Below are 54,541 nucleotides of genomic sequence, written 5' to 3'. Positions count from 1 at the left end.
TCGGAAACATAAGGCCTGAAAAACCGCTTTCCCTCTGCCTGATGCTCATAGGGTCTGAAAAAAGTTTTTCTTTTTTGCGCTAAGGGTATACACCGAGTCTCGATGGCTGACACAAACGAAGATACTTGATTTAACAAACCAAATTTGTTTCACGATCGTTTTAAATCCTGCATTGACAAAGCCAGATTTCATTGTGTCGAAAATGATAAAAATATTAACAATGACAAAATTTGCCATATTTTACGTAAGTAAATGGTTCAAAAAACCGATTTTTTGCCGTTTTTTTATATATGAAATGACGTTCTGAAGCCACATTCATGCTTTTTTTGTATCTTTGAACTAAAATTCATCTCGTCAACAGAGCTTGTTACACGTAAATGCTAGTTAAAACAACGAACTAGATAGTTATAAGATGTGTATCAACGCAAATTGAAAAAATTGATAATTTTGTTTGCCTGCTCCTGAGGAGCAGGCAGCACTGAAGTGCCCTGAGGGGCGTCCTGCCACCGGGTCCGGCGGCAATTTTTGTTCAAGGGGGAAGTCATGAAAGCTCAACTTCAACAATTCTGGAACGACGAAGACGGCGCTACCGCCATCGAGTACGGCTTGATTGCGGGCTTGATTGCCGTGGTGATCATTGCCGTTCTCACCCAGGTGGGAGACGGGCTCAAAGCCATGTTCCAGCAGGTAGTCGACGAACTGCCGGCGGGCGAGGGTGGAGATTAAGAGATTTAGCATCGGCCTGTCTTGACTGGCCATTTTTGCTGGCTTGAATAGGCTGATGCTAATGCTTTCCTTATTACAAGGCGTTTTTATATTTCTTCTGGTTTTTTTCTCGATCCAGATAGTTTATCGCGATTTGAGATTCCGGAAGATTCATAACAACGTTCTTGTTCTTTATTTCCTGTCCATTCTGCTGCACAAACTGGCGGCGAATCAGTGGGTCGGGCTGCCTTCGGGAATCGTGCCGGGCTGGGGCGCATCGCTGATCGGCTTTCTGGGCGCTCTGGCGCTTTTTTTCCGGTCTGGCAATGGCGCCTGATGGGCGCGGCCGATGTGAAGCTGATGGCCGTTCTCGGATTTGCGCTGGGGTGGCGCAGCGGCGGGGAGGTGGTGCTGATCGGGACCGCGCTGGCCGGCATGCATGCGCTGCTGTTGGTGATGGCGCCGTCTCTAGAACAAAAATATGGGTTCTCCCTGCCGGGAACCCGGGTCAAGGCACGCAGCGTCCCGCTGGGGGCGTGGCTGTCTGTCGCAACAGTGGGGTGGATATGGATGCAGAGCTGAAGCAGGCCCGGACGGCCTCGCCCAAGGCAAGGCAGCCCGCCATGGACAGTTGGCGTCAGCGCGGCGCGTACGCGCTCGAATTCGCCTTGGTCTTCCCCTTGCTGTTCATTCTTATTTATGCATTGCTGACTTTCGGTTTGATCATGACCGCTCAGCAATCGCTCAACTATGCGGCCGAATCGGGCGCGCGCGCGGCATTGGTGGCGCCGGGAGCCGATCCCGACCTGGGCGGCCTGACGCCGGCCGAACGCGAACAGGTGCTGCGCAACCGGCTGCTGAGCCGCGTGGAGCAGGCCCGCGCCGAGGCCGATGAGCAGGTCCGCTGGCTGTCGGACTGGGTCGGCGCCCAGTATGTGCGCGTATCGGCAGAGCTGATCAACAATGAAGTGCGCGTAGGCATCATCTATGACTATGGCCGGGCGCCGCTGGTGCCCATGCTTGGCCCCAGCGGCCTGTTCGCTCTGGTGGTGCCGGCCCGGCTGGACGGCCAGGCGCAGGTCAACCTGCAAGTGGCCGGCGAACTGGGAGCCGCCCTATGAGCACGCGTTCCGCCGCTGCAACCGACCTTCGTCCGGCCGCCCGGCAGCGCGGCGTGGCCGCCATTGAGTTCGCCCTGGTGCTCAGCCTGATGCTGGTGATCTTCGGCGCCATCATCAGTTTCAGCGCCTTGTTCCTGGCCCAGCAGAAAATTACCCATCTGGTGGGCGATGCCGCGCGCCAGAGCGTCACCCAGGCGCTGACTCCCGTTCAGACGGCGGCATTCTTTCAGGAATATGTGGACCGCCGCGCCCAGGACGATGTCCTGCTCCACTGGCTGGGCGGGCTGAGCGGCGGTTTTCGCCAGGCAGCCTGCGTGCAGGAGCCGGCGAATCAGTGCGGACGGTTCTCGTTGGAATTGAGTGTGCAGCCTTGGTTGCTGGCCAATCTGCTCGACATCCTGTCGCCTTTGCTGACGGGTGATGAGCAGAGCCATGCGCCAGGCAGTCTGCATGCGACGGCATTCGTTGTCCTAGGGAGAGGAAATCAATGAGCGGCATCATGAAGGGAGCGGCAGTGGTCCTGCTGCTGATCGCAGCAGTTCTGGTCGGCCTGGCCGTGTATCTGGGCATCAAGCCCAAGCCCGCGCCGGTGGCGCCGGCAACGGCGGGGACGGCCGAAAGTCACCGCCAGTCCTTGCAGTCGGTGGTGCTGGTCAAACGTAGCCTGAAAGCGGGCGATACGCTGACGGCCGATGCCCTGGAGCTTGCGCAATGGCCGGCGGCGCCCAGCCAATCCTATCAGGACATGCAGCCCCTGGTGGGCAAGACGCTGCGTTTCGACCTGGAGGCCGGGCAGCCCGTCCTGAGCAGTTTCATCGCCAAGAGTCTGGCCAGCTATCTGGAAGACGGCGAGCGGGCGGTGACGATTCCGGTCGATGCGATTTCCGGCGCCAGCAATCGTGTCGAGCCCGGCGATCTGGTGGATGTGTTCTTCACGTTCAACAGCGGCAACGAAGTCAGCGATACCCAGGCGCGCCTGCTGATGCCGCGGGTGCGCGTGCTGTCTTACGGGAAGTCCTCGCTGGCCGGACCGGAAGCCTCGGAATCCTCTGCTGCGCGCCAGGACGGGCAGGCGCGCAACGCCATGCTGGCCGTGCCCCTGGCCTCGGTCAACGAACTGCTGCTGGCAAGCCGCAGCGGCAGCCTGCAGCTGGTGCTGCGCGCACCGTCGGACGGCAGCCTGCCCGACCCCGGCCTGTTTCCCGAATTCGCTGCTTTGATACCTGCGCGCGCGGGTCTTGCGCCAGAGCAGCGCGAGGCCCTGGCGCTGCCTGACAACCGGGCCATGGCGGGCCTGGGCCTGCGCGAGTTCTCGGCCAGCAATGAAAAGCTGGGCGAGGCCAAGACGCCGGTCGCCGCGCCGCGGACCGACGGCATGGCGCAGCCCCGCCGGGCTGAAGTCATACGCGGCGGGCGGGTCGAGGTGATCCAGTATTGAACGGGGGCGGATGCGTCCGCCCGCGGGATCCGGCCGGCTTTCGCGATGGAGCCGGGGTGATGCGAAGCAAGGCAGCATGGATTAGAGACATGAAACAACAAATCAGAACAGCAGGTCTGGGATTGGTGTGGGCACTGGCGGCGGCAATGAGCGCGCTGCCCGTGACGGCAGTGGAGGCGCAGACGGGCCAGTCGGCCGGCAGCCAGAAGATCGTGAGACTGGTAGCCAATGACCAGGACATTCTGCGCCTGCCGCAGGTGCCGCAGCGTCTGGCCATCAGCGACGAGACGGTCGCGGATGTGCAGATCCTGTCGCCGGCGGCCGGCCAGCGCGGCGAGGTGCTGCTGGTGGGCAAGCGCGCGGGCAAGGCCGACCTGAGGATCTGGATGCCCGGTCGCAGCACGCCCGAGCGCTGGACCATCGAAGTGCAAAGCCAGGTGGAGCGGCAGCTGGAGCAGGCTGGACGATCCTTGTCCGCGGACGTTTCCGCGGCCGGACCGCAAACCCTGGTCACGGGCAGCAGCCCGTCCCTCCTGGAGCATCAGGAAGCCGTGGCCGCCGCGCGCGCTGGGAGCGGCAAGGACGGCGCGGTGCTGGACCTGTCGGAAGTGGACGCCAGCGGCATGGTGCAGGTGGAAGTGAAGGTGGTGGAGGTCTCGCGCGAGGTCATGAAGGATATCGGCCTGAGCGCGGAGGCGATCGGCGGCAAGCCCTGGACAGGCGGCGTCAATCTGCTGCCGCGCGCTCTGAGCGGCGGACTGAACGTGATGTACAGCTCTCGCAATTTCAGCGCCACGCTGAATCTTCTGGAGCAGAACGGACTGGCCCGGGTGCTGGCCGAGCCCACTTTGGTGGCCATGTCGGGCCACAGCGCCAGTTTCCTGTCCGGCGGGGAGATCCCCATTCCTTCCTCGGCCGGCCTGGGCACCACGACGGTGGAGTACAAGCCTTTCGGCATAGGCCTGACCGTGACGCCCACCGTGCTCTCGCGCGAGCGCATCGCCTTGAAGGTGGCTCCCGAGGCCAGCGATCTGGATTACTCCAGGGTCGTGGAGATGCCGGGCGGCGGCCTCATGCCGTCGCTGCGCACGCGCCGGGCCGACACCACCATAGAGCTGGGCGATGGCGAAAGCTACATCATCAGCGGCCTGGTGTCGCGCCAGACCGCCGCGGCCGTCAAGAAGATTCCTTTCCTGGGGGATCTGCCCATATTGGGCAGTTTCTTCCGCAATGTGCAGTACAGCCAGAAAGAACTGGAGCTGGTGATCGTCGTCACGCCGCGATTGATCAAGCCCATCCAGAAAGGAGCCACGATCGCCTTGCCGGGCGGGCGCCAGGAGAAGCTGGACGATGCGCCCAATGCCTGGGGGTACTTCCTGCTCGGCCGTCACGGCTATGAGCAGATGCCGGGGTTTTCGCGCTGAGCGGTTGGAGTCGTCATTGTGCAGAGATACAGGGAGTACCTGCTGTGTACCGAGCGCCCCGAGCTGGCCGAGGCCATCAACGGCGCGGCGGCCGGCCTGCTGAAGGTGCGCGCCATCCTGCCTACGCAGGAGAGCCTGCGGCGCGAGCTGGCGGCTCAGGCCGAGCCCATGGTGTTCTTCGATTTCGCCCATGTGCAGCCCGACGGCAGCCAGGCGGGGATCGCCGCCCTGGTGCGCAGCCTGGCCCGCCTGGACGCCAGCGTGCAACGGGTCGCGGTCGGGCGGGTTTCTTTTCCGCAGGGAGCGGTCGAGGCCTTGCGCGCCGGCGCCAACGAGTTCCTGAATCTGGATGGTGCGGAAAACCTGCGCGAGGAGCTGCAGCGCATCATCGATCAGGCCGGGCAGAGCCAGCAGAGCGTGCTGGTCAAGAAGCCGTTTCGCTGCGTGCTGCTGCTGGGCGCGCGCGCGGGGGTGGGTTGCAGCACGCTGGCCAGCAGCCTGGCCTGGGTGCTGCAGCAGGAGATGAACCGCCTGGGCAAGCAGGCCCGCGGCCTGCCCGTCAACAAGCCCCTGCCCACCGAACTGGTGCCGCTCGGCGAGCGTGTCGGGCTTCTGGACCTGGGCTGGCCGACCGGCGACTGCGCCTTGTACATGGGCGCAGGTTCGGAATTCGATTTCATCCAGGCCGCCTCCCAGCGGCATCGCCTGGACGACACCATGCTGCACTCCGCGCTGGCGCAGCACAGCAGCGGGCTCAATGTCCTGTCCTTGCCCGCCGATGTGAACAGCCTGAACCAGATCGGCCTGGAAGACTCGCTGGGATTGTGCAGCTACTTGCGCGATCGCATGGGCTGCCTGGTGATCGATGGCGGCGGTTTTCCCAACCCGCGTTTCCTGGTGGAGCTGGAGTCGCAAGTGGACGAGGTGCTGCTGGTGACCGACCAGAGCATGGGGGCGCTGGTGTCGCTGGCCGAGACGCTGGCGATCCGCTCGGAGCTGGACGGCCTGGCCACGCTGCGGCTGGTGGTGAACCAGTTCGACGAACGCTACGGGCTGTCGGCTCAGGCCATCGCCGCACGCTTCGGGCTGGAGCTGGCCGCGGTATTGCCGGACCGCCGTCTGGGGCACATGCGCAGCGCCAGCCTGGGCAAGCTGCTGGTGCAGGTGGATGAAAAAGATGCCTATGCGCGCGCCGTGCAGGCGCTGGCGGGCGACATGGTGGAGCGCAAGGAAGTTCCGGCCCAGGCTGACGCGCCGTCGGTCTGGAATCGTTTCAAGTTCAGGTTTGGGGGCTGAGCCGGCCCATGCATGGAAGATTGACGCATGAATAGTATGTCTTTGCTCGGAGGGCGGCCCGACCTGATCCAGGTCAAGGAGCAGGCCCATGAACATCTGCTGGCCCGCATCGAAGAGCTGGGCGCGGAATTCGGCCGCTGGACGCGCCAGGCGATCCAGGATTTCGTCGGCATCGAGGTGGCCAGTTTCGCGCGCCTCAAGCGCATACCCGTCAACGAGGCCGAGATTCGCGAGGTGGTGCAGGCATTGACCAAGGAGCTGGCCGGCCTGGGTCCGCTGGAGGATTTGCTGGAGGATCCGGCGGTCGAGGACATCCTCATCAATGGATTCGACAATGTCTTCGTGTCGCGCGGCGGCGTGCTGAGCCGGGAGAAGGCCAGCTTCACCGACAATCAGCATGTGCTGCGCATCGTGCGCCGCATCCTGGCGCCGCTGGGCCGGCGCCTGGATGAGTCCGTGCCCATGGTCGATGCGCGCCTGCCCGACGGCGGCCGCCTGAACGTGGTCATCCATCCGCTGGCGGTGGACGGTCCCATGGTGTCCATCCGCAAGTTCCGCAAGGATCCGCTCAAGCCTGACGACCTGATGCGCCTGGGAGCCTTCGACGAGTCCATCAACCGCCTGCTGCAGGCGGCGGTGGGCTCGCGCTGCAATATCCTGATCTCGGGCGGCACCAGCTCGGGCAAGACTTCGCTGTTGAACGCGCTGGCCTTCTACATTCCCAAGACCGAACGCGTGGTGACGGTGGAGGATACGGCGGAACTGGCCCTGAACCATCCGCACGTCGTGCGCCTGGAGGCCAGGCAGGCCGGCTACGACGGCAGCGGCGAGATCACGATCCGCGACCTGATCCGCAACAGCCTGCGGATGCGGCCCGACCGCGTGGTGGTGGGGGAAGTGCGGGGCGCCGAGGTCATCGACATGCTGCAGGCCATGAACACCGGCCACGAAGGTTCGATGGCCACCATCCACGCCAACTCGCCGCGCGAGTGCCTGTACCGGATCGAGATGCTGGCCGGTTTCGCCGGCTTCCAGGGCAGCGAGGACAGCCTGCGCCGCCAGATCGCCAGCGCCCTGGACTTCATCATCCAGATCGGACGCCTGCCCAATGGCAAGCGCCGCATCCTGTCCATCACGGAAGTGACCGGCATGGGCGACGGCGTGATCGCCATGCAGGAACTGTATCGGCATGAATCATATGTGGCCGCCGACGATACGGAGCAGGATCGCTGGGTCAGCCTGGGCATACACCCGCATACCCGCAAGCTGAACCAGTACCGCGACCAGCTGACGAGCGAACAGGCGCAGATCAGCGAGCCCGCTCCCAAGGAAGGGGGCGGCTTCTGGGACTGGAGGCGCTAGATGACGGCGTTGCTCATTGCCCTTGCGGCCGTACTGCTGATTCTGGGCGCCATGCTGCTCTGGCGGCAGGCTGGAAGGCGCCAGCAGGCGCAGATTTCCGCCAAGGTGCTGGAGCAGCAGCTGGCCCTGCGCCCTGGCGTACCCCTGGGCACGCGCGAGGAGCGCGTGCAGCAGGATGCCTGGCAAGGCGCGCCCAAGGGGTGGCGCGAATTCATGCTGCGCACAGGCATGCGCCCGTCGCGGCGCTTCTATTTCGCCTTGCTGGCCTGGACGCTGGGCCTGCCTGTGCTGCTGCTGGCGCTGGTCGGCCCGGTGGCGGGGGCGGCCATGCTGGCGGCGGCCATTGCCGGAGCCTATGCCTTCCTGTGGTTCAAGACCGATAGGCGGCATCGCAAGATTGTTGCGCAGATACCGGATTTCCTGGATCTGATGGTGCGCCTGATCACCATTGGCAACAGCATGGGCGCGGCTTTTCTCAACGCCGCCGACAACACGCCGCTGCCGCTGGGCGAAGTCCTCCAGGAGGCCAAGGCCCTGCACCGTTCGGGGCAGGAGCTGGATGCGGCTCTGCGCACCGTTTCCCGCCAGCATGGCCTGCATGAACTGTTCCTGGTGGCGGCGGTGATCGGCGTGGCCATGCGGTTCGGCGGACGCAGCGACCAGACCATGGAGCGCATGGCGGGTTTCATGCGGGACCGGGAAAACGCCCGCAATGAGCTGGTGGCCCTGTCGGTGGAAGTGCGCCTTTCGGCCTGGATACTGGCCTTGCTGCCGGCCGTGATCGCCGCGTACATCCTGATCTTCAACAACAATTTGTTCATGACCATGTGGCAGGACCCGACGGGCTTTCGCATGCTGGTGTTCGCGGTCGTGCTGCAACTGGTCGGTTGCTATTGGCTGTATCGCATGGCGCGCAATGTGTAGGAGCGGGCAATGATGGCAATGGATGCGGGGACTTTACTGATGTGGGGCGCGGCGGCCTGCGCCCTGGCCGGCTGCCTGCTGCTCGGTCTGTGGGCGGGCGCAAGCTGGCGGCAGCGGCAACAGGAGCGGCGCCTGGCGCGCGCCGGTGGCGAGCGCCTGCACGGGGCGCCGCCGGCGGCCGCGTCCGCCGGCCATCCGCGTCAGACCGTCGAGCAGATCAAGAGCCGGGCGGGCAATCTGGGCGCGCGCTGGCTGCAAGGGCGTTTCGGCGGCAGCCTGCTGGGCGAGGATGACCGGCAGCTGATCAACAATGCCGGCTTCGAAGACGTGGAGACGGCGCGCCGCTACTTCGCGGTCGGCCGGGTGGGCTTGAGCGTGGCCTTGATCGCCTTGTTCAGCCTGTTGCCCCTGACCCGGCGCCTGAACGACATGCTGCCCTTCCTGACCGTGTTCCTGGGCTTCGCCCTGGGCTGGATGCTGCCCAAATGGTGGCTCATGCGCCGGGCCGCACAGCGGCGCGTGCAGATGTCGGCCGAGCTGCCCTTGTTCGTGGATCTGCTGCGCCTGCTGCAGGGCGTGGGCCTGTCCATGGACCAGACGCTCTACACCATCGAGCGCGACTTCAAGGACGTGCTGCCCGTCATGGGTTCGGAGCTGACGATCGCGGTGGAGCAGTATGCCCGCGGCCGCACGCGCGAGCAGTCGCTGGAGCGTATCGCCCACCATTTCGGCAACGAGGACCTGTCCGTGATCTGCCGCCTGATCGTGCAGGTGGACCAGCATGGCGGAGCCATGCAGGAGCCCTTGCATCGCTTCGGCGTGCGCCTGCGCGAACAGCGCCGGCTGGAACTGAAGGAAAAGGTGGGCAAGCTGACGGTCAAGATGACGGGGGTGATGGTGCTGACCTTGCTGCCCGCCTTGTTGATCATTACCGCAGGGTCGGGCTTTCTGGCCCTGTTTCGAGGTTTGAGCCGGGTGGCCGGAGGATGAGCATCATGAAATCCCATGCACGCATGCGCAGATTGGCGGCCCTGGCCGTGATGATGGGCGGCAGCTTCTTGCTGGCGGCCTGCTCCAGCACGGATTCCGCGTACGAGCTGATGCGCCAGCAGCAGGAGCAGGAGGCGTTTATGCAAAGCAAGGAAATCGAACACTGGGAAAAGCGCAAGCCCAGCGACCGACAGATGGCGGTGCAGATGCTGCAGGAAACACAGAAGCAGGGGCGGTACTTTGCCTCCCTGGCCTATGCGGACGCCATGCAGAAGGAGTACGGCGCCGATCCCGAGATGATGGCCCTGCGCGCCGAGGCCCTGCGCCAGACCGGCCAGCTGGAGCAGGCCGCCGCCACGCTCAAGTCTTTGCGCGGCACGCCGGTGAGCGCGCGGGCGTACCAAGGCCTGGGCCTGATTGCCGGCTCCCAGCAGAATTTCGAGGCGGCCGCCCATTACCTGGCCAAGGCGGCGGGGCTCGATCCCACCCAGGCGGCGCTGCAAAGCGACCTGGGCTATGCCTACCTGCGGGCCGGCCGGCCCGACCTGGCCCGTCTGGCCCTGGGCAAGGCGGCCGAGCTGGAACCGGACAATCCGAAGATACTGAGCAATATGGCCCTGTACCTGCTGGTCAGCGGCGCGCCGCAGCGCGCCCAGTTCGTCATGCAGCAGGCGGGCATGAACGAGACGACGCAGCAGGCGGTGGCGGAGATGGCCGGACAGATCGGCCGGGAGCTGGAGCAGTTGCATGCGTCCCGCCAGCGCGAGCAGTTGCTGGCGCGGGCTCAGCGCGCCCGGACTGTCGATGCGCAGTTCGCCGGGGAGGCGGCCGCGTCGGACGATCCGCCTGTCGCAAGCCGCCGGGTGGTCGTCAGCCAGGACGGACAGGCGCCCGTTGCCCAGCCGTCGCCGGCTGTTCGTCCGGCCGCCCTGGTATCGGATGCGGGGCTCAACCGGCCTTTGCTGGAAAGCCTGGCTCCAGCCTCGGCTCATTGAAACAAAGCTGCTTATTCAAGGATGTGACATGAACCATCGACAATTTCTGGCCTGCTGCTCGGTTCTCATGGCGAGCGCCTCGATTGCGCAGACTCAGCCGCCCCTGACGGGCGCCATGGCTTCGGAGGCGACCTCGTATCCTGTGGCGCCCAGTCCGGCCGCGGCGCCGGCTCCCGCCGAGCCGGCCCAGCCTGCGGCGGCCGAACGCCAGCCCTATGAAACATATCGCCTGACGCAGGAACAAGTGCACCCCTGGCCCGAAGTCGAAGGCCTGCCGGTCCACGTGCAGAATGAGCTCCGTCACATTCCTCCCGTGCTGCAGGTGGGCGAGGGAACACGCAGCCTGATGAGCATGCAGGCCGATCCGCAGCGCGAGGGCAAGGAGCTTCCGGTGGCGGGCGCGGCGGCGACGCTGGCCTGGGAGCGCTATCTGAACAGTTTCAAGCATCCGATTCCTGAATACATGCAGGAACGGGTGAAAACCAGCGGCAAGAATTGACAGATCGCGCAGTGTAGCGGGAGGAGGCACTATGAACGGGTTTGGCATTCGAGAGCGGGCGCAGCGAGCCGATCGGCAGACGGGTTCCGTGATCGTGCCCGCCGCCGCCGCTCTATTGGTGGGTCTGGTCTTGCTGGGCGCGGCGCAATTGGGCCAGAACTTCTATGCCAAGCGCGATCTGCAGAATGCCGCCGACCTGGCGGCGCTGGCCGGTGCGCAGTCGTGGGGGCGGGCGATGAGCTGGGCTGCCGGGAGGCCCAGCGCATGGCCGGGGTCAGCTTGCGCAGCCAGAGCGGGTCGCCGGCGGCCGGCCTGACAGGCGAGGCGGCGCGGGTAAGTTGCGGCCGTTGGGACGGCAGCGTGGCCGATCCCGCGCAGCGTTTCACCGAGGCCCTGCCGGCGCATTCCGTGCAGGTGCGCCTGAGCTACCAGGCGCCGTCCCTGTTCCCTTTCCTGTCGCCGGCTTCGATCGACGCCGTGGCCACGGCCAATACCAGTGAGCCGACCGCAACCTTTTCGGTGGGAAGCCGCCTGTTGGCCTTGAAGAAAAATGGGCTGGTGTACAGCCTGTTGCGCGGCGTGGGGCTGCGTCCGGACCAACTGACGGTGCTGGATGCGGCCGGGCTGGTCAATGCCAGGATCACGCCCGCCGGCCTGCTCAAGGCCCTGGGGCTGCCGGCCACGGTCATTGCCGGCGTGGGCACGCCCGAGGAATTGACGCGGCTGGAGCAGTTGACGCTGGCCGACCTGCTCAACGCCAGCCTGGAGCTGCTGGACCAGCAAAAGACCCTGGGTCTGGACGTGGGCGCCCTGCAGGAGTTCATACGCCTGCTGCTGGGCGTGGGACCGTTGGACCTGCCCATCAAGCTCCTGGGCGAAGGCGGCATTCTGGCGATGGTCGATGGCGTGGATCCCTTGTCCGCCCTGAATGTGAACCTGGACGTGCTGCAACTGGTCAATACCGGGCTGGTGGTGGCCAACGGCGAGAACCTGATCGACCTGAACCTGACGGGCCTGCCCTCGTCCCTGTTCAACAAGACGCTGGATGTGCGGGCCCGTATCGTGGAGCCGCCCAGCATTGCGATGGGCGGCGTCGGCACGACGGCCAATTCGGCCGGCGTGCGCATCTACCTGAAGCTGGACACGTCCCAGATCCCGGCGGTGGGACCCATCCTGAAGGCGCTGGGCACGGAAGTCAGCCTGCCCCTGATCGTCGAGCTGTCCCAGGCGCGCGGCAAGCTGCTCAATGTGTGCCGTCCGCCCATCGAGCGGGATCAGGCCACGATTGCAGTCAGTTCGTCGCTGGTCAATGTGTGCCTGGGCAATTTCCCGCACAGCGATTTTTTCTCGGCGGCCAACAGTTGCAAGGACACCGAATTCGGCGCCATCCAGCGTCATCGCGTCATCAACGTGCTGGGCATCCTGCCCCTGACCGCCAAGGTGACGCTGCCGCTGATCGATACCAAGGACCCGGTGGAGGTCACGTTGACGGCGCCTCCCGGCGACCCTTCGGAGAAGACGGTCAATGCCACGCAGCTTGATCTTTCGCGCAGCGTGCGCCTGCTGTCCGACGCCGTTCTGTCGGGCATTCTGGGCGATCTGCTCAACACTCCCTGGAGCGGCGCCTCGGGCAAGCGCCAGATGGCTGAAAGCGTGGTGGGCGACGGGGCGGGGCGGGCCATTTCGTCCGTGGTGGCGGAAATGAACTGGTCCAAGGAGCGCATGGACCAGTTGGCGCGCACCATGAGCCAGAACGGGCTGGTCGGCGTGCTCGGAGGTACATTGGGGTTTGTCGACAACTTGTTGACCACGCTGTTGGGCGCGCCGCTGAGCGACCTGGCCTGCGGATTGGCCGGCATAGGCGGCGAGAAGGCCATGCGTGATTGTCGCGTCGGCGCAGTGGAAACGCTGGTGTTCAAGGATTCCAATCTGGTCGGGGCGGTCCTGAGCCTTGTCGTTGCGCTGCTGGATCCCGTGTTGAATTCACTGAGCGCATTGCTCGAAGGCCTGTTGCAATTGCTGGGGCTGAGCCTGGTGGAAGCCGACGTCAAGCTGCACGACGTGCAGTGCGGCACGGCCTACCTGGTGCAGTAGTCGAGGAGGCGGGCAAGGATATGAGTAGTAGTTTCATCGGCAATGAACCTGTTCTGTACGTGTGGGAGGGAAGCTCCGACCTGGCGGCGCGCGCCGAGCGCGCGATGGAAAATTCATCGGTGGCGGTGCTGCGCGTGGATCCGTCCCTGCGGCTCGATGCCGAGACGCATGCCACGCGCCACGCGGTCGCGCTGGTCTCGGTCAGCGTGATGACCGAAGGGCGCTTCGAGCAGCATGAATGGCTGGTCGAGCACGCCGTTCCCGTCATCTGGGTGGCGTCGGAGGAGCGCAGTTACGATCCGCGCTTCTATCCGTCCGCCTATTCCTATACCTTGCCCCTGTCTTTCACCGGCGCCGAACTGCGTACGCTGGTGGCCAAGCTGGCCGGACTGGTGGCCCAGGTCGACCGCCACTCCCAGGGCGGGCCGCGGCCGCTGGTGGCGGTCTCGCCCATCATGCGCGCCTTGCTGGCGGAGGCGGACATGTACGCCGACAGCGGGGCCAGCGTGCTGATCCATGGCGAGACCGGCGTGGGCAAGGAGCGCATCGCCCAGCTTCTGCATGAGCGTTCGTCGCGCGTCCAGGGGCCGTTCGTGCCGGTGAACTGCGGCGCGGTGCCCGAGGGGCTGTTCGAGGCCCATTTCTTCGGCCATGCCAAGGGTGCGTTCACGGGCGCCATCGGCGCCCACAAGGGCTACTTCGAACAGGCCGATCAGGGCACGCTGTTCCTGGATGAGATCGGCGACCTGCCGCTGCACCAGCAGGTCAAGCTGCTGCGCGTGCTGGAGCAACGCACCGTCACGCGCCTGGGCGCCACGCAGGAGATCCCCGTGGACTTTCGCATGGCCGCCGCCACCAACAAGAATCTGCTGGGCTTGGTGCAGCGGGGGCAGTTCCGCGCCGACCTGTACTATCGCCTGGCCGTGGTGGAGCTGGTCATTCCCAACCTGGAGCAGCGCGGCCCGCAGGAGAAGATCGCCATTTTCTGCGCCTTGCTGGAGCAGGAGCTGCAATGCGACGTGGAGGACATTCCGCAGTGGGTGCTCGATGCGGTGGGCAATATGCGCTTCAACGGCAATGTGCGCGAGCTGGCCAATCTGGTCGAGCGGGTGGCGGTCATGAGCAAGCAGTTCGGCGCCTGGGAGTCGGTGCAGCTTCGCCAGGTGCTGGAGCGCTTCAATGCGCCCATCATGCCGCCGGCCCTGCCCTCGGCCAACCCGGCGCTGCTGCGCGAGTACGCCGAGCCGGTCCCGGCCCTGAGCGCGCACGAGCAGGAGGAGCGCGATCGCATCGTGGCGGCGCTGGACTCGCAGGGCTGGCGCCGACAGGATACGGCCGCCGTGCTGGGAATTTCTCGTAAGGTTTTGTGGGAAAAGATGCGGAAATTCAACATAAAGGCACAAGGCGCAACAACGGACGTTTAGAATACGCACTGTTCTCTACGTCAAGCGAATCACAACAAATTGATTTTCAAGGGAAGGGTATGGTGAACCTTAGTCGCAAGACAGGCATGGCTTTGTCGCTGGGTGTGCTGTTCGTGCTGTCGGCGTGCAGCTCGGTGTCTCTGGTGCAGGAGCCGGAGCGGCCCGTGGTGGCGCAGACCCAGGACGAAGCCGTTCAGGATGTGGAGCCTGTCGCGCCTGCGGCCGCGCCTGCTGCGCCGGCCCGTTCCGCCGCCGCGCTGAACACGACCGTGGCCGAACTGCAGCAGCTCATCCAGGCCCGGGGCGTGCAGGAATTGCGCACCGCCTACAACGGACGCTACGGCGCCAGCCTGCTGTTTGCTTCCGAGAGCCTGACGTATTACGTCGCCCTGTTCCAGCAGCGCGAGTTCTGGCGCGTCTTCAAGACCACGGACGCCTCGCTGGCCGAGCGCATGTATACCCAGTACCGTCAGGACACGGTGGACTACGCGGCTTCCGACCTGGAGCGCATCAAGCTGCAGGCCGAAGTCGCCCGCACGGAAAAGGAACTGAACCAGAGCGCGGACCAGCTGACCGTCCTGCAGAACGACCTGGCCATGCAGCGCCAGCAGGAAGCCCTGGCCATTGCGCAGCGCGAAGAGGCGCGCCGCGAGGCGCAAGCCCTGGCCGAGCAGGAGCGCGAAGCGCGCGACCAGTTGCGTGAACTGCAGCGCCAGATCAAGGAGCTGGAACAGCAGCGCGCCGGCATGCTGGAGCGCCAGAAGCGCCGTTGAGCCTTTGACATTGAAAAAACCCGCAGCGCCCGCCGGCGCTGCGGGTTTTTTCATGGGACGGCCGCGGCCAGCGCGACAGATAGCGCATGGCCTCTTCCAGCCCCGCCGTGGTGACCGGGAACATACGGCCGGACATTACGGCCCCGATGATGGCGATGGACTGGCGATACGGCCAGTAGGCGCGGGGTTCGGGGTTGAGCCAGGCGGTGCGCGGCCAATGTTCCCGCAGCCGCTGCAGCCAGGCGGCGCCGGTCTCCTTGTTGTAGTGTTCCACCGAGCCGCCGGGCGCCATGATTTCGTAGGGGCTCATGGTGGCGTCGCCCACGATGATGACGCGCCAGTCGTCGTTGTACTTGCGCAGCAGGTCCCAGGTGTCCAGGCGCTCGTCGTAGCGCCGTGAGTTGTGCCGCCAGACGGTCTCGTATACGCAGTTGTGGAAGTAGTAGGCTTCCAGGTGCTTGAATTCCGATCGGGCTGCCGAGAACAACGCCTCGACCTGGGCGATGTGGTCGTCCATGCTGCCGCCCACGTCCAGCAGCATCAGCACATTGACGCGATTCTGCCGCTCGGCGCGCATCTGCAGATCCAGCATGCCGGCGTTGCGGGCCGTCTCCCGTATGGTGCCGTCCAGGTCCAGCTCGGTGGGCGCGCCTTCCCGGGCAAAGCGCCGCAGCCGACGCAGCGCCATCTTGAAATTGCGCGTGCCCAGTTCCTTCTGGTCGTCGTAATCCTGGAACTCGCGCTTCTCCCAGACCTTGACGGCGGTCCGGTTGCCAGCCGAGGGCCCGCCCAGGCGTATGCCTTCGGGGTGATAGCCGCCATGCCCGAAGGGCGAGGAGCCGCCCGTGCCTATCCACTTGCTGCCCCCGGCGTGGCGTTCCTGCTGTTCCTGCAGGCGCTGCTTGAACAACTCCAGCAGCTTGTCCAGGCCGTGCTTTTCCAGGGCCGCCTTCTCTTCCGGGCTCAGGTGGCGAGTCAGGGTCTGGCGCAGCCAGTCCTCGGGCAGGACCTTGCCCTGTTCGAGCGCGTGCAACTGGGGCTGATAGAACTCGCCGAAGGCCTGGTCGAAGCGGTCATACAGGGTTTCGTCCTTGATCAGGACCAGTCGGGCCAGATTGTAGAAATCGTCCAGGCTGGGCGGCATGATGGCCCGGCTCAGGGCATCGAGCAGGGTCAGGTGCTCCTGGATGGAAACGGGCAGGCCCCGGGAGCGCAGGTGGTAGAAGAAATCAAGCAGCATGGCCGTGCCGCCGCAGGCGGTCCAGCAGGTGGGCGCGGGACTCGGGCCATTCGCCGGCCAGCAGGCTGCACATCATGGTGTCGCGCACCGTGCCGTCGCGCCGCGGCGCATGGTGGCGCAGCCGGCCGTCGAAACGCGCTCCCAGGCGGGTGATGGCCTGCTGGGACGCGAAATTGAAGTTGTCGGTGCGCCAGCCCACGACCGCGGCGCCCAGGGTGTCGAAGGCGTGCCGCAGCAGGAGCAGCTTGCTGGCGGTATTGACGTGGCTGCGCTGGACGCGCCGCGCGTACCAGGTGTAGCCGATCTCCAGGCGCGCCACGGCGGGCAGGATGTCGTGGTAGCGGGTCGTGCCCACCGCCTGGCCGCTGAGCAGGTCGCGCACCAGGAACGGCAGCATGTGGCCCTGCCGCTGGCCCTCAAGGGCGGTCTGTATGTATTGAGCCGCCTGGCCGGGGGCGCGCACGCCGGTGATGCGCAGGTTCCACAGTTCGCCGTCGGCGGCGGCCTCTTCCAGCAGGGGGGCGTGCTCGGCCAGCAGGGGTTCCAGGCGCACGCCCCAGCCTTCCCGGGTCTGCGTGACGATGGGAGCGCGAAAGGCAGTATTGTTCATGTCAGCTCCGCCGCTGGGTTTTCTGGCTCATGGCGGCCAGGCGCTGCATCAGGCTCAGGTCCTGTTCATTCTTGAGCAGGGCGCCCGCCAGCGGCGGCAATCCCTGGTCCAGTTCCTGCAGCGCGTCGGCCGGCACGTCGTTGGCCAGCAGCAGGTGCAGCCAGTCCAGGAATTCGGAGGTGGAAGGTTTCTTCTTCAGGCCCGGAACATCGCGCAAGGCGAAGAAAGTGTCCAGGGCGCTGGCCAGGATGTCGCTGCGCAGGTCCGGGTAATGCACGGCCACGATCTGCTCCATCGTTGCACGGTCGGGGAAGCGGATGTAATGGAAAAAGCAGCGGCGCAGAAAGGCGTCGGGCAGGTCTTTCTCGTTGTTGGACGTGATGATGATCAGGGGCCGGTGGCGCGCCTGCACGGTCTGGCGGGTCTCGTACACATGGAACTCCGTGCGGTCCAGCTCCTGCAGCAGGTCGTTGGGGAATTCGATGTCGGCCTTGTCGATTTCGTCGATCAGCACCACGCTGGGCTGCTTGGACTCGAAAGCCCGCCAGAGCACGCCCTGCACGATGTAGTTACCGATGTCGCGCACTTTCTCCTCGCCCAGCTGGGAGTCGCGCAGGCGCGAGACGGCGTCGTATTCGTACAGGCCCTGGTGCGCCTTGGTGGTGGACTTGATGTGCCACTGCAGCAGCGGGCGATCCAGGGCGCGCGCCACTTCCAGGGCCAGCAGCGTCTTGCCCGTGCCGGGCTCGCCCTTGATCAGCAGGGGGCGCTGCAGGCTGAGCGCGGCATTCACCGCCAGCTTCAGGTCGTCGGTGGCGACATACTGGTCGGTGCCTTCGAAGGTGGCGGGCGTACCGGAACGGGAGGCGGTGGTCATGATGCGGATCCTGTGACTGGCATGAAATGTTGATCTGTCAAGAATGGTTTTTCAGGGATAAACACTAGTATCAATCATCCTTGGCAATTATCATACAATCGACTCAGTACTCGTCGGTCAGCATCACAAAAGGCAGGTGTCGCGTTATCCCACCCCGTGCTGTAATTGACGCGAGAGCCTGACCCGGACCGTTTTCAACTCCACGACAAAGCGAATAGCGATGATGAAGTTGCAAATGAAGCGGTATGTCTCTTCCATTCTTCTGGTCTCGTCCACCTGTCTGGGGCCCCTGGCGCTGGCGCAGGACGCTCCGGCCGCCAAGGCCGACCCTCAGGCGGCCCGCGACAAGGTCTCCATGTGCATAGGCTGTCACGGCCTGCCCGGCTACAAGGCCAGCTTCCCCGAGGTCTATCACGTGCCCATGATCGGCGGGCAGGGGGCGGCCTACATCCAGGCCGCGCTCAAGGAATACGCCAGCGGGGCCCGTACCTTCCCGACCATGCAGGCTATCGCGCAAAGCCTGTCGGAGCAGGACATGGCCGATATCGCGGCGTACTACGCCGGCACCAAACAATAAGAAGGGGTGCAAGCATGAAAAAAGCAGTACTGCTGATGGCGCTGGGGATGGCGACGTCCTGGGCGGGCGGCGCCCTGGCGGCCGACGATCTGAAAGCGGCGGGCGAAGCGGCCTGGAAGAAGTTCAATTGTGCGTCCTGCCATGGGGCCGACGCCAAGACGCCGCTGAATCCGGAATATCCGATACTGGCCGGGCAGCACGCGGACTATCTGCGCCAGTCCCTGATGGCCTACCAGCGCGGCCAGGCCGGCGCGCCGGCTACATCCAACATCCGCAAGAACGCCGTGATGGGCGCCATGGCGTCCACGCTCGCCCAGTCGGACATCGACAGCATCTCGGCCTGGCTGGCCAGCCTGCCGGGGCCCTTGTCCGTGCGGAAATAAAACCTTCAGTTGCGCGTGGCGTGCCGCAGGATCAGCTCGATGTAGCGTTCATTGTTCAGCGGCGCGCCCAGGCGCTGGGCCTCCCAGATCACTTCCCCCAATGCTTCCATGATGACGTGCGCGGCTTCGTGGCGGTCGTGCGTGGCCAGCAGCCTCTGGTAGGCGGCCTTGATGCCTGGCGGCTGATCGATGGACAGCTGTTCGTCTATGGCCAGATGCATGGACAGGTGCAGGAAGGGATTGGTGCGTCCCTGTTCCACAGAATAGTCCTGGGCCACGGCGTCGGGGTTGCGCAGGTCTTCGTGATATTCGGGGTGCTGCTGCATCAGGTCCACGGCCATGGTCTCCAGGGCGGTCAACAGATGGCCGCCCTGGTGCTTCTGCCAGGCTTCGATGAAGAATTGGCGAACCTGCTCGCGGGATGGATTGAACATGGTTTAGTCTTGAAATAAAAAGTCGGCCGGGCCGCAGGGGCGCATTGCGCCCGGGCATTTTACTATCGGGCCGCCATTTGCGCGGGCTGCGCACGTCGGCGCCTGGGGCGTGTAGAATCAATGATCCGCACGGAATGGAGAAATTCTTGGCAAACATCGAGTCTGCAGGCGCATGATTGCGCAGGAATAAGTTAAACTCTTATATAAGACTCCGGAAACGCCGACGCGTTCCGTGTTTAGCCATTTTCTATTATTGGAGCACAACTGGAGCATCCATGTCTTATCAGCACATCAAGATCCCCGCGTCGGGGCAGAAAATCACGGTCAACGCGGACTTTTCCCTGAACGTCCCCGATCAACCCATCATCCCCTACATCGAGGGTGACGGCACGGGTGTGGATATCTCGCCAGTCATGATCAAGGTGGTCGACGCCGCCGTGGCCAAGGCCTACGCCGGCAAGCGCAAGATCCAGTGGATGGAAGTCTACGCCGGCGAAAAATCCACCAAGGTCTACGGTTCGGACGTCTGGCTTCCTGAAGAAACCCTGGATGCCGTCAAGGACTACGTCGTCTCCATCAAGGGTCCCCTGACCACCCCCGTGGGCGGCGGCATCCGTTCCCTGAACGTGGCCCTGCGCCAGCAGCTGGACCTGTACGTCTGCCTGCGCCCCGTGCGTTATTTCAATGGCGTGCCATCGCCCGTGCGTGAACCCGAGAAGACCAATATGGTCATCTTCCGCGAGAACTCCGAGGACATCTACGCCGGCATCGAGTTCGCCGCTGAATCCGAAAACGCCAAGAAACTGATCGATTTCCTGCAGAACACCCTGGGCGTCAACAAGATCCGCTTCCCCGGCACGTCCGGCATCGGCGTCAAGCCCGTGTCGCGCGAAGGCACCGAGCGCCTGGTGCGCAAGGCCATCCAGTACGCCATCGACAACGACCGCTCTTCCGTGACCCTGGTCCACAAGGGCAACATCATGAAGTTCACCGAAGGCGGCTTCCGCGACTGGGGCTATGCCCTGGCCCAGAACGAATTCGGCGCCGAGCTGATCGACGGCGGTCCATGGTGCAAGTTCAAGAATCCCAAGACCGGTCGCGAGATCACCGTCAAGGATTCGATCGCCGACGCCTTCCTGCAGCAGATCCTGCTGCGTCCCGCTGAATACGACGTGATCGCCACGCTGAACCTGAACGGCGGCTTCATCTCCGACGCCCTGGCTGCCCAGGTCGGCGGCATCGGCATCGCTCCCGGCGCCAACCTGTCCGACTCCGTGGCCATGTTCGAAGCCACGCACGGCACGGCGCCCAAGTACGCCGGCAAGGACTACGTGAACCCCGGTTCGCTGATCCTGTCCGCCGAAATGATGCTGCGCCACATGGGTTGGACCGAAGCGGCCGACCTGATCATCTCCAGCATGGAAAAATCCATCACGTCCCGCAAGGTCACCTATGACTTTGCCCGCCTGATGGAAGGCGCCACCCAGGTGTCCTGCTCCGGCTTCGGCGAAGTCATGATCGAAAACATGTAATCGCTGCGGGCCTGCGGGCCCCTTCGATGCAGGCGAAACCGCCGGCCTTCATGGCCGGCGGTTTTTTTGTCCGCGGGGTAGGCGAATGAGTCGTCCACTTTTTTCCTCAATGCGGCATCGGGCCGGGGAAGGCTTTCTGAAGGCCGATTTGATCAGGCGTCACGCGCGAGAATCTGTCTTGGGTCCGGTAGCTGTGCAAGTCGCCGGACCACAGCTTGAATCCGAGGCAGGCCTGCCATTTGTCCAGTTGGTACAGCCAGTGGGTATGGCAGACCGAACAGCGATACAGGCTTTCGGTACCGTTTTCTCCGAAATCCTCCAGCCGGGTCAGGGGCTGCATATTCGCATGCCCCAGCGTGTGAGGTTTTGATAGCGGTAGTGTCTGGCACATGATGCACATGGTGCCGTGGTCAAACTTGGCCATATCTTTTCTCCTGGTAGTGGAGCTACAGTCGAAACGGCAGGGTCAGCCGCAGTTTCAGGCATGGATGCATGAGAGGATTCATGCCGATTCTTGAAACAAAATTCAGTCTATAGAAGTATGTTTGCCATTTATGTGCAAATGTATTTTGTGTAATCGACTGTCGCCTCAGGCTCAGGAAAGGCGAAGTATGAAAAGGCCGCCCACTAGGCGGCCCGGCGGCTGCAGAAGGAGCAGAAATAACAGGACAGGGTTCAGGCCCTGCCGGGTTCGTGCGGTGTGCGATGCGGCTGATTGCCGGGGCGCTGCCCTGGATTGCGGTTGGGGCCCGTGTCCGACGTCTTGTCCCTGTCCTCCTGCACCGGCCGCCTGCTGCCGGGAATGCGTTCAGGATCGGGCTCGGGGTTGGGCGTCTTGCCGGGCGGCGTCGTGTCGGGGGCCTTGGTTGGATCGATGACATATCTCATGGCAGTCTCCTGATGAGTGGATCCGGCGCCCAGCCGTTTTTTGCAGCGCGGACGGCCGCGTGCGCCTTAAGTGCCATCGTCACATGATCATCTTGCAAGGCTGTAAGCATTTTGCTCGTTTTTGCGGCGATTGTTTCCGTTGGCGTTCGACAATGCCAATGCCTCAGCATATCCCTGCAAAAAAAGAGCCGCTCGTAGAGCGGCTTAAACACGAGGGAGATGGGGCCAGGATGCGGGTGTGTTTCAGACGCGTCCGGGATCATTCGGATTTGGACGGGAAGGCTCGCCAGGCTCATGGCCGGGCAGGCGTTCGGGGTCCAGGTCTGGTTGCGGCTCGGGGTCCATATCCGGCAAGGGGTCTTCACCCGACATATTGCCCGGAAGGGGCTCGTGATTGGGAATGCCGTTGGACGGAAGGTCGCCTGGACGGGGGACGGGTTCGGTAAGACGGGTCATGGTGCTGTCTCCTGTGCTGGGGGCGCCGTTACCGTTTCTGCGGTAGGAACGCTGCTTCTTGGCACCTTGCACTTGCATCCTACATTTCCGGGACGGGCGCGATGTAAGCGCTTATGGCTGATCTGGAGCAAGCTTCCATAGGAGAAAACGCGGAACGCACGGATATTCTGTTGCGCTTTTCAGCAAGTAGTCCAATGCCGCATCAATTCAAATCCGGCATTGCATATGCAAACGCCGATTTGCAATCTGCCTGATACCCCTTTATGGCGTCTGCCGTGACGTCTACGGCTTGACTGAAGGCCTGCAGAGCAGGGCCGGACAGGTTTCGGCCGAGCTCCGTTCCTGTTGCCGGCAACCGGACATGGCAGGTGGTCAGGCTGGCGCGTCGGGCTTCATTCTCGAAGGCGCCGCCCTACACGCCCAGATAGGCCTGCTGGATGGCCGGGTCGGCGGCCAGTTCGGCGCTCGGCCCTTCGCGCACGATGCGGCCTTCGCTCAGGACGTAGGCGCGTTGGGAGACCCCCAAGGCCATGCGCGCGTTCTGTTCGGCCAGCAGGATGGCCAGGCCGTCGCGGCTGAGCCGGGCGATGGTGGCGAAGATCTCGGCCACGATCTTGGGCGCCAGCCCTAGCGAGGGTTCGTCCAGCAGCAGACAGCGCGGCCTGCCCATCAGCGCGCGGGCGATGGCCAGCATCTGCTGCTCGCCGCCCGAGAGCGTGCCGGCGGTCTGTTCCAGCCGCTGCTCCAGTTTGGGGAATACGTCCAGCACCCACTCCAGGTCCTGGCGCACGGCTTGCCGGTCGCGGCGGCTGTAGGCGCCCATCTGCAGATTCTCGCGCACGCTCAGCGGCGCAAAGACCTGTCGGCCTTCCGGCGACAGGGACAGGCCTTGCCGGATGCGCCTGTCGGCCGGCAGCGCGTCCAGCGTGCGCCCGTCCAGCGTGATCCGGCCCTCGCGCTGGCGCAGCAGCCCGGCCAGCGTGTTCATCAGCGTGGACTTGCCGGCGCCGTTGGGCCCCAGCAGGCAAACGATCTCCCCGGCCTGCAGGCGCAGGTCCACGCCGTGCAGGATGCGCGCCTGGCCTATCCAGGTCGAGACGGATTCGACTTCAAGCATGGTGGCCTTCTCCCAGATAGGCATCGAGCACGGCCGGGTCTTCGCGCACTTGCGCCGGGGCGCCGTCCGCGATGCGCCGGCCATTGTTCAGGACGGTGATGTGGTCGGACAGGCGCATGACCACGCGCACATTGTGTTCCACCAGCACGGTGGTGACCTTCTGGCTTTGCAGGAAGCGGATGGCCTGTTCAACGTGTTCGATGGCGCCGGCCGGAAGGCCCGCCAGGGGTTCGTCCAGCAGCACTAGGCTGGGCTCGGACGCCATGGCGCGCGCAATCTCCATCAGCTTGCCTTCGCCGTAGCTCAGCGCGCCGGCAGGCTGCCCGGCCTTGGCCTGCAGGCCGAGCTGCTCGAGCAGGTGCATGGCGCGCTCCCGGCCGTGGCGATTCTCCCGGCGCTGCCGGCGGGTGTTCAGCAGGGCGTCCCACAAGGTGCTGCGGGTGCGGGGGTGGCAGCCGACCATCACATTTTCCAGCACCGTCATGTCGGCGAACAACTGCAGGTTCTGGAAGCTGCGGGCCATGCCGGCCTGGATGCGCAGGTACGCGGGCAGGTGCTCGACGGGCCGGCCCTGGAACAGAATGCGGCCGCCCGATACGGGATTGACGCCGGTGATCAGGTTGAACAGGGTGGATTTGCCAGCGCCGTTCGGCCCGATCAGGGCGTGGATGGCGCCCGGCTGCACGGTCAGCGATACCTCGTCCACGGCCTTGAGGCCGCCGAAGTGGCGGCTGACTTTGTCCAGTTGCAGGATGGGCGTGCTCATGAGACTCTCCCGGACTTGCCGCCCAGTCGGCGCAGCAGGCCCGCCAGGCCGGCGGGCATGAAGCCCACGACCACGATCATGGCCGCACCCAGGATCAGCAGCTCCACGTCGTGGAAGCTGCGGATCAGCTCGGGCAGGGCGGTATAGAGCAGCGCGCCCAGGAAAGCGCCCCAATAGCTGCCGAAGCCGCCGATGGCCACCATGACCAGCAACAGGATGGAGGTGGAAAAGGAAAAGGAATCGGGCGACACGAACTGGTTCTGGTGCGCGAACAAGGCGCCGGCCAGACCGGCGATGGCGCTGGCCAGCACGAAGACGCCGATCTTGTAGCGCAGCACGGAAATGCCCATGCAGGCGGCGGCCACATCGCTGCTGCGTATGGCGCGCAAGGCGCGGCCGCTGCGGGATTGTTCCAGGAAGCACAGGCTCAGCATCACGGCGCCGGTCAGCAGCCAGCCCAGCCAGTAGAAGGAGGCGGCGTCGGCCAGCTCCCAGTCGCCCAGGCGGTAGGCGGGGATGCCGATCAGGCCGTTGGGTCCGCCGGTCCAGTCCACCAGCCCCACCAGCAGCACCGACACGATGGCATTGAAGCCCAGCGTGGCCATGGCCAGGTAGTGGCCGCTCAGGCGCAGCGTGGGCCAGCCTACCAGGGCGGCGCACAGCGCGCACAGCAGCATGGCGGCCGCGGTGCCCAGCCAGGGCGACAGACCCGCGTGCACGCCGAGCATGCCGCTGGCATAGGCGCCCAGGCCCCAGAAGGCGGCGTGCGCGAGCGAGGTCAGGCCGGTATAGCCCACCAGCAGGTTCAGGCTGGCGATCAGCAGCAGATGAATGAAGAAGGTCGAGCCCAGGCTCAGCACGTAGTCGTTGGGCGCCAGCCAGGGCCAGGCCAGCAGGAGCAGCCAGAGCGGGACGAGACGGCGCGCCGTGGGGTTCAGGCAGGCGTTCATAGCTTGTTGATCTCCGCCTTGCCCAGCAGGCCCTGCGGACGCAGCAGCAGCACCAGCAGCAGGACCAGGAAGGCGGCCGCGTCCTTGAACTGCGAGGTCACGTAACCGCTGACCAGCGCCTCCAGCAGGCCCAGCAGCAGGCCGCCCAGGGTGGCGCCCGGCAGGCTGCCCAGACCGCCCAGCATGGCGGCGCTGAAACCATTGAAGCCGAGCGTGGCGCCGCTGTCGTAGGACAGCAGGGTGAGCGGGGTGAGGATGGTGCCGGCCAGGCCGCCCACGGCGGCGGCGATGATGAAGGAGCCCAGCACGACGCGGCGGTGGCGTATGCCCACCAGGGCCGCGGCGGCCGGGTTGGCGGCCGCGGCGCGCATGGCGCAGCCCCAGCGCGTATGGGCGAAGAACACATGGGTCAGCGCCATCAGGGCCAGGGTGATGGCCAGGATCCACAGGGTCTGGCTGGCGATGGAAGCCCCGCTCAACTGCACGAACTCCCGGCCGGACAGGCCGGGATAGCCGACGGGGTTCTTGCCCAGGGTCAGCATCACCAGGCTCTTGGACAGCAAGGCGATGCCCACCGTCACCAGGGTCAGGGCGCAAGGCGCCTGGTTGACCAGCGGGCGGATCAGCAGGCGCTCGGTCAGCGCGCCGACCAGGGCCACGGCCAGTCCGGCCAGCAGGCAGGCCTGCCATACCGGCAGGTGCGCGTCATTGAAGCAGAAGGCGGCCAGCATGCCGCCCAGCATCACCCACTCGCCCTGCGCGAAGTTCAGCGCGCCCGTGCTTTTGAAGATGATGTTGAAACCCACGGCGATCAGGGCGTAGATGCTGCCATTGCCCAGTCCCGACAGGATGATCTGGAGAAAAGAGGAACTGTCCAAGGTCGATCTCGAAAGTGGAGCGCGGCGGCCCCGCGGGACCGCTGCGCGTCGGGCGCTACTGGTAGTCGTGCAGGCGGAACGCGCCGTCCTGCCACTTCAGCAGGACGATGTCGCTCTTGGACAGGCCCGAGTGGCGCTGCGCCGAGAAGTTGAAGGTGCCGCCCACGCCGTGGTAGCCCTGTATGGCCTCCAGCGCCGCGCGGGTCTTGTCCTTGTCGCCGCCGCTGCGCTCCAGGGCCTGGCGGGCCAGCTGGATGGCGTCATAGGTCTGGGCGACATACTGGTTGGGCTTGCGGCCGTAGCGGGCCTCGAACTTGCGGGTCAGCTCGGCGATGACTTCTTTCTGGGTGTCGCTGTCGGGCAGGTCGGCGCCCACCGGAAACTTGACGGACACCAGCAGCACGTTGCCGGCGGCATCGCCCGCCAGTTCCATGTACTTCTGCGACACGAAGCCGTAGCTGTGGATCAGCGTGCGGTCGGTCAGCCCCAGCTGGGTGGCCTGCTTGTTGAAGATCACCCCGGCCGGGGTCACGGTCCAGCACAGCACGGCTTGCGCATCGCTGTTCTTGATGCGGGTCAGCTGCGGGGTCAGATCGGTGTCGGTGGGCGCGAAGGCCTCGAAGCGGGCGTCCAGGCCCAGGCCCGGAGCCATCTTCTTCAGTTCCTCCGCGGCGGCCTGTCCGAAGCCGCTGGTGTCGTGCAGCAGCGCCACGCGGGTGATGCCTTGCTTGCGGAAGTAGTCGGCCAGGCGCTCGAAGACCTGGCGGTCGTCCACCGTGCTCTTGAAGGCCCAGGGGCGCTGTTCAGCCGGGTCCACGATGGCCAGCGAACCTTCCGTGGAAATGAAGGGCGTCTTTGCCTGGGCGCTCAGGGGGACCATGGCCAGCGCGATGCCGCTCATGTTGCCGCCGCCCACGATGATGTCCACCTTGTCCTGCGAGAGCAGGCGGCGGGTGGCGGCCAGGGCCTTGGCCGTCTGGCTTTCGGCGTCGTAGAAGACCCATTTGACGGGCTCGCCGGCTATGCCGCCGGCGGCGTTGATTTCCTTGACGGCGATTTCCATGCCGGCTTTCATATCCTCGCCCAGAAAGGCGGCGGGCCCGGTCGTGGACAGGATGGTGCCTATGGTCAGGGCCATGGCTTGCTGGGTGGCCAGGCCCAGGGATGCGGCGGCCAGCAGGCCGGCGGCCCGGTGTTTCAGTTTCATGATGGGTGCGTGCTTTGCAAGAGTTGTTTCAGGGGGTCAGCGGGTGCTGAAGACGCGCACGCTGACCGGGGCGCCCCGGGACAGCGAGCCGTAGATGGGACAGACGGCCTGGAAGCGGGCCACCAGGTCCTGCGCCTGCTCCTGGCTGACGCCCTGGAAGTGATAGTCCAGCGTGATGTAGCGGTAGTGGCCGGGCTGCTCCTCGTCGTTCTCGCAGTCGGCTTCGATGCGCAGGGCGTAGTCGTTCAGCCCCTGCTGGCGTGCTTCGTCGTCGATGACGGCGTGCGAGCAGGTCTGCAGGGCGCCCAGCAGCAGCTCGGCCGCCTGCCAGGCCTGGGCCTGGCCGCCGCGGCCCGCCGATGCGTCCACGACCAGGTGCTGGTCGCGGGCCTGCAGCAGGAATCGTCCTGCCTGGCCGCTCAGGCGGCTGTCCACGTGATTCTTGGCCATGTCGGCTCCTTTCAGATGCGAGCGGGGCGTTCCAGCCCAAGATGCTCGCGCAGGGTGTCGCCGGTGTAGTCGCGACGGAACAATTCGCGGTCCTGCAGGCGGGGCACGACCAGGCGTACGAAGCTTTCCAGTCCGCCGGGCAGGTAGGGCACCTGGATCATGAAGCCATCGCAGGCGCCGGCCTCGAACCAGTGCTGCAGGCTGTCGGCCACTTTGTCGGCCGAGCCCACGAAGTCGCGCAAGGGACCGATGCCGTAGCGGTGGCCCAGCTCGCGCAGGCCGATGCCGCTGCGGCGGGTGAGCTCGGCCACTTCCTTGTAGTGGCCCTGCACGCCGGGCACGTCCAGGTCCGGCAGGACTTCGTCCTGGGGAAACTGGGACAGGTCGATGTCCAGGTGATAGGACAGCGTGGACAGGCCGGACTCCGGATCGGTCAGGTCGCTGAGCAGCTTTTCCTGTTCCAGGGCGATGGCCTCCGTCTCGCCGACGATGGGCACGATGCCCGGCAAGATGCGCAGGCTGTCGGACGAGCGCCCGAAACGGGCGGCGCGCTCTTTCATTTCCGTATAGAAGGCCTGGGCGGATTCCAGCGAGGAATGAGTCACGAAAATGACGTCGGCCCAGCGCGCCGCGAAGTCCTTGCCGCGGCCCGAGGCGCCGGCCTGATGAAGACCGGCCGTCCTTGGGGAGGACGGCTGACGTTCAGCGGACCTTGCACGTTGAACCATTTGCCCTGGTGGTCGATGGCGCGCACGCGGGCCGGGTCGGCGAACTGGGGCGTGGCGGCATCCAGGCGCAGGGCCTCGTCATCCCAGCTATCCCACAATTTGCAGGCCACTTCCACGAACTCCTCGGCGCGGTCGTAGCGCTCGTCGCGGCTCAACTGGTCGGTCAGCCCGAAGTTGGCGGCCTCGGCCTGCTGGAAGGAGGTAACGATGTTCCAGGCGGCGCGCCCGGCGCTCAGGTGATCCAGCGTGGCCAGCGAACGCGCCACGGCGTAGGGGCTGAAGTAGGAGGTGGAGATCGTGCTGGCCAGGCCCAGGTGGCGGGTGGCGCCGGCGATCAGCGACAGTACGATCATGGGGTCCAGGCGCAAGGCGCCCAGCGCGCCCAGTTGCAGTTGGCTGTCCATCCGGCCCTGGTAGCGGCGCGGGATGGCCAGGATGTCGGCCAGGAACAGCATGTCGAAGCGCCCTTGCTCCAGCAATTGGCCCAGGCGGGTGTAATAGGAGGCGGACAGCAGTTGCGTGTCGGCAGCCGGGTGGCGCCAGCCGCCGTGGCAGCCCGATACCGGGCCGGCAACGACGAAGGCGGCCAGATGCATGGCGCGATCACGGGAAGAATGGATAGTCATGAAGCGGCGTTCTTGCTTTTGTTGCGAAGGATTCCTGGGAAGCGGCGGCCGTTGGGACGGCGCTGGAGCGGTTGCCTTCAGGGCGCGAGCGAAGCGCCTGGGACGCGTTCTTCGTCGAAGCGGTCATGAGCCCGTCGTCGCGCAATGCTCGCCCTGAAGCTTCGGGGCATGTTAGCAATTGGGGGCTAATTGTTTGGATATAAAATAGTTATATGCTTAAAACCCGACTTTCAATTTATTGTTTTTCAAGGGTTTTCTGAAATGATGCTGGGCATGTCCACGCGCAGTCCGGCCGCTTGCCATTGCGGAAATCCGCCTTCCAGGCGACAGGCGTCCCAGCCTTCGGCGCACAACAGCTGGACGGCGCGGGCCGACAGGGGAGAGGCCGGCCCGCGACAGTAGACCACCAAGCGGCGGCAACGCGGCAGCTCGGGCAACCGCCGGATCAGCTCATCCTCGGGAATGTTGATGGCGCCGGGCACGTGTCCCAGGGCATACTCGTCTTGCGGGCGGACGTCCAGCAGGAAGGGGCGGTCCCGCTGCGGGGTGCGCAGGAATTCTTCCAGATGCATGCCGGGGCAGGAGGGCGCGCCGGAGGATTGATAGAGGCCGTGCTCCGTCGAGTTCGCATAATGCTGCAGCGCAGCCAGCAAGATCAGGACCGGCCCATCGCCCAGCCGATACACTTTGTGCTTGCCATTGCGGCGCGCCTGCACGAAGCCCATGCGCCGCAGGGCTTGTAGATGCTGGGAGGCGGCCGCGGTGGATTGGCCTGTCAGGGCTGCCAGACGTTCGACATGCCGTTCGCCCTGCGCCAGGTGCTCCAGCAGCGCCAGGCGTAAAGGATGCCCCAGGGTCCGGGCGACTTCGGCCAGACCTGCATGATGTTCTGAGGAAGGTCGAATTGGGGTGTCCATGCTGAAAATTTATCATTTGCCGTTTCAAGCGACAATATACGCATGGACCTTGCGCTTCTTGTAACAATGGACGGGTTTCTTCTACGATGAAAGTTGGCCGTGTGTTCGATGCGCCGGCCTGGGCACGACGATTTTTTTGGAGCGGAACGATGCGCGAAGGACTGGAAAAACTGCTGGCGGCCGGCAAGGACAGCGCCCTGCTCCGGCTGGGGCTGGGCAATGCCTGCCTGGCTGACGGAGATCTGGCGGCGGCCGAGGCGCATCTGCGCTGCGCCGTCCAGATGGATGGACATTACACCGCTGCCTGGAAGCAACTGGGGCGGGTTCTGCTGGACAGCGGTCAGCTGGCGCAGGCCAGGAGCGTACTGGAGCATGGACTGGAGATCGCCCGCCAGCACGGCGACAAGCAGGCCGAAAAGGAAATGCAGGTGTTCCTGAAGCGCGCCCTGAAAGGGCTGCCGCCTGGCGACAACTAATTTAGGCTTAAATAAAGAGGCGGCTCTTGTTTTCAGCTTGAACAGATATCAGTGCATTCCCTAAGTGTGACATTGTCATAATTGGGGCACAATGCGTTTCATGCAGGTGAGGAGACATAGCCCGCAAAGCAGGGCATAAAGACTGACATCGAGCGGTCGACACTATAAAAGCAATATGCAGTACAACATAACAACAACAAGGAAAAGGCCAGCGCAAGCTGGCCTTTTTCACGTCCGGCCTCGGCTGAAGCCCCTTCTTGGCCTGGCGGCTGGAGCATTGTGCGACCAGACGCTTTCCACACCGTATCCGGCCGGTCGCGCTTGAATCCGTCGTCAGCGGCGAGGCCGGCGCGTGGTCAGCGCCGTGGCTCCTGCGCGGGCGACTGCGCCTGCAGCACGAGCTTGACTGCACCGTCGCAGCCCTCGTTGGGCGCGCATTCCACAAAAGCCAGCACGGCGGGCAGTTGGGTCAGCCAGCGGCGCACCGTGTGCTTGAGCACGGGTTCCCCGTTGCGTGAGCCGTAGCCTGCGCCGTGCACGATGCGTACGCAGCGCACATTGTGCTCCAGGCAGGAGCGTAGGAAATTGTCCAGGCGTTCGCGCGCCTGTTCCAGGTCGGAGCCGTGCAGGTCCAGGCTGGATTCGATAGGCCAGCGGTTGCGCTCCAGGTCGCGCAGCACGTCGGTGCCGCAGCCCGGGCGCAGGTGGCGTCGGTCGTTGGTTTCGCCTTTGACGCTGACGTACTGGTCCGAGGCCGCCGGAAGGGCGGGCGGCGCCAAGGGGTCGCCGACCGCATGGCGGCGGCGCTGTTCCAGTTGCTCCCGGGTGGCGACCGGGCGCGCGGTCGGCGCGGACTGGCCGCGTTTCTTGAGCGGCGCCACGTCGCGCAGCGACTGGCGCAGCAGGGCCAGGTCCGCGGGATCCAATCGGGACGACGGTTCGGCGACGGGCTGGAAGACGTTGGGTCGGCGAGCGGGCTTGCTGCCCGGATCGGGCGGGCGAGGGCGCTGCCGGCGCTGGGGGCGAGCGGGTTCGGGCGCGGGCGATTCGGCCTGGCGGACCTGGTTCTGCAGCTTCTTCAGGTCGGCCAGGCTGTTGCCCACGGCCTTGGGCTTACTCGTTTTCATCCAGCCAGCGCTGTGCGTCCAGGGCGGCCATGCAGCCGCTGGCGGCGCTGGTGATAGCCTGGCGATAGATGTTGTCCTGCACGTCGCCGGCGGCGAAGACGCCCGGCACCGAGGTCATGGTGGCCATGCCCTGCAGGCCGCTGCGGGTGGTGATGTAGCCGTCGTGCATGTCCAGCTGGCCCTGGAAGATGCCGGTGTTGGGCTTGTGGCCGATGGCGATGAAGGCGCCGGTCACGTCCAGGTCTTCCGTGGCATTGGTCTGGTTGTTCTTCAGGCGCACGCCGGTCACGCCGGAGGCGTCGCCCAGCACTTCCTGCAGCTCGTAGTGCAGCTTCAGGCGGATGTTGCCGTTCTCGACCTTGTCCATCAGCTTGTCGGTCAGGATGGCTTCCGAGCGGAAGGTGTCGCGGCGGTGCACCAGGGTGACGGTCTTGCAGATGTTGGACAGGTACAGGGCCTCTTCCACGGCCGTATTCCCGCCGCCCACCACGATGACGTCCTGGTTCTTGTAGAAGAAGCCGTCGCAGGTGGCGCAGCCCGATACGCCGCGGCCCATGAATTCCTGCTCCGTGGGCAGGCCCAGGTACTGGGCCGAGGCGCCGGTGGCGATGATCAGGGCGTCGCAGGTATAGACCGTGCCGCTGTCCCCCTTCAGGGTGAAGGGTCGCTTGCCCAGGTCCACGGAAGCGATCATGTCGAAGATTAATTCTGTTTCGAATCGTTCTGCATGCGCCTGGAAACGTGCCATAAGATCAGGCCCCTGGACGCCTTGCGCATCCGCCGGCCAGTTGTCCACGTCGGTGGTGGTCATCAACTGACCGCCTTGTTCCATGCCTGTGACCAGTACCGGCTTGAGGTTGGCGCGGGCGGCATAGACTGCTGCGGTATAACCGGCCGGGCCTGAGCCCAGAATGAGTACTTTCGCGTGTTTTGTAGTCGACATCACAGAAAATCCGAAAAAGACGATCTCCAATTATAATGAGTACATGGCAAGAATACCTGCAACATCCCCTCGTACCTCCCGGTCATCGAAAAACGTGCGCAACGGCCCTTCGGCCCTTCAGCAGCGCCTGACCGGTCTGCTGCGCGAAGCGCGGTGGATCATCTTCGCCGCGCTGGCGGCCTGGCTGGGGCTGGTGCTGGCGACCTGGGACCCGGGCGATCCGGGCTGGTCGCATTCCGTGCACGCCGGGGCCACGCAGAACGGCGGCGGCATCTTCGGCGCCCATATCGCCGATTTCCTGCTTTTCCTGTTCGGCCTGTCGTCCTGGCTGTGGGTCGTGCTGCTGGTGCAGCGCGTCGGCGTGGGCTTCTATCGTCTGACCACGCTGCTGCTGCCCAACAGCAAGGGCGAAGATCCGCTGCCCCGCGTGCGCTGGGAGACCGGCATCGGCTTTACCCTGTTGTTCCTGGGCTGCATGGGTTCGGAAGCCTTGTTCTTCAAGGACCTGGGCGCGCGCCTGGGCCTGCCGGCCGGAGCCGGCGGGCAACTGGGCCAGTTGCTGGGGCAGTTGCTGGCCACCTCCATCGGCGCCGGCGGCGCGACGCTGGTGCTGCTGGCCTTCGTGGCCGTGGGCGCCAGCCTGTTCTTCGGTTTTTCCTGGCTGGTGCTGGCCGAACGGCTTGGCGCCCTGATTGAGAACGGCCTGCGCCGCCTGCTGGCGCTGCGCGCCGCGCGCGAAGACCGCCGCGTGGGCGAGGTCAAGCGCGCCGAACGCACCGAAAGCGTGGTGGCCAAGCAGGAACAACTGGTGCACGAACAGCCCGTGCGCATCGAGCCGGCCTTCGTGGCCGTTCCCAAATCCGAGCGCGTCGAGAAGGAAAAGCAGCAGACGCTTTTCAAGGCCCCGCGTCAGGCCGGCGAAGCCGGCGACCTGCCGCCGCTCTCGCTGCTGGATGCGCCTTCGGACAATGCGGAGACCGTCTCTCCCGAAACCATCGAATTCACTTCCCGCCTGATCGAAAAGAAACTGTCGGATTTCGGCGTGGCGGTCACCGTGGTGGCGGCCCAGGCCGGCCCGGTCATCACGCGCTACGAAATCGAACCGGCCACGGGCGTGAAGGGCAGCCAGATCGTCAACCTGGCCAAGGACCTGGCGCGGGCGCTCAGCCTGGTCAGCATCCGCGTGGTGGAGACCATTCCCGGCAAGAACCTGATGGGCCTGGAGCTGCCCAATCCGCGCCGCCAGATGGTGCGCCTTGAAGAAATCATCGGTTCGCAGACCTATCACGCCAGCGCCTCGCTGCTGACCATGGCGCTGGGCAAGGACATCGCCGGCAAGCCCGTGGTGGCCGACCTGGCCAAGATGCCGCACCTGCTGGTGGCCGGCACCACCGGTTCGGGCAAGTCGGTGGGGATCAATGCAATGATCCTGTCGCTGTTGTACAAGGCCGATCCGGCCGACGTGCGCCTGATCCTGATCGACCCCAAGATGCTGGAAATGAGCGTCTACGAGGGCATCCCGCATCTGCTGGCCCCGGTGGTCACCGACATGCGCCTGGCGTCCAACGCCCTGAACTGGTGCGTGGCCGAAATGGAAAAACGCTACCGGCTCATGAGCAAGCTGGGCGTGCGCAACCTGGCCGGCTTCAACGCCAAGATCCGCGAGGCTCAGAAGCGCGACGAACTCATCCCCAATCCTTTCTCGCTCACGCCCGATGCGCCCGAGCCCTTGTCCGTGCTGCCCATGATCGTGGTCATCATCGACGAGCTGGCGGACCTGATGATGGTGCAGGGCAAGAAGATCGAAGAGCTCATCGCCCGGCTGGCGCAGAAGGCGCGCGCGGCCGGCATACACCTGATCCTGGCCACGCAGCGGCCCAGCGTGGATGTCATCACCGGCCTGATCAAGGCCAACATCCCCACCCGCATCGCCTTCCAGGTCTCGTCCAAGATCGACTCGCGCACCATTCTGGACCAGATGGGCGCCGAGACCCTGCTGGGGCAGGGCGACATGCTCTATCTGCCGCCCGGCACGGGCCTGCCCAATCGCGTCCACGGCGCCTTTGTCAGCGACGACGAGGTCCACCGCGTGGTGGAGTTCCTGAAAGAGCACGGCGAGCCGGACTACGTGGAAGGCCTGCTCGAAGGCGCCCTGGAGGGCGAGACCGGCGAGGGCGTCAATCCCGTCACGGGCATGGCCGACGCGGAGTCCGACCCGCTGTACGACCAGGCGGTGCAAGTCATCATCAAGAATCGGCGCGCGTCCATTTCCTCGGTGCAGCGCCATCTGCGCATCGGCTACAACCGGGCGGCGCGCCTGCTGGAGCAGATGGAGCAGGCCGGCCTGGTGTCGGCCATGCAGCCCAACGGCAACCGGGAAATCCTCGTTCCCGCAGGAGGTGCTAGCGATGAAGATTAAAACCCTGATGGCCTGCCTGGCGCTGGCCGCCACGCCGGTCCTGACCCTGGCGGCCTCGGCCAGCGAGCAGTTGCGCGCCTTCGTGCAGGACGTCAAGACGGCGCAGGGCCAGTTCTCCCAGCGCACGCTGGATGCCCAGGGCCAATCCAAGGGCGCTCCGCAATCGGGCCTGTTCGCCTTCCAGCGTCCTGGCCAGTTCAAGTGGCAGGTGCAGCGTCCCTACGAGCAACTGATTGTGTCCGATGGCGAGCATCGTGATCAATACGATCCGGACCTGGCGCAGGTCACGCAGCGCGGCGTGGACCAGTCCATCGGCACGTCTCCGGCCGCCATCCTGTTCGGTACGGGCGACCTGGAGCAGTCTTTCGAGCTCAAGGACCAGGGTGAACGCGACGGACTGGACTGGCTGCGCGCCACGCCCCGCCAGAGCGATGCGGGCTTCGCCTACGTGGATATCGGCTTCAAGGGGCGCGAGCCCCGGCGGCTGGAGCTGAAGGATTCCTTCGGCCAGACCACGTACATCGACTTCAGCGCCCTGGAGTCCAATCCGCGCTTTGCCGCCGGCGCCTTCGACTTCAAGGCGCCGCCCGGCGTCGATGTCGTCTCTATGCCCTGATGTCGGATCTGTTCAAGGTCGAGCCGGCCGCACCCCTGGCCGAGGCTCTGCGTCCCCAGTCCCTGGACGAAGTCATCGGCCAGTCCCATCTGCTGGGCGAAGGCCGGCCGCTGCGTCTGGCCTTTCAGTCCGGCAAGCCGCATTCCATGATCTTCTGGGGCCCTCCCGGCGTGGGCAAGACCACGCTGGCAAGACTGACGGCCCGGGCCTTCGACTGCGAGTTCATCGCCTTGTCGGCGGTGTTCTCTGGGGTCAAGGACATTCGCGCCGCCATGGAGCAGGCCGAGCAGAACCTGAGCCTGGGCAAGCGCACCATCCTGTTCGTGGATGAGATCCACCGCTTCAACAAGGGCCAGCAGGACGCCCTGCTGCCTTATGCGGAAAGCGGCCTGGTCACCTTCATCGGCGCGACCACGGAAAACCCTTCCTTCGAGGTCAACTCGGCGCTGCTTTCGCGGGCGCAGGTCTATGTGCTCAAGTCCCTGACGGACGAGGAGCTGCGCCAGCTGCTGCAGCGCGCCCAGGAAAAGGCCCTGCCGCAGTTGCAGTTCGACGAGCTGGCTGCCGACACGCTGATCGGTTATGCGGACGGCGACGCGCGCCGTCTCCTGAACCTGCTGGCACAATGCAGCACCGCGGCCGGGGCCGCGGGCGTGACGCACATCGACGCCGCCTTCATCGAAAAAGCCCTGACCCTGAACGCCCGTCGCTTCGACAAGGGCGGCGACAATTTTTACGATCAGATTTCCGCCCTGCACAAATCCGTGCGCGGCTCCAGCCCCGATGCGGCCCTGTACTGGCTGACGCGCATGCTGGACGGCGGCGCCGATCCGCGCTATCTGGCGCGGCGCATCGTGCGCATGGCCTGGGAGGACATCGGCCTGGCCGATCCGCGCGCGCTGCAGATCGCCAATGACGCGGCCAATACCTACGAGCGCATGGGCAGTCCGGAGGGCGAACTGGCCCTGGGGCAGGCGGTCATCTACCTGGCCGTGGCGGCCAAGAGCAACGCGGGCTACATGGCCTACAACCAGGCGCGGGCCTTCGTGAAGCAGGACAAGAGCCGCGAAGTGCCGGGGCACTTGCGCAACGCGCCCACCAAGCTCATGAAAGAACTGGGCTATGGCCACGCCTACCGCTACGCCCACGATGAGCCCAACGCCTATGCGGCGGGCGAGACCTATCTGCCTGACGGCATGCGGGAACCCGGCTGGTACAAGCCGGTGCCGCGCGGGCTGGAAATCAAGATAGGCGAGAAGCTGGCGCGCCTGCGCCAGCTGGACGAAGAGGCGGGCAAGAAGTAGGCGAGCTCAGGCCTGCTGCTTGCGGCGGTGCTTGTCCTCATACATGGCATGGTCGGCCTGGGCCAGGGCCTGGTCGGCCATGATCTGGGCCGGGTTCAGGGTGATGACGCCCATGCTGGCGCCCTTGTAGTCCAGCACCACGCCGTCCAGCTCGTACCGGCCTGTCAGGGCGTGATCCAGACGCCGCCTCAGGGATGCCATGGCCGCGGGGGCCTCGTCTTCCCGGACCAGGGTGGCCAGGACGAATTCGTCGCCGCCCAGGCGGCCCAGGAGATCGTCGGGACGGCATTCGCGCTCCAGGCGCTGCGCCACTGCGCGCAGGAAGTCGTCTCCCGTGTCATGCCCATGCTCGTCGTTGATGCGCTTGAAGTCGTCCAAGTCTATGAAGACCAGCAATAGCTGCTGTTCGTGGCGGCGCGCCTGGTCCAGGCGCTCCTCCAGCCCCCGCACGACGGCGCGTCGGTTGGGCAGGTCGGTAAGCGCGTCCGTGTAGGAATAGCCCAGCAAGGCCTGGTTGGCTTTCTCCAGCTTGTCCAATAGCTGTTCACGCTCGATGTAGTTCGAAATGAGTTCGGCGAACAGCGTCAGTGTCAGCGGGCCGCGCGGCGCCATGGGCTTGTCCTGCGCGCTGGCGGCGCACAAGGTGCCAAACAGCGAGCCGTTGCTCAGCCGTACCGGCGTGCTGGCGTAGGTGCGCAGTCCCAGGGCCCGGGCGGCGTCCGAGTCGCCCCAGCAGTCGGCCACATTGTTGGTGTAGGGGCGGCCTTCATCCAGGGCGCGCTTGCACAGCGTATCGCCCCAGGGCACGGTCAGCCCTTCGGGAATGTTCAAGGTGCGGATGTTGCGGGCGAACAGGACGCGCTGCACATTGGCCTGCAGGTCGATCTCGGTAAGGTAGGTGGACTCCAGCCCGGTCACCAGCTCCAGCATTTCCAGCAGACGGCGCACCAGTAGCTCCAGGCGGTCGGATGTGGTCAGCGTCTCGGTGATCTTCGCGAGCAGGTCGTCGGCCATTGATGGGTCCTCCACGAGTCAGGCAGGGGTTGGAGCGTTCTTGCAGGCATTGTAGGAGTTCTGCCTGGCCGCGCCTAGCCGACCCTTCTGCGCGCCGTCCCGCTTGAGGGTAAAATCATGGATCAATCTGGACTGAACCCCACCTTTACGGCTATTACATGTTAGATCTGAACCAAATACGCAAAGACCTGGATCCGCTGGTCCAGGGGCTGGCCAAGCGCGGCGTGCAATTCGACACCGGGCGTTTTCAGCAGCTGGAAGCGCGGCGCAAGTCCGTGCAGGTCGAGACCGAAACCCTGCAGGCCGAGCGCAACGCCCTGGCCAAGCGTATCGGCCAGCTCAAATCCAAAGGCGAGGACGCCAGCGCCGAACTGGCCCAATCCCAGCAGATTCCCGTGCGTCTGAAGCAGTTGGAGCAGGATCTGGCCGAGGTCCAGTCCGAACTGTCTTCCTGGTTCGCCACCATTCCCAATCTGCCGCACGAGAGCGTACCCGTGGGCGAGTCCGAAGCCGACAATGTTGAAGTGCGCCGCTGGGTGCCGGGTGCCAAGGACGAGCAGGGCAATCCGGCGCACATCGCCTTTGCGCCTCGCGACCATGTCGAGCTGGGCGAGAAACTGGGCCTGGACTTCGAGACGGCCCGCAAGCTCTCCGGCGCCCGCTTCATGGTGCTGCGCGGCCAGATGGCCCGCCTGCACCGCGCGCTGGCCCAGTTCATGCTGGACATGCAGACCAGCGAGCACGGCTACACCGAGTGCTACACCCCTTACATCGTCAATGCGTCCACGCTGTACGGCACGGGCCAACTGCCCAAGTTCAAGGACGACATGTTCTGGGTCACCAAGGGCGGCCAGGACGGCGAACCTGCCGAAGAGGGCGAAGGCAAGCCCGAGGACCTGTACCTGATCTCGACCTCGGAAATCACCCTGACCGGCACCGTGCGCGACGAGATCCTGCCCGGCGACCAGCTGCCCATCCGCCTGACGGCGCATTCGCCGTGTTTTCGTTCGGAAGCCGGCAGCGGCGGACGGGACACGCGCGGCATGATCCGACAGCACCAGTTCGACAAGGTGGAAATGGTGCAGATCGTGCACCCCGAAAAATCCTACCAGGCGCTGGAAGAGATGGTCGGCCATGCCGAACATGTGCTTCAGGCTCTGGAGCTGCCTTACCGCGTGGTGCAATTGTGCACCGGCGACATGGGCTTTTCGTCGGCCAAGACCTACGACCTGGAAGTCTGGCTGCCGGCGCAGAACACCTTTCGTGAAATCTCCTCGGTCTCCAATTGCGAGGCCTTCCAGGCCCGGCGCCTGCAGGCGCGCTTTCGCGTCGACAGCAAGGCGCGTCCCGACTACGTGCACACCCTGAACGGTTCCGGCCTGGCCGTGGGCCGCGCCCTGGTGGCCGTGCTGGAGAACCACCAGCAGGAAGACGGCAGCGTCGTCATCCCCAAGGCCTTGCGTCCCTACATGGGCGGCCTGGAGCGTCTGGCTCCCTGACGTCGGGCAGGCCGCCCGTTCAGGGCGGCGGACAGCAAAATGGGCTGATAACCTTGGCGGTTGTCAGCCCATTCTCATTGCCCGGCCTGCATGTCAGGAGCAGGCTTGTCGTGGCGATCAATCATCCCAGTAGCGCTCCTGCGCCTTGCGCCAGCGCTTGTAGGCGCGTTTCTGCTCCTTGCGCCAGTGCTTGCCGTGGTGGCGGCCGTACTCCACGTAGCCGGGGCGGTAGACGTAGCGGGGCGGGTGGTAGACCACGGGCGGCGGCGCGACGTAGACCGGGCGCTCCACGACGTGGACGGGAGGGCGATACACAGGTCCGAAACCGAAGCCAGGAATGCCCACATTGATATCGACATCGACGCCGCCGGCGAATGCGGAGCCCGCGCCCAGCGCCATCAGCGATGTCAAGCCAGCCAACAATAGTTTCTTCATGTGCTGCACCTATAGTGACTCAAGGTGCCCGTATTGTTGCCGAGAAAACCTAGGGTAAACGTTAGGTAATCCTGGCAAAGCAATTCCAAACGCTACAGAAGCGCCCTGGCCGCCAAGTACGGTTTACGTTTCTTAACACATGCCCCGACGGGGGGCATGTGCAAGGATCAGAAAGTATGACGCTGTACTTGGCGTTGCCGCATCTGGTGCCGGTCGTGGTTGGCATGCAGCTGGCGTCCATGGCTGTTCTGTGCCAGCCGTCCCAGCCGCGGCGCGCGACGGCTCGTCTTGGATTCGGGCTCCGGCTTGGGCGTGGAACTCGTATAGAGGAGCCAAAGGATCAGCACGGCCCAGAACAGCAGCGACAGGATGCTGGCCAATCCGCCGTTCAGCGAGGCATAGCCGGTTTCTTGCGAGGCCTGGATGCGCAGCATGTCCGACACCACGGGCGTATTGCCCAGCGCTTCCACGACCAGGCTGCCGGGAATGCGGTAGATCCAGCGCAGGGTCTCGATGATATCGGACAGGCTTATGGAACCGTCGCCATTGGCATCGATCACCCATTGGAAGGTTTGGATGTGCATGACAACTCCTTTGGAAAAGACCGGCGGCGGAGCCGGAATTACAAGGGCTGCCTACAAGGGGCAGAGCTGCAATGCATTGCGAGGTGTTGAATTCACTATAGGACTGCGGCGCATCAGAAACAAGCAAATCACCCTGAAATAAAGGGCAAACCCTTGAATGAAAAGAATTTATCTCTATTGAGGGTGCTGCGCTGCGGCATTTTTCATCGCTTGGACTCCCGCGCCGCGGATTATTTCGCTTGTCAGCGTCGCGTGCTTGTCGTATAGTCATGGGCTAGCTTCTTATATTGCAAGCTAATCGCGGACAGGTGGCAGAGTGGTCGAATGTACCTGACTCGAAATCAGGCGTACGTGCAAGCGTACCGTGGGTTCGAATCCCACCCTGTCCGCCACCTTATTCCAAGCCCCGATGTTTATTGCATCGGGGCTTTTGTTTTGCGCACCCCATTTTGATATTGGACAGAATGCGCGCAGGGCATTGCCCACGCCGCCTTTGGCCCGAGTACACTGAAGGCTACAGTTCCCTGTCGATAACACTCACGAGGTGCACATGCTGAAAGGTAAACGGGCGGTAGTTACGGGATCGACCAGCGGTATCGGCCTGGCCATTGCGGCCGAGCTGGCCAGGGCCGGGGCGGACGTGGTCATCAATGGCTTTGGCGATGCGGGCGTGATCGAGCGCGAGCGCAGCGGCCTGGAGTCGAAATTCGGCGTCAAGGCCCATTATCTGAACGCGGACCTGAGCGATGCGCAGGCCACGCGGGATTTCGTGGCCAAGGCGGCCGAGCTGCTGGGCGGGCTGGACATCCTGGTCAACAATGCCGGCATCCAGTACACCGCGCCCATCGAAGAGTTCCCGGTGGACAAATGGAATGCCATCATCGCCTTGAACCTGTCGGCCGTGTTCCATGGCACGGCGGCCGCGCTGCCCATCATGCAGAAGCAGGGCTGGGGGCGCATCATCAACATCGCTTCGGCGCACGGCCTGGTGGCGTCGGCGCACAAGTCGGCCTACGTGGCGGCCAAGCACGGCGTGGTCGGATTGACCAAGGTGACGGCGCTGGAGAATGCCGGCAAGGGCATTACCTGCAATGCAATCTGCCCCGGCTGGGTGCGTACGCCCCTGGTGGAAAAGCAGATCGAAGCCATCAGCCAGCAAAAGGGCATAGACATCGAGGCGGCCGCGCGTGAATTGCTGGCGGAGAAACAGCCTTCGCTGCAGTTCGTGACGCCCGAGCAGTTGGGGGGCGCCGCGGTATTCCTGGCTTCGGACGCCGCCGCGCAGATGACCGGCACCACCATGAGCCTGGACGGCGGCTGGACGGCACGCTGACCGCAGCGAATCTGGTATGTTTATGGACGGCGGGCACAAGCCCGCCGTCCGTTTTTCAAAGAAGGATGAAGCGCATGTTGCTGCTGCTGTCGCCAGCCAAGAAGCTGGACTACGATTCCCCCGTTCGCACCGAACTCAGCTCCCAGCCCCTGTTCGTGGAGCAGGCGCAACCTTTGATCGATATCCTGCGCACGCAGTCCGAGGACGATATCGCGGGCCTGATGAAGCTGAGTCCGGACCTGGCCCGCCTGAATGTGCAGCGCTATCAGGAGTGGGAGCCGGTCTTTGACCGTTCCAATTCGCGTCAGGCCGTGCTCGCCTTCAACGGCGATGTGTATGAAGGCATGGCCGCCCAGGATCTGTCGGACAAGGACCTGAAATGGGCCCAGGATCATCTGGTATTGCTCAGCGGCCTGTACGGTGCCCTGCGGCCGCTGGACCTGATGCGTCCCTACCGGCTGGAGATGGGCACGCGCCTGAAGAATCCCGCCGGCAACACGCTGTATGCTTACTGGGGCAGCCGTATCGCGGACTACCTGAACCAGCGCCAGGAAGGCGAGCGAGATCCCGTGGTGTTGAACCTGGCGTCCGAAGAATACTTCAAGGTCGTGGACCAGAAGGTGCTGCGCGCCCGCGTGGTGCAGTGCGTGTTCCAGGACGAGAAGAACGGCGCCTGGAAAGTCATCAGCTTCTATGCCAAGAAGGCCCGCGGCCTGATGGCGCGCTACGTCATCGATCACCGCATCCAGAAGGTCGAGGACCTTAAGGCCTTCGATAGCGAGGGCTATGCGTTCCAGCCGGACTTGTCCACCGAGGACAAGCTGGTCTTTCGCCGTCCCGAGCAGGCCTAGGCATAACCAGAATGGTTGGGTGCCAAGTCGGGATGTATTGGTGCTGATGCAAACCCAAAACTCAGCGTTTGCATGTTTTTGGTGGTCCAGGTCATTCCGTCGAGTGATAGAAAGCTGAGGATTCGCTCGTCATGAAAACAGGTGCTCGTGCAGGGCAAATAGGAGGTTTGGATCTGTCTGGCTCCTGCGTCAAATTCAGTCGTTATTTTCGGTGAGAGATGGATGGCTGTTTTTCTTGTTTTAAATCAAGGGTTTGTTTTTTGAGTGTTCCCCGCGCAAGCGGGGATGAACCGCACGGATGCGACGCGCCAACGCTTGTAGGCACGTGTTCCCCGCGCAAGCGGGGATGAACCGAAAGCACTGAGCGTGCCTATTGTTTGGACATGGTGTTCCCCGCGCAAGCGGGGATGAACCGCATTCAGCACCACCTAATAGAGACAAAACCAAGTGTTCCCCGCGCAAGCGGGGATGAACCGGCGGTCGATGTGCTGCCCTTGGGTCTGCCGAGCGTGTTCCCCGCGCAAGCGGGGATGAACCGCATTTGATCGGGATACATACCACAAATAAGCGGTGTTCCCCGCGCAAGCGGGGATGAACCGCCCTCGCCGAGCGCGACGCCCAGGCGGCTGAGGTGTTCCCCGCGCAAGCGGGGATGAACCGGTAAACTGCTTGGCATGTGAAGATAATCCGCAGTGTTCCCCGCGCAAGCGGGGATGAACCGTACAGCAAACATTACGCCAGCCTGAGAGCGCACGTGTTCCCCGCGCAAGCGGGGATGAACCGCCACCGGGCGCCGTCCTTGGCGGTGCTGGTGTGTGTTCCCCGCGCAAGCGGGGATGAACCGAGCCAGCGGATGCTCATGCGGTACGCGAACCTGTGTTCCCCGCGCAAGCGGGGATGAACCGCGATAGCCCGGACGGATTTCCAGCGTCGGCGCGTGTTCCCCGCGCAAGCGGGGATGAACCGCAGAGCCCACGAGACCGATTATCAGAGGACATGTACGTGTTCCCCGCGCAAGCGGGGATGAACCGATTAATCTCAAGGCCATCCGTAGCACGTTGACGTGTTCCCCGCGCAAGCGGGGATGAACCGATGGCCGAGTCGATAGCCTTGCCGCCCTCGTCGTGTTCCCCGCGCAAGCGGGGATGAACCGGTGCTACCATTAATATGTGGATGCTACCCGCGGAAGCGGGGATGAACTGCGGGTTCAGTTCCCGCTGCTGTCCCCGATCCTGTATGCTCCGCGCAAGCGGACATGAACCGCATAAGGCCGCTGTGGAATTGGCGCCTTCATGACATCGTTGCACTTGATGCCATTAAAGCCCCTGTAATTTATTTTGGCAGAGAAAATGAAACCTAACCTCACTGCTGCGATCGCGACTCATTTGAATGTTCCTTATGGCTCTGTGGTTCAAGAGGAAACGGTCGCTGCCACTTTGCAAGCAGGGACCTTCCTCAACCTGAAGTGCAGTGAACTGGAACTGGAGTTGTTGAAGAGCATGTTTGTGGAGTGTGCGCCATCATTGATCGGCAGGGCTTGTTATCAACTTGGGTCAGACTTGGAAAAGGCGCATAATCTTTACCTTGAATTGCTGGCGGAAGGACATCCGGTTGTTCATAAATGGCAAGATGCCGTGAAGGACATCGTGGCATGATAACCAAGGCAGATATTCTTTCACATCGCAGGAACGGCTCGTGGCGAGAATTAGAGCGTATTGCTAGAGCGCTTACCCAAAATGCCAAGGAGCAAGGAGATTCTTTTTTTGCTCCTGTTCTTGGCGGCGGGACTCGTCTGATGTTGGCTATGGAGCATCGCATTAGTGATGACATTGATCTATTTGTGGACTCGCCGGCTTGGCTGCCCTATGTTTCTCCTCGCACTAACGATAGATACGAGAATGATTTGATGTCGTATAACGAAGAAGGTGATCACGTCAAATGGGTATTTCCGAATGGTGAAATCGACTTCATTGTGCGGACTCCCCTTCTCGATCCACAAAGATTATGGAACCCTCCAGCAGAAGAAACAGCTTTTGCATTGGAACCTCCGCTTGAGGTCTTGGCTAAAAAACTCTTTTATCGTGGCTGGGCCCTTACCCCGCGGGATCTGTTCGATTGGTACAGCGTTGCGCAGTATGTTCCGGTAGATGATGAGGATCGCATTGAGGTGGCTAAATTGCTTGCCAGCAAACTGGACGATCTAAATAGTGCTCTTATGCAACTGCCAGTGAAACGTCAGGCCATTCATGCCTGGGAAGCTATAAAAGCGCCGTTCGTGCCCGATCTGCGTGATACCGTTGAATGGGCGAAAGAAGAAGTTGTCACATTTGGGTTATTAGCCAAAGACATCAAGCGTAAACGTGATGGTGATGAAATTAGTCTTTAGTGTGCTGAACCAGGCTGTTATGAGCGTGCTCCGCGCAAGCGGGGATGAACCTCAGAGATGCACTACAGCGTTATTGACAGTTCATCATCATCGGCGAGTTGTTCTTCGCGTGTGCAGGGATGGAACGTCATGCGTATTCGTGGTCTCGTCCAGATCGTTGAAATTGCTTTGGGTAGGCCAGCGGTGTGGGTTAGGGGCTCAGGCGCGGGGAAGCGGGGCTGACTCCGCCGCCTGCTTGCGCTCAGGCGGCAGTTGCGGCCCCGTGCTGTATTCCAGGCCGCGCATGTCCTGGCGTATCAGTTGGGATGCCTTGCTCATCTGCCGGATGGGGTAGGCCAGCATGGCCAGTTCGCCTTCGGTTTCGATGGAGGCCGGCGGTTCGGCATCCTGGTCCTGGATCAATGCGCCTATGGCGTCCAGCGAGCCTTGTATGCCGGGCGGCACTTCGGCCAGGTTGGCCAGCAGGGGCACGGCCGCGCTGATCTGCGAAGCCAGGACATGGTTCTGGATCAGCAGGTTGTTCAGCAAGGCCACATTGCGCTGGCGGCTGACCGGCTCGTCCATCATGCGGTAGAAGGCCGAGGCGAAATTGCTGAAGGCGATGTGCACGTTCTTGTTGGCCACCTGCCATGCCGTGTCGGCCTCCATCAGCTCCAGGTCCACTTGCTCGCGCTGCGCGTCCGGGGCCTGTCGGCCGCCTTCCCGGCGCTCCTTGACCATCTGGTTGTGCAGGCGGCTCAGGCGCGCGAACTCCAGGCCTGTGCGCCAGAATTCCTGGTTGGCGGCCAGCGCCGCGCGGGCCAGCCCCGTCATGGCGTTGGCCTCCCAGCTGGGCAGCAGGTAGCTGGCGGCCATGGCGATGGCGCAGCCGATCAGCGTGTCCACCAGGCGCTCGCCGATGAGGAAGGTGCCGCCGGTCGACAGGAACTGGAAGGACATGATCACGAAGATGGTGTTGAACAGGGCCGACAGCAGGAAGTTGAGCTGCACCAGGCTGTTGCCCAGCAGGTAGGCCAGCAGCATGGCGCCCAGGTAGATCTCCCGGTTGTCGGTCAGCTTGAACAGCAGGAAGGCCGCCGCGCAGCCCAGCACCGTGCCGAACAGGCGCCAGCCGTTGCGCTGGCGCGTGGTGGCGAAGCCCGGCTTCATGATCACCAGAATGGTCAGGATGATCCAGTAGCTGTGGGCGGTCAGGGCGCTGACCAGGCCGAGCTGGCTCTGGTAGTGGCTGCTCAGCGCGCCCACGCCCAGCGCGATCATGGAGGCGATGCTGACGCGCGCCGCATAGCGGAAATGCGAGGATTGCAGCTTCAGATTGCTGGTCAGCATGCCCAGGCGCACGTCTTCGCGCGACAGGAAGCGGCTCAGCGACTTGTTCAGGTACTGGTCCACCGGCAGGTTCTGGCTGGCGCGGTGGGTCTGGCTGGCCATGTGGTCCACGATACGGTTCACGTTGCGCAGGCGGCGCAGCACCTGCACGAGCAGGGCGTAGGTCTCCGGGTCTTTCTCGGGCATGCCCTGGCGCCGGTAGTGTTCCAGTTCATATTCCATGGCGCGGATCTCGGCCTTGACGCTGGCGCGCCGGCGCGTGCTGCTGCTGCGCGAGACGTTCATGGCGATGCGGCCTATGTCCAGCGACAGCTTGTACAGGCCGTCGCGCGCGAACAGCATGAAGTCGCTGTCGGCCACTTGCCGGCGCAGCACCGTGTAGTCCGTGTAGGTGGCCACCAGCGAATCCAGGATGCTGACCATGTTCAGGAAGATGGTCAGCAGGGCCTGGCGATGGTGGTCGCCGCGGCCATGGCCGCGCGGCAGTTCGCGCAGCACCATGTCGCGGGCGGCCTGGTGCTTGTCGGTCATGCTCGATTGCAGATTGATCAGCCGCCGGTAGCAGGCGTCCAGGTCCGAAGTCTGGTCGTAGAACTGGGCGCGCGCCTCCATGTATTCGGCGGTGGCGAACAGCGCCACGGCCAATGTCTGGCGTTCCTCCCTGTACCAGAGCAGGCGGCGGAACAACGTGCTGAACAGGTAATAGGACAGGCCGCCCAGGAAGGAATACAGCGTGTGCGCCAGCACTTCGTGCGGCTGCATGGGAAAGCGCATGGTCAGCGTCATCAGCAGCAAGGCCGCGAAACCGATCAGGCCGCCCCGGCGTCCGAACACCGAGAACATGCTGTACAGGAAGCAGAGCAGCGGCACGCACAGCACCAGCAGCAGGGGAGAACCGGAGGCCAGCCCGGTCAGGGCCACCGTCAGCGTGCCCAGCGCGATGCCGCCCAGCATCTCGTTGTTGCGGTAGCGGCGCGGGCCGCCGGGCTGGTCGATGATGGCCACGCAGGTGGCCCCCATGGAGGCGATCACGCCGATGTCGTAGTGGCCGAAGAAGCGGCCCAGGATGATGACGGGCAGCAGCACGCCGATGGACTGGCGCAGCCCGCCGAGAAAATAATGGCTATACAGGAATTGTTTTAGTTGTGGAATGGGCGATGCCATGGGCTCCCCGAACAGCTCGACATGGATACACAGTATATCGTTTTAAGCATGTCTCTTTTTATTCCTTGCCTTTTGCACTTTCCCAACAATCCCAGTTGCCCGCTTTGTTGCGACGCGGTAAAGTAGGCGGGTATTTTTGCTCTGACCCTGAGCAATTTTTTGCGAGGCACTGTTATCCGGGCCATCCGCCCGGTTTTTTGCGCCTGAAAACTTTGTTGCTGGCCGCGTCACAAGCGTGCGATGCCAGGACTTCCGTTTCAAGCTAACGCATATGTTTTATATGCACGCACTGTGTGTCGATGAGTGCAGGCCGGACGGTAATGTGTCTGGGTGGTGTGGTCCCGTGGGCCATGAAGCGCCAGGTCATGTTGCTGAAATCGGTTCAAGCTCGGACCGTAGTAGGTCAATCGATATGTCAGGGCAGGACTGAAAGGAAAACTCATGTCTGAATTAAATGGCGCAGATATCGTCGTGCGCGCGCTCGCGGACGAAGGCGTGGAACACGTTTTCGGCTATCCCGGCGGCGCCGTGCTCTATATCTACGACGCAATCTACAAGCAAGATCGCTTCCAGCACATTCTCGTGCGTCACGAACAGGCAGCCGTGCATGCGGCCGACGCCTATTCCCGTTCCTCCCAGAAAGTCGGCGTCGCCCTGGTGACCAGCGGTCCCGGCGTGACCAATGCCGTCACCGGCATCGCCACCGCCTACCTGGACTCCATCCCCATGGTGATCATCAGCGGCCAGGTCAGCAGCCAGGCCATCGGCGAGGACGCCTTCCAGGAATGCGACGCCATCGGCATCACCCGCCCCTGCGTCAAGCACAACTTCCTGGTGCGCGACGTGCGCGAGCTGGCCGACACCATACGCAAGGCCTTCTACATTGCGACGACCGGCCGTCCCGGCCCCGTGCTGATCGACATCCCCAAGGACATCACCACCGCGACCTGCAAATACACGCCCAAGCGCGGCGAGGTCAAGATGCGTTCCTACTCGCCCGTCACCAAGGGCCACCAGGGGCAGATCAAGAAGGCGGTGCAGATGCTCAATAATGCCGAGCGTCCCCTGATCTACGTGGGCGGCGGCGTGGTCCTGGGCAATGCCTCGGACGAACTGAACGAACTGGTCAAGCTCAGCGGCGCCCCATGCACCACCACGCTGATGGGCCTTGGCGCCTATCCCGGCACCGCCGACCAGTACATCGGCATGCCCGGCATGCACGGCACTTACGAAGCCAACATGACCATGCAGCACTGCGACGTGCTGGTGGCCGTGGGCGCGCGCTTTGACGATCGCGTGATCGGCAATCCGCGCCACTTCAGCCAGAATCCGCGCAAGATCATCCACATCGACATCGATCCTTCCGTGATCTCCAAGCGGGTCAAGGTGGACGTGCCCATCGTGGGCGGCGTCAAGGACGTGCTGCAGGAGTTCAACGAGCTCTTCGCCCAGGCGCGCCAGGACGCCAACGGTTCCGCGCCCTCGCTGAACGACGGGTGGAAGCAGATCACCGTCTGGCGCGGCAAGGACTCGCTGGCCTATGCCAAGTCCGACGAGCTCATCAAGCCCCAGTACGTGATCGAAGCCCTGTGGGAAGTGACCGGCGGCAACGCCTTCGTGACCTCCGACGTGGGCCAGCACCAGATGTGGGCCTTGCAGTACTCCAACTCCAACAATCATCTCCACTGGTTCAACTCCGGCGGCCTGGGCACCATGGGCGTGGGCCTGCCTTACGCCATGGGCGTGCAGATGGCCAATCCCGGCCAGGACGTCGCCGTCATCACCGGCGAGGGCTCCATCCAGATGAACATCCAGGAGCTGTCCACCTGCAAGCAGTACCGCCTGAGCCCCAAGGTGCTGTGCCTGAACAACCGCTACCTGGGCATGGTTCGCCAGTGGCAGCAGATCGACTACGGTTCGCGCTACTCGGAGTCCTACGTGGACGCGCTGCCGGACTTCGTCAGGCTGGTCGAAAGCTACGGCCACGTGGGCCTGGAGATCGACAAGCCGGCCGACGTGGTGCCCGCCATCCGCGAAGCCTTCACCACGCACAAGGATCGCCTGGTGTTCCTGAATTTCATCACGGACCAGACCGAGAACGTCTTCCCCATGGTGAAAGCAGGGCGCGGCCTGACCGAAATGCTGCTGGGTCCGGACGACCTGTAAGGAGAGAACCATGAAACACGTCATTTCTATCCTTCTGGAAAACGAACCCGGCGCGCTGTCGCGCGTGGTCGGCCTGTTCTCGGCCCGCGGCTACAACATCGAAACCCTGACCGTGGCGCCCACCGAGGACGACCCCCTGTCCCGGATGACCATCGTCACCCAGGGTTCCGACGACGTCATCGAGCAGATCACCAAGCACCTGAACCGCCTCGTGGATGTGGTCAAGGTGGTGGACCTGTCCGAAGGCCCGCACATCGAACGTGAGCTCATGCTCATCAAGGTGCGCGCGGTTGGCAAGGAGCGCGAGGAGATGAAACGCATGGCGGACATCTTCCGCGGCAGCATCATCGACGTCACGGACAAGACCTACACCATCGAATTGACGGGCGTGCAGGAGAAGATCGCTGCCTTCATCAATGCGCTGGACCGTACGGCCATTCTCGAAACGGTGCGCACCGGAGTATCGGGCGTCAGCCGCGGCGAACGCGTCCTGAAGCTATAGGTCTACGTTCTTTTTTTACCGCCGGGCCGCCCCCAAGGTAAAAAGCGCCCCCTCGGGGGGCAGCAAGCCGAAGGCGCGGCGTGGGGGCTTTGTTTACCGCTGCGGGCACTTCGCGGCACCCATAGAATTGCTATATAAGCGAAATTATTACTTGGAGCACCTTAAATGAAAGTTTTCTACGACAAGGATTGTGACCTGTCCCTGATCAAAGGCAAGACCGTTGCCATCATCGGCTACGGCTCGCAAGGCCACGCCCACGCCCTGAACCTGCACGAGTCCGGCGTGAACGTGGTGGTCGGCCTGCGCAAGGGCGGCGCCTCCTGGAGCAAGGCCGAGAACGCCGGCCTGAAAGTCCAGGAAGTGGCCGAGGCCGTGAAGGCCGCCGACGTGGTCATGATCCTGCTGCCCGATGAAAACATCGCCGAGGTCTACCGCACCCAGGTCGCCGACAACATCAAGCCCGGCGCCGCCCTGGCATTCGCCCACGGCTTCAACGTGCACTACGGCCAGGTCGTGCCCCGCGACGACATCGACGTCATCATGGTGGCTCCCAAGGCTCCCGGCCACACCGTGCGCGGCACCTACCGCCAGGGCGGCGGCGTGCCTCACCTGATCGCCGTCTACCAGGACAAGACCGGCGCCGCCCGCGACGTGGCCCTGTCCTACGCATCGGCCAACGGCGGCGGCCGTGCCGGCATCATCGAAACCAATTTCCGTGAAGAAACCGAAACCGACCTGTTCGGCGAGCAGGCCGTGCTGTGCGGCGGCGCCGTCGAGCTGATCAAGGCCGGCTTCGATACGCTGGTGGAAGCCGGCTATGCTCCCGAAATGGCCTACTTCGAGTGCCTGCACGAACTGAAGCTGATCGTGGACCTGATCTACGAAGGCGGCATCGCCAACATGAACTACTCGATCTCCAACAACGCCGAATACGGCGAATACGAGACCGGCCCCAAGATCATCACGGACGAAACCCGCAAGGCCATGCGCAAGTGCCTGGAAGACATCCAGACCGGCGTCTACGCCAAGAACTTCATCCTGGAAAATGCCGCCGGCGCTCCTACGCTGACCTCGCGTCGCCGTATCAACGCCGAATCGCAGATCGAGCAGGTCGGCGCCAAGCTGCGTTCCATGATGCCTTGGATCGCCGCCAACAAGCTGGTCGACAAGTCCAAGAACTAAGCCTTGCGCGGCCGCAAGGCTGCTGGAGCCTGTTCCGGCAGGAAAGCCTCCCTTCGGGGAGGCTTTTTTCATGCCGGCGGCTTTTGGGGCGCGCGGACTGTCTGAGCGGGGGCAAGTTGCGTTATTCTTGCGGATGTAGCGGTTTGTTCCCTTTTCGCCCCTCGAGGGCCGGGATGCTTTTCCAAAGAATCAACTTCGAGTCTTATGCCCAATTTCCTCAACGATGAAACCCGCCGTCGGCGCAGCATCTACCTGTTGCCCAATGCTTTCACCACGGCCAATCTCTTTGCGGGGTTCTATGCCGTCGTGCAGGCCATGAACGGCCGTTTCGAAGCGGCCGCCATCGCCATCTTCCTGGCGCTGGTCTTTGACGGCATGGACGGCCGCGTGGCGCGCCTGACCAATACGCAATCGGCCTTCGGCGAGCAGTACGATTCCATGGCCGACATGATCTCCTTCGGCGCCGCGCCCGCGCTGGTCATGTATGTCTGGGCCATGCAGGGACTGGGCCGCTGGGGCTGGCTGGCCGCCTTCATCTACGTGGCGGGCGGGGCCTTGCGCCTGGCGCGCTTCAACACCAACATCGCCGTGGTGGACAAGCGCTTCTTCCAGGGCCTGCCCAGCCCGGCCGCCGCCGCGCTGGTGGCCGGCTTCATCTGGCTGGCTGTGGACAACAAGCTGTCGCTGCAGGCCAGCTCCGTTCCCTGGGTGGCTTTCGCGCTGACTGTCTACGCGGGCTTGGCCATGGTCTCGAACGCGCCGTTCTACAGCGGCAAGTCCTTCGCAATCCGTCGCAGCGTGCCGTTCTGGGGGATGCTGCTGTTCGTGCTGGTGTTCGTCTTCGTCTCCACCGATCCGCCTGTCATCCTGTTTGCGCTGTTCTGCATCTATGGCCTTTCGGGCTGGGTGGTCATGGCCTGGCGCTGGCGCCGCGCCCGCGATCTTAGCCGTCGTCGGCGCGAAAACAACTAAGCGGGGCGACACAGGCGCGGATTTTGCCTGAAACCCTGAACTGCGCCGGGCTTTGTGGTTATAATGGCCGCTTGTGTCCGGCGGACACATTCAATTCAATGTCAAACACGTTAGGGCACCTCGGTCCTAACGCATGTCCTAGAGGCTAAATAAAATGGCAGTTGCAGATATCAAAAAAGTCGATATCGTTTCCGAGTTTCAGCGCAAACAAGGCGACACCGGTTCCCCAGAAGTGCAAGTGGCCCTGCTGACCGCTCGCATCAACGAACTGACCGACCACTTCAAGGCTCACAACAAGGATCACCACTCCCGTCGTGGTCTGCTGCGCATGGTCAGCCGTCGCCGCAAACTGCTGGATTACCTGAAAGGTCGTAATCCAGATGCTTACCGTGCACTGATCGAAAAACTCGGTCTGCGTAAGTGATACCGGGGCTGGTTCCCCGCTAGACAACCGTGCACACTGCGAACCGGTTTCGCAGTGTGCACGGTTTTTTTATTGTAAGGATTCTCCTAATGTTCAATAAAGTCACCAAGTCCTTCCAGTACGGCGAACACACCGTCGTCCTGGAAACCGGGGAGATCGCACGTCAGGCGTCAGGTGCCGTGCTGGTTTCCATCGAAGACACCGTCGTGCTGGCCACCGTCGTGGGCGCCAGCAAGGCCAAGCCCGGCCAGGATTTCTTTCCCCTGACCGTGGATTACGTCGAAAAGACCTATGCGGCCGGCAAGATCCCCGGCGGCTTCTTCAAGCGCGAAGGCAAGCAGTCCGAGCGCGAGATCCTGATCTCCCGCCTGATCGACCGTCCGCTGCGCCCGCTGTTCCCTGAAGGCTTCTATAACGAAGTCCAGGTCATCATCCATACGGTCTCGGTCAATCCCGAGATCGATCCCGATATCGCCGCCATGCTGGGCGCCTCCGCCGCCCTGGCCATCTCGGGCATTCCATTCAATGGTCCCGTGGGCGCCGCCCGCGTCGGCTATGTGGACGGCCAGTACGTGCTGAACCCTTCGGCCACGCAACTGAAGTCCTCGGACCTGGACCTGGTCGTGGCCGGCACCGAAGCCGCCGTGCTGATGGTGGAATCCGAAGCCAAGCAACTGTCCGAAGAAGTCATGCTGGGCGGCGTGGTCTACGCCCACGAGCAGATGCAGGCCGCCATCAATGCCATCCACGAACTGGTGGAAGAGGCCGGCAAGCCCGAATGGGACTGGCAGCCCGCTCCCGTCAATGAAGCGCTGCTGACCGCCGTCACCGCCGCCGCCCAGGACGGCCTGACCCAGGCCTACCAGATCCGCGAAAAACAGGCTCGCACCGAACAGGTCCGCGCCGTCTACGCGCAAGTCAAGGAAACGCTGGCCGCCCATGCCCAGGCCAAGGGCGAAGAGCAGCCTGATTCCGTGGCCGTGGACAACATCCTGTTCGACCTGGAAAGCCGTATCGTGCGCACCCGCATCCTGAGCGGCGAATCCCGCATCGACGGCCGTGATACGCGTACCGTGCGCCCCATCAGCATCCGTCTGGGCCTGCTGCCGCGCGCTCACGGCAGCGCCTTGTTCACGCGCGGCGAAACCCAGGCGCTGGTCGTCACCACGCTGGGCACCAAGCAGGACGAGCAGATCATCGATTCCATCATGGGCGAATACCGTGATCGTTTCATGCTGCACTACAACATGCCTCCTTTCGCCACCGGCGAAGCCGGCCGTTTCGGCGCGCCCAAGCGCCGCGAGATCGGTCACGGCCGCCTGGCCAAGCGTGCCCTGAGCCCGCTGCTGCCAGCCGCCGAGGACTTCCAGTACTCCATCCGCATCGTCTCCGAGATCACCGAGTCCAATGGCTCGTCCTCGATGGCCTCCGTGTGCGGCGGCTCGCTGTCCATGATGGACGCTGGTGTGCCTGTGCAGGATCACGTGGCCGGCGTGGCCATGGGCCTGATCAAGGAAGGCAACAAGTTTGCCGTCCTGACCGACATCCTGGGCGATGAAGACCACCTGGGCGATATGGACTTCAAGGTGGCGGGCACCGAGAAGGGCATCACGGCTCTGCAGATGGACATCAAGATCCAGGGCATCACCAAGGAAATCATGCAGGTCGCCCTGGCCCAGGCCCACGAAGGCCGCATGCACATCCTGTCCAAGATGAAGGAAGCCATCGACGGTTCCCGCACCGAGATGTCCGAGTTCGCTCCCCGCATGCTGACCGTCAAGATCAACCCCGAGAAGATCCGCGACGTGATCGGCAAGGGCGGCGCAACCATCCGCGCCCTGACCGAAGAAACCGGCACGCAGATCGACATCTCCGATGACGGCACCATCACCATCGCCAGCGCCGACCTGGAAAAAGCGCGTGAAGCCGAGCGCCGCATCAAGGAACTGACGGCCGAAGTGGAAGTGGGCCAGGAATACGAAGGCCCCGTGATGCGTCTGCTGGATTTCGGCGCCATCGTCCAGGTCCTGCCTGGCCGCGACGGCCTGCTGCACATCTCCGAGATCGCCAACTACCGCATTGCCAACATCAATGATGTCCTGAAGGTTGGCCAGGTCGTGAAGGTCAAGGTCAT

56 protein-coding genes, 1 tRNA gene, 2 pseudogenes and 1 CRISPR repeat array (1 of these 60 cut by a window edge) are annotated in these 54,541 nt (G+C 63.8%); of the genes and pseudogenes, 37 read left to right on the top strand and 22 right to left on the bottom strand.

Annotated features, from left to right (window positions below):
- Positions 1-543 precede the first annotated feature (543 nt).
- The 17 genes from ACWPWO_RS11745 to ACWPWO_RS11665 all read left to right on the top strand — a co-directional run bounded on the left by ACWPWO_RS11745 (position 544) and on the right by ACWPWO_RS11665 (position 15,045).
- Positions 544-726: a Flp family type IVb pilin gene (locus ACWPWO_RS11745; RefSeq protein ID WP_454006747.1), complete on the top strand. Its 183-nt coding sequence runs from the start codon at positions 544-546 to the stop codon at positions 724-726.
- 55 nt (positions 727-781) lie between these two features.
- A complete protein-coding gene (locus tag ACWPWO_RS11740; RefSeq protein ID WP_454006746.1) occupies positions 782-1,042 on the top strand; it encodes a hypothetical protein in 261 nt (86 codons plus the stop codon).
- Positions 1,042-1,287 (top strand): hypothetical protein, encoded by a 246-nt coding sequence (locus ACWPWO_RS11735; RefSeq protein ID WP_454006745.1) that lies wholly within the window; start codon positions 1,042-1,044, stop codon positions 1,285-1,287. Before ACWPWO_RS11740 ends, ACWPWO_RS11735 begins: the two co-directional genes overlap by 1 nt.
- Positions 1,272-1,826: a TadE/TadG family type IV pilus assembly protein gene (locus ACWPWO_RS11730; RefSeq protein ID WP_454006744.1), complete on the top strand. Its 555-nt coding sequence runs from the start codon at positions 1,272-1,274 to the stop codon at positions 1,824-1,826. The genes ACWPWO_RS11735 and ACWPWO_RS11730 overlap by 16 nt, the downstream gene beginning before the upstream one ends.
- Positions 1,823-2,317 (top strand): TadE/TadG family type IV pilus assembly protein, encoded by a 495-nt coding sequence (locus ACWPWO_RS11725; protein WP_454006743.1) that lies wholly within the window; start codon positions 1,823-1,825, stop codon positions 2,315-2,317. Before ACWPWO_RS11730 ends, ACWPWO_RS11725 begins: the two co-directional genes overlap by 4 nt.
- Positions 2,314-3,264, top strand: a complete 951-nt coding sequence (gene cpaB, locus ACWPWO_RS11720; protein WP_454006742.1) for a Flp pilus assembly protein CpaB — start codon at positions 2,314-2,316, stop codon at positions 3,262-3,264. Before ACWPWO_RS11725 ends, cpaB begins: the two co-directional genes overlap by 4 nt.
- A gap of 89 nt (positions 3,265-3,353) precedes the next feature.
- Positions 3,354-4,688, top strand: coding sequence for a type II and III secretion system protein family protein (locus ACWPWO_RS11715; RefSeq protein ID WP_454006741.1), 1,335 nt, complete (start codon positions 3,354-3,356; stop codon positions 4,686-4,688).
- Between the two features lie 18 nt (positions 4,689-4,706).
- Positions 4,707-5,984 (top strand): AAA family ATPase, encoded by a 1,278-nt coding sequence (locus tag ACWPWO_RS11710; protein ID WP_454006740.1) that lies wholly within the window; start codon positions 4,707-4,709, stop codon positions 5,982-5,984.
- Between the two features lie 27 nt (positions 5,985-6,011).
- Positions 6,012-7,346, top strand: coding sequence for a CpaF family protein (locus ACWPWO_RS11705; protein ID WP_394061077.1), 1,335 nt, complete (start codon positions 6,012-6,014; stop codon positions 7,344-7,346).
- On the top strand, positions 7,347-8,270 hold the full coding sequence (locus ACWPWO_RS11700) for a type II secretion system F family protein (RefSeq protein ID WP_454006739.1): 924 nt from the start codon (positions 7,347-7,349) through the stop codon (positions 8,268-8,270).
- A 9-nt stretch (positions 8,271-8,279) separates the two neighbouring features.
- On the top strand, positions 8,280-9,260 hold the full coding sequence (locus ACWPWO_RS11695; RefSeq protein ID WP_454006738.1) for a type II secretion system F family protein: 981 nt from the start codon (positions 8,280-8,282) through the stop codon (positions 9,258-9,260).
- Between the two features lie 5 nt (positions 9,261-9,265).
- Complete coding sequence (locus tag ACWPWO_RS11690) at positions 9,266-10,255, top strand: tetratricopeptide repeat protein (RefSeq protein WP_454006737.1); 990 nt, start codon at positions 9,266-9,268, stop codon at positions 10,253-10,255.
- A 28-nt stretch (positions 10,256-10,283) separates the two neighbouring features.
- The gene (locus ACWPWO_RS11685) at positions 10,284-10,754 is read left to right on the top strand and encodes a DUF3613 domain-containing protein (RefSeq protein WP_454006736.1); all 471 of its coding nucleotides are present in this window, start codon (positions 10,284-10,286) and stop codon (positions 10,752-10,754) included.
- A 31-nt stretch (positions 10,755-10,785) separates the two neighbouring features.
- Positions 10,786-11,070, top strand: a complete 285-nt coding sequence (locus tag ACWPWO_RS11680; protein ID WP_454006735.1) for a pilus assembly protein TadG-related protein — start codon at positions 10,786-10,788, stop codon at positions 11,068-11,070.
- Positions 10,977-12,848 carry a TadG family pilus assembly protein gene (locus ACWPWO_RS11675; protein ID WP_454007518.1) on the top strand — a complete coding sequence of 624 codons (1,872 nt, stop codon included), beginning with the start codon at positions 10,977-10,979 and terminating at the stop codon, positions 12,846-12,848. The genes ACWPWO_RS11680 and ACWPWO_RS11675 overlap by 94 nt, the downstream gene beginning before the upstream one ends.
- 20 nt (positions 12,849-12,868) lie before the next feature.
- Positions 12,869-14,272, top strand: coding sequence for a sigma 54-interacting transcriptional regulator (locus ACWPWO_RS11670; protein ID WP_454006734.1), 1,404 nt, complete (start codon positions 12,869-12,871; stop codon positions 14,270-14,272).
- A gap of 59 nt (positions 14,273-14,331) precedes the next feature.
- Positions 14,332-15,045 carry a DUF2968 domain-containing protein gene (locus ACWPWO_RS11665; RefSeq protein WP_454006733.1) on the top strand — a complete coding sequence of 238 codons (714 nt, stop codon included), beginning with the start codon at positions 14,332-14,334 and terminating at the stop codon, positions 15,043-15,045.
- Positions 15,046-15,115: 70 nt separating this feature from the next.
- Here ACWPWO_RS11665 and ACWPWO_RS11660 read toward each other — a convergent pair.
- The 3 genes and pseudogenes from ACWPWO_RS11660 to ACWPWO_RS11650 form a co-directional block, all read right to left on the bottom strand.
- Positions 15,116-16,285 (bottom strand): annotated as a pseudogene (locus ACWPWO_RS11660) (vWA domain-containing protein); the annotation flags it as partial.
- Positions 16,275-16,895 carry a GNAT family N-acetyltransferase gene (locus ACWPWO_RS11655; protein WP_454006732.1) on the bottom strand — a complete coding sequence of 207 codons (621 nt, stop codon included), beginning with the start codon at positions 16,893-16,895 and terminating at the stop codon, positions 16,275-16,277. The gene ACWPWO_RS11655 and the pseudogene ACWPWO_RS11660, both read right to left, overlap by 11 nt.
- Position 16,896: 1 nt before the next feature.
- Positions 16,897-17,772: an AAA family ATPase gene (locus ACWPWO_RS11650; protein ID WP_454006731.1), complete on the bottom strand. Its 876-nt coding sequence runs from the start codon at positions 17,770-17,772 to the stop codon at positions 16,897-16,899.
- A 235-nt stretch (positions 17,773-18,007) separates the two neighbouring features.
- Between ACWPWO_RS11650 and ACWPWO_RS11645 the strand changes: the two genes are divergently transcribed.
- Both ACWPWO_RS11645 and ACWPWO_RS11640 read left to right on the top strand, forming a co-directional pair.
- Positions 18,008-18,349, top strand: a complete 342-nt coding sequence (locus tag ACWPWO_RS11645; protein ID WP_454006730.1) for a c-type cytochrome — start codon at positions 18,008-18,010, stop codon at positions 18,347-18,349.
- A 14-nt stretch (positions 18,350-18,363) separates the two neighbouring features.
- A complete protein-coding gene (locus tag ACWPWO_RS11640) occupies positions 18,364-18,732 on the top strand; it encodes a c-type cytochrome (protein WP_394061054.1) in 369 nt (122 codons plus the stop codon).
- 5 nt (positions 18,733-18,737) lie between these two features.
- On the opposite strand, the gene ACWPWO_RS11635 is transcribed toward ACWPWO_RS11640, so the two are convergent.
- The gene (locus tag ACWPWO_RS11635; RefSeq protein ID WP_394061052.1) at positions 18,738-19,166 is read right to left on the bottom strand and encodes a DUF1841 family protein; all 429 of its coding nucleotides are present in this window, start codon (positions 19,164-19,166) and stop codon (positions 18,738-18,740) included.
- 275 nt (positions 19,167-19,441) lie between these two features.
- Here ACWPWO_RS11635 and icd point away from each other — a divergent pair, with 275 nt between their 5' ends.
- A complete protein-coding gene (gene icd, locus ACWPWO_RS11630) occupies positions 19,442-20,698 on the top strand; it encodes an NADP-dependent isocitrate dehydrogenase (protein WP_454006729.1) in 1,257 nt (418 codons plus the stop codon).
- Positions 20,699-20,804: 106 nt separating this feature from the next.
- Here the strand turns inward: icd and ACWPWO_RS11625 are convergent, their stop codons facing one another.
- The 3 genes from ACWPWO_RS11625 to ACWPWO_RS11615 form a co-directional block, all read right to left on the bottom strand.
- On the bottom strand, positions 20,805-21,122 hold the full coding sequence (locus tag ACWPWO_RS11625; RefSeq protein ID WP_454006728.1) for a hypothetical protein: 318 nt from the start codon (positions 21,120-21,122) through the stop codon (positions 20,805-20,807).
- A gap of 251 nt (positions 21,123-21,373) precedes the next feature.
- Positions 21,374-21,586, bottom strand: coding sequence for a hypothetical protein (locus tag ACWPWO_RS11620; protein WP_394061049.1), 213 nt, complete (start codon positions 21,584-21,586; stop codon positions 21,374-21,376).
- A gap of 243 nt (positions 21,587-21,829) precedes the next feature.
- Positions 21,830-22,042, bottom strand: a complete 213-nt coding sequence (locus ACWPWO_RS11615) for a hypothetical protein (protein ID WP_454006727.1) — start codon at positions 22,040-22,042, stop codon at positions 21,830-21,832.
- Between the two features lie 113 nt (positions 22,043-22,155).
- Between ACWPWO_RS11615 and ACWPWO_RS11610 the strand changes: the two genes are divergently transcribed.
- Entirely contained in the window at positions 22,156-22,296 is a 141-nt protein-coding gene (locus ACWPWO_RS11610; RefSeq protein ID WP_454006726.1) for a hypothetical protein, read from the top strand.
- 158 nt (positions 22,297-22,454) lie between these two features.
- On the opposite strand, the gene ACWPWO_RS11605 is transcribed toward ACWPWO_RS11610, so the two are convergent.
- The 9 genes and pseudogenes from ACWPWO_RS11605 to ACWPWO_RS11565 form a co-directional block, all read right to left on the bottom strand.
- The gene (locus ACWPWO_RS11605) at positions 22,455-23,159 is read right to left on the bottom strand and encodes an ABC transporter ATP-binding protein (RefSeq protein WP_454006725.1); all 705 of its coding nucleotides are present in this window, start codon (positions 23,157-23,159) and stop codon (positions 22,455-22,457) included.
- The gene (locus tag ACWPWO_RS11600; RefSeq protein ID WP_454006724.1) at positions 23,152-23,925 is read right to left on the bottom strand and encodes an ABC transporter ATP-binding protein; all 774 of its coding nucleotides are present in this window, start codon (positions 23,923-23,925) and stop codon (positions 23,152-23,154) included. Before ACWPWO_RS11600 ends, ACWPWO_RS11605 begins: the two co-directional genes overlap by 8 nt.
- Positions 23,922-24,875: a branched-chain amino acid ABC transporter permease gene (locus ACWPWO_RS11595; RefSeq protein ID WP_454006723.1), complete on the bottom strand. Its 954-nt coding sequence runs from the start codon at positions 24,873-24,875 to the stop codon at positions 23,922-23,924. Before ACWPWO_RS11595 ends, ACWPWO_RS11600 begins: the two co-directional genes overlap by 4 nt.
- Entirely contained in the window at positions 24,872-25,753 is an 882-nt protein-coding gene (locus tag ACWPWO_RS11590) for a branched-chain amino acid ABC transporter permease (RefSeq protein WP_454006722.1), read from the bottom strand. Before ACWPWO_RS11590 ends, ACWPWO_RS11595 begins: the two co-directional genes overlap by 4 nt.
- 55 nt (positions 25,754-25,808) lie before the next feature.
- Positions 25,809-26,960, bottom strand: coding sequence for an ABC transporter substrate-binding protein (locus ACWPWO_RS11585; RefSeq protein WP_454006721.1), 1,152 nt, complete (start codon positions 26,958-26,960; stop codon positions 25,809-25,811).
- A gap of 36 nt (positions 26,961-26,996) precedes the next feature.
- Positions 26,997-27,410: an OsmC family protein gene (locus ACWPWO_RS11580; RefSeq protein ID WP_454006720.1), complete on the bottom strand. Its 414-nt coding sequence runs from the start codon at positions 27,408-27,410 to the stop codon at positions 26,997-26,999.
- An 11-nt stretch (positions 27,411-27,421) separates the two neighbouring features.
- On the bottom strand, positions 27,422-28,138 hold the full coding sequence (locus ACWPWO_RS11575) for an LLM class flavin-dependent oxidoreductase (protein WP_454006719.1): 717 nt from the start codon (positions 28,136-28,138) through the stop codon (positions 27,422-27,424).
- 50 nt (positions 28,139-28,188) lie between these two features.
- Positions 28,189-28,734 (bottom strand): annotated as a pseudogene (locus ACWPWO_RS11570) (LLM class flavin-dependent oxidoreductase); the annotation flags it as partial.
- Positions 28,735-29,009: 275 nt separating this feature from the next.
- Positions 29,010-29,681: an ArsR/SmtB family transcription factor gene (locus ACWPWO_RS11565; protein ID WP_454006718.1), complete on the bottom strand. Its 672-nt coding sequence runs from the start codon at positions 29,679-29,681 to the stop codon at positions 29,010-29,012.
- Positions 29,682-29,830: 149 nt separating this feature from the next.
- Here ACWPWO_RS11565 and ACWPWO_RS11560 point away from each other — a divergent pair, with 149 nt between their 5' ends.
- Positions 29,831-30,157 (top strand): tetratricopeptide repeat protein, encoded by a 327-nt coding sequence (locus ACWPWO_RS11560; protein ID WP_454006717.1) that lies wholly within the window; start codon positions 29,831-29,833, stop codon positions 30,155-30,157.
- A gap of 356 nt (positions 30,158-30,513) precedes the next feature.
- On the opposite strand, the gene ACWPWO_RS11555 is transcribed toward ACWPWO_RS11560, so the two are convergent.
- Together ACWPWO_RS11555 and trxB are read right to left on the bottom strand one after the other, a co-directional pair.
- Complete coding sequence (locus ACWPWO_RS11555; protein ID WP_454006716.1) at positions 30,514-31,284, bottom strand: Smr/MutS family protein; 771 nt, start codon at positions 31,282-31,284, stop codon at positions 30,514-30,516.
- Positions 31,271-32,227 (bottom strand): thioredoxin-disulfide reductase, encoded by a 957-nt coding sequence (trxB, locus tag ACWPWO_RS11550; RefSeq protein WP_394061026.1) that lies wholly within the window; start codon positions 32,225-32,227, stop codon positions 31,271-31,273. Before trxB ends, ACWPWO_RS11555 begins: the two co-directional genes overlap by 14 nt.
- Positions 32,228-32,270: 43 nt before the next feature.
- Here trxB and ACWPWO_RS11545 point away from each other — a divergent pair, with 43 nt between their 5' ends.
- From ACWPWO_RS11545 to ACWPWO_RS11535, 3 genes are read left to right on the top strand one after another with little or no spacing between them, the layout of a single operon-like run.
- Positions 32,271-34,646, top strand: coding sequence for a DNA translocase FtsK (locus ACWPWO_RS11545; RefSeq protein WP_454006715.1), 2,376 nt, complete (start codon positions 32,271-32,273; stop codon positions 34,644-34,646).
- Positions 34,636-35,262: an outer membrane lipoprotein chaperone LolA gene (lolA, locus tag ACWPWO_RS11540; RefSeq protein WP_454006714.1), complete on the top strand. Its 627-nt coding sequence runs from the start codon at positions 34,636-34,638 to the stop codon at positions 35,260-35,262. The genes ACWPWO_RS11545 and lolA overlap by 11 nt, the downstream gene beginning before the upstream one ends.
- Entirely contained in the window at positions 35,262-36,566 is a 1,305-nt protein-coding gene (locus ACWPWO_RS11535; protein ID WP_454006713.1) for a replication-associated recombination protein A, read from the top strand. Before lolA ends, ACWPWO_RS11535 begins: the two co-directional genes overlap by 1 nt.
- 6 nt (positions 36,567-36,572) lie before the next feature.
- On the opposite strand, the gene ACWPWO_RS11530 is transcribed toward ACWPWO_RS11535, so the two are convergent.
- Positions 36,573-37,580, bottom strand: a complete 1,008-nt coding sequence (locus ACWPWO_RS11530; RefSeq protein ID WP_454006712.1) for a GGDEF domain-containing protein — start codon at positions 37,578-37,580, stop codon at positions 36,573-36,575.
- Positions 37,581-37,738: 158 nt separating this feature from the next.
- Between ACWPWO_RS11530 and serS the strand changes: the two genes are divergently transcribed.
- Complete coding sequence (gene serS / locus ACWPWO_RS11525) at positions 37,739-39,079, top strand: serine--tRNA ligase (RefSeq protein ID WP_454006711.1); 1,341 nt, start codon at positions 37,739-37,741, stop codon at positions 39,077-39,079.
- A 117-nt stretch (positions 39,080-39,196) separates the two neighbouring features.
- Here serS and ACWPWO_RS11520 read toward each other — a convergent pair whose 3' ends face one another.
- Together ACWPWO_RS11520 and ACWPWO_RS11515 are read right to left on the bottom strand one after the other, a co-directional pair.
- Positions 39,197-39,514, bottom strand: a complete 318-nt coding sequence (locus ACWPWO_RS11520) for a hypothetical protein (RefSeq protein ID WP_394061014.1) — start codon at positions 39,512-39,514, stop codon at positions 39,197-39,199.
- Positions 39,515-39,681: 167 nt separating this feature from the next.
- Positions 39,682-40,098, bottom strand: a complete 417-nt coding sequence (locus ACWPWO_RS11515; RefSeq protein WP_394061012.1) for a hypothetical protein — start codon at positions 40,096-40,098, stop codon at positions 39,682-39,684.
- Positions 40,099-40,400: 302 nt separating this feature from the next.
- Between ACWPWO_RS11515 and ACWPWO_RS11510 the strand changes: the two genes are divergently transcribed.
- The 5 genes from ACWPWO_RS11510 to ACWPWO_RS11490 all read left to right on the top strand — a co-directional run bounded on the left by ACWPWO_RS11510 (position 40,401) and on the right by ACWPWO_RS11490 (position 44,668).
- Positions 40,401-40,490: transfer RNA gene (locus ACWPWO_RS11510), tRNA-Ser, on the top strand.
- A gap of 158 nt (positions 40,491-40,648) precedes the next feature.
- The gene (locus ACWPWO_RS11505; protein WP_454006710.1) at positions 40,649-41,431 is read left to right on the top strand and encodes a 3-hydroxybutyrate dehydrogenase; all 783 of its coding nucleotides are present in this window, start codon (positions 40,649-40,651) and stop codon (positions 41,429-41,431) included.
- A 74-nt stretch (positions 41,432-41,505) separates the two neighbouring features.
- A complete protein-coding gene (gene yaaA, locus ACWPWO_RS11500; protein WP_454006709.1) occupies positions 41,506-42,282 on the top strand; it encodes a peroxide stress protein YaaA in 777 nt (258 codons plus the stop codon).
- A 264-nt stretch (positions 42,283-42,546) separates the two neighbouring features.
- Positions 42,547-43,545: a CRISPR direct-repeat array (repeat unit 29 nt; unit sequence GTGTTCCCCGCGCAAGCGGGGATGAACCG).
- 86 nt (positions 43,546-43,631) lie between these two features.
- Positions 43,632-43,937: a hypothetical protein gene (locus ACWPWO_RS11495; protein ID WP_454006708.1), complete on the top strand. Its 306-nt coding sequence runs from the start codon at positions 43,632-43,634 to the stop codon at positions 43,935-43,937.
- On the top strand, positions 43,934-44,668 hold the full coding sequence (locus ACWPWO_RS11490; protein ID WP_454006707.1) for a nucleotidyl transferase AbiEii/AbiGii toxin family protein: 735 nt from the start codon (positions 43,934-43,936) through the stop codon (positions 44,666-44,668). The genes ACWPWO_RS11495 and ACWPWO_RS11490 overlap by 4 nt, the downstream gene beginning before the upstream one ends.
- 198 nt (positions 44,669-44,866) lie before the next feature.
- On the opposite strand, the gene ACWPWO_RS11485 is transcribed toward ACWPWO_RS11490, so the two are convergent.
- Complete coding sequence (locus tag ACWPWO_RS11485; protein WP_454006706.1) at positions 44,867-47,161, bottom strand: FUSC family membrane protein; 2,295 nt, start codon at positions 47,159-47,161, stop codon at positions 44,867-44,869.
- Positions 47,162-47,602: 441 nt separating this feature from the next.
- Here ACWPWO_RS11485 and ilvB point away from each other — a divergent pair, with 441 nt between their 5' ends.
- The 6 genes from ilvB to pnp all read left to right on the top strand — a co-directional run.
- Positions 47,603-49,327, top strand: coding sequence for a biosynthetic-type acetolactate synthase large subunit (gene ilvB, locus ACWPWO_RS11480; protein ID WP_454006705.1), 1,725 nt, complete (start codon positions 47,603-47,605; stop codon positions 49,325-49,327).
- Positions 49,328-49,337: 10 nt separating this feature from the next.
- On the top strand, positions 49,338-49,829 hold the full coding sequence (gene ilvN, locus ACWPWO_RS11475) for an acetolactate synthase small subunit (protein WP_454006704.1): 492 nt from the start codon (positions 49,338-49,340) through the stop codon (positions 49,827-49,829).
- A 165-nt stretch (positions 49,830-49,994) separates the two neighbouring features.
- The gene (ilvC, locus tag ACWPWO_RS11470; RefSeq protein ID WP_394060992.1) at positions 49,995-51,011 is read left to right on the top strand and encodes a ketol-acid reductoisomerase; all 1,017 of its coding nucleotides are present in this window, start codon (positions 49,995-49,997) and stop codon (positions 51,009-51,011) included.
- Positions 51,012-51,215: 204 nt separating this feature from the next.
- On the top strand, positions 51,216-51,983 hold the full coding sequence (gene pssA / locus ACWPWO_RS11465; protein WP_394060983.1) for a CDP-diacylglycerol--serine O-phosphatidyltransferase: 768 nt from the start codon (positions 51,216-51,218) through the stop codon (positions 51,981-51,983).
- Between the two features lie 154 nt (positions 51,984-52,137).
- Entirely contained in the window at positions 52,138-52,407 is a 270-nt protein-coding gene (gene rpsO / locus ACWPWO_RS11460) for a 30S ribosomal protein S15 (RefSeq protein WP_394060981.1), read from the top strand.
- A gap of 89 nt (positions 52,408-52,496) precedes the next feature.
- Positions 52,497-54,541 carry the 5' portion of a polyribonucleotide nucleotidyltransferase gene (pnp, locus tag ACWPWO_RS11455; RefSeq protein ID WP_454006703.1) on the top strand. It continues 94 nt past the right edge of the window, so the window shows 2,045 of its 2,139 coding nt (coding positions 1-2,045); the start codon lies at positions 52,497-52,499; its stop codon lies beyond the right edge, outside the window.

It is taken from the genome of Alcaligenes sp. Marseille-Q7550 (assembly GCF_965112015.1).
The sequence above is the reverse complement of the archived record's forward strand: the minus strand, read 5'-3'. Positions and strand labels throughout refer to the sequence as shown.

Bases quoted from the DNA above. Each gene is read 5' to 3' on its own strand.
- ACWPWO_RS11745 (WP_454006747.1), top strand. From the start codon at position 544: ATGAAAGCTCAACTTCAACAATTCTGGAACGACGAAGACGGCGCTACC.
- ACWPWO_RS11740 (WP_454006746.1), top strand. From the start codon at position 782: ATGCTAATGCTTTCCTTATTACAAGGCGTTTTTATATTTCTTCTGGTT.
- ACWPWO_RS11735 (WP_454006745.1), top strand. From the start codon at position 1,042: ATGGGCGCGGCCGATGTGAAGCTGATGGCCGTTCTCGGATTTGCGCTG.
- ACWPWO_RS11730 (WP_454006744.1), top strand. From the start codon at position 1,272: ATGGATGCAGAGCTGAAGCAGGCCCGGACGGCCTCGCCCAAGGCAAGG.
- ACWPWO_RS11725 (WP_454006743.1), top strand. From the start codon at position 1,823: ATGAGCACGCGTTCCGCCGCTGCAACCGACCTTCGTCCGGCCGCCCGG.
- cpaB (WP_454006742.1), top strand. From the start codon at position 2,314: ATGAGCGGCATCATGAAGGGAGCGGCAGTGGTCCTGCTGCTGATCGCA.
- ACWPWO_RS11715 (WP_454006741.1), top strand. From the start codon at position 3,354: ATGAAACAACAAATCAGAACAGCAGGTCTGGGATTGGTGTGGGCACTG.
- ACWPWO_RS11705 (WP_394061077.1), top strand. From the start codon at position 6,012: ATGAATAGTATGTCTTTGCTCGGAGGGCGGCCCGACCTGATCCAGGTC.
- ACWPWO_RS11700 (WP_454006739.1), top strand. From the start codon at position 7,347: ATGACGGCGTTGCTCATTGCCCTTGCGGCCGTACTGCTGATTCTGGGC.
- ACWPWO_RS11695 (WP_454006738.1), top strand. From the start codon at position 8,280: ATGATGGCAATGGATGCGGGGACTTTACTGATGTGGGGCGCGGCGGCC.
- ACWPWO_RS11690 (WP_454006737.1), top strand. From the start codon at position 9,266: ATGAAATCCCATGCACGCATGCGCAGATTGGCGGCCCTGGCCGTGATG.
- ACWPWO_RS11685 (WP_454006736.1), top strand. From the start codon at position 10,284: ATGAACCATCGACAATTTCTGGCCTGCTGCTCGGTTCTCATGGCGAGC.
- ACWPWO_RS11680 (WP_454006735.1), top strand. From the start codon at position 10,786: ATGAACGGGTTTGGCATTCGAGAGCGGGCGCAGCGAGCCGATCGGCAG.
- ACWPWO_RS11670 (WP_454006734.1), top strand. From the start codon at position 12,869: ATGAGTAGTAGTTTCATCGGCAATGAACCTGTTCTGTACGTGTGGGAG.
- ACWPWO_RS11665 (WP_454006733.1), top strand. From the start codon at position 14,332: ATGGTGAACCTTAGTCGCAAGACAGGCATGGCTTTGTCGCTGGGTGTG.
- ACWPWO_RS11655 (WP_454006732.1), bottom strand. From the start codon at position 16,895: ATGAACAATACTGCCTTTCGCGCTCCCATCGTCACGCAGACCCGGGAA.
- ACWPWO_RS11650 (WP_454006731.1), bottom strand. From the start codon at position 17,772: ATGACCACCGCCTCCCGTTCCGGTACGCCCGCCACCTTCGAAGGCACC.
- ACWPWO_RS11645 (WP_454006730.1), top strand. From the start codon at position 18,008: ATGAAGCGGTATGTCTCTTCCATTCTTCTGGTCTCGTCCACCTGTCTG.
- ACWPWO_RS11640 (WP_394061054.1), top strand. From the start codon at position 18,364: ATGAAAAAAGCAGTACTGCTGATGGCGCTGGGGATGGCGACGTCCTGG.
- ACWPWO_RS11635 (WP_394061052.1), bottom strand. From the start codon at position 19,166: ATGTTCAATCCATCCCGCGAGCAGGTTCGCCAATTCTTCATCGAAGCC.
- icd (WP_454006729.1), top strand. From the start codon at position 19,442: ATGTCTTATCAGCACATCAAGATCCCCGCGTCGGGGCAGAAAATCACG.
- ACWPWO_RS11625 (WP_454006728.1), bottom strand. From the start codon at position 21,122: ATGGCCAAGTTTGACCACGGCACCATGTGCATCATGTGCCAGACACTA.
- ACWPWO_RS11620 (WP_394061049.1), bottom strand. From the start codon at position 21,586: ATGAGATATGTCATCGATCCAACCAAGGCCCCCGACACGACGCCGCCC.
- ACWPWO_RS11615 (WP_454006727.1), bottom strand. From the start codon at position 22,042: ATGACCCGTCTTACCGAACCCGTCCCCCGTCCAGGCGACCTTCCGTCC.
- ACWPWO_RS11610 (WP_454006726.1), top strand. From the start codon at position 22,156: ATGGCTGATCTGGAGCAAGCTTCCATAGGAGAAAACGCGGAACGCACG.
- ACWPWO_RS11605 (WP_454006725.1), bottom strand. From the start codon at position 23,159: ATGCTTGAAGTCGAATCCGTCTCGACCTGGATAGGCCAGGCGCGCATC.
- ACWPWO_RS11600 (WP_454006724.1), bottom strand. From the start codon at position 23,925: ATGAGCACGCCCATCCTGCAACTGGACAAAGTCAGCCGCCACTTCGGC.
- ACWPWO_RS11595 (WP_454006723.1), bottom strand. From the start codon at position 24,875: ATGAACGCCTGCCTGAACCCCACGGCGCGCCGTCTCGTCCCGCTCTGG.
- ACWPWO_RS11585 (WP_454006721.1), bottom strand. From the start codon at position 26,960: ATGAAACTGAAACACCGGGCCGCCGGCCTGCTGGCCGCCGCATCCCTG.
- ACWPWO_RS11580 (WP_454006720.1), bottom strand. From the start codon at position 27,410: ATGGCCAAGAATCACGTGGACAGCCGCCTGAGCGGCCAGGCAGGACGA.
- ACWPWO_RS11575 (WP_454006719.1), bottom strand. From the start codon at position 28,138: ATGGTTCAACGTGCAAGGTCCGCTGAACGTCAGCCGTCCTCCCCAAGG.
- ACWPWO_RS11565 (WP_454006718.1), bottom strand. From the start codon at position 29,681: ATGGACACCCCAATTCGACCTTCCTCAGAACATCATGCAGGTCTGGCC.
- ACWPWO_RS11560 (WP_454006717.1), top strand. From the start codon at position 29,831: ATGCGCGAAGGACTGGAAAAACTGCTGGCGGCCGGCAAGGACAGCGCC.
- ACWPWO_RS11555 (WP_454006716.1), bottom strand. From the start codon at position 31,284: ATGAAAACGAGTAAGCCCAAGGCCGTGGGCAACAGCCTGGCCGACCTG.
- trxB (WP_394061026.1), bottom strand. From the start codon at position 32,227: ATGTCGACTACAAAACACGCGAAAGTACTCATTCTGGGCTCAGGCCCG.
- ACWPWO_RS11545 (WP_454006715.1), top strand. From the start codon at position 32,271: ATGGCAAGAATACCTGCAACATCCCCTCGTACCTCCCGGTCATCGAAA.
- lolA (WP_454006714.1), top strand. From the start codon at position 34,636: ATGAAGATTAAAACCCTGATGGCCTGCCTGGCGCTGGCCGCCACGCCG.
- ACWPWO_RS11535 (WP_454006713.1), top strand. From the start codon at position 35,262: ATGTCGGATCTGTTCAAGGTCGAGCCGGCCGCACCCCTGGCCGAGGCT.
- ACWPWO_RS11530 (WP_454006712.1), bottom strand. From the start codon at position 37,580: ATGGCCGACGACCTGCTCGCGAAGATCACCGAGACGCTGACCACATCC.
- serS (WP_454006711.1), top strand. From the start codon at position 37,739: ATGTTAGATCTGAACCAAATACGCAAAGACCTGGATCCGCTGGTCCAG.
- ACWPWO_RS11520 (WP_394061014.1), bottom strand. From the start codon at position 39,514: ATGAAGAAACTATTGTTGGCTGGCTTGACATCGCTGATGGCGCTGGGC.
- ACWPWO_RS11515 (WP_394061012.1), bottom strand. From the start codon at position 40,098: ATGCACATCCAAACCTTCCAATGGGTGATCGATGCCAATGGCGACGGT.
- ACWPWO_RS11505 (WP_454006710.1), top strand. From the start codon at position 40,649: ATGCTGAAAGGTAAACGGGCGGTAGTTACGGGATCGACCAGCGGTATC.
- yaaA (WP_454006709.1), top strand. From the start codon at position 41,506: ATGTTGCTGCTGCTGTCGCCAGCCAAGAAGCTGGACTACGATTCCCCC.
- ACWPWO_RS11495 (WP_454006708.1), top strand. From the start codon at position 43,632: ATGAAACCTAACCTCACTGCTGCGATCGCGACTCATTTGAATGTTCCT.
- ACWPWO_RS11490 (WP_454006707.1), top strand. From the start codon at position 43,934: ATGATAACCAAGGCAGATATTCTTTCACATCGCAGGAACGGCTCGTGG.
- ACWPWO_RS11485 (WP_454006706.1), bottom strand. From the start codon at position 47,161: ATGGCATCGCCCATTCCACAACTAAAACAATTCCTGTATAGCCATTAT.
- ilvB (WP_454006705.1), top strand. From the start codon at position 47,603: ATGTCTGAATTAAATGGCGCAGATATCGTCGTGCGCGCGCTCGCGGAC.
- ilvN (WP_454006704.1), top strand. From the start codon at position 49,338: ATGAAACACGTCATTTCTATCCTTCTGGAAAACGAACCCGGCGCGCTG.
- ilvC (WP_394060992.1), top strand. From the start codon at position 49,995: ATGAAAGTTTTCTACGACAAGGATTGTGACCTGTCCCTGATCAAAGGC.
- pssA (WP_394060983.1), top strand. From the start codon at position 51,216: ATGCCCAATTTCCTCAACGATGAAACCCGCCGTCGGCGCAGCATCTAC.
- rpsO (WP_394060981.1), top strand. From the start codon at position 52,138: ATGGCAGTTGCAGATATCAAAAAAGTCGATATCGTTTCCGAGTTTCAG.